Genomic DNA, 55,673 nt, shown 5'->3' with positions numbered 1-55,673 from the left:
CCAGCGCGCCGAGTCCTTACACTGAATCTGCCCGACGAGCGTGACGGCCGCGCCATCCACCTGATCGACCCCCCAGTATGCGAAGTCGCTGAGAATGCCGTTCTTGAACGCGTCTTCCTTGCGGATCTCGGCGCCGATGTCCTTGAGCGTGTCGATGGCGCGCTGCAGATCCGCGCCATGCGCGATCTGCACCTTCACCGCCGCGTTGCCGATGCCGCGATTCGTGTTGTTCACCGTCGTCACCGAGCTGAACGGCACGGTGTAGAGCGAACCGTCGCCGCCGCGCAGGCGCACGGTGCGGATCGAGAGAAACTCGACCGTGCCCGAGACGCCCGCCACCGTCACCCAGTCGCCCACCTGCATGGCGTTTTCCGTCAACAGGAAGATGCCGGTGATGAAGTCCTGCACGAGCTTTTGCGAGCCAAAGCCGAGCGCCACGCCGAAAATACTCGCGCCCGCAATCAGCGGCGCGGTGTTCACGCCGAGCTGCGAGAGCGCGGTGAGCCCGACCACGACGAGGATTGAAACGAGCAGCGTGGTGCGGAACATCGGCAAGAGCGTGCGCAATCGCGCGGCCCGCACGAAGTCGCCCGCGTCGGTCCATGCGTTCAGGCGCCGCTCGGCCGCGCCGTTCGCGAACTCCCAGATCGCGACGGCGGCAACGACGGCGATCACGATAGTGAGGAGTGCAGAGCCCAGCAGATGCCCCATCGGCGCGAGCGCGAGAATGCGTGCGGGACGCAGGCCCCAGACGTGCAGCAGCAGGTCGAGCGAGACGATCCAGATCGCCACGACGACGATGCGCCGCAGCGCCGGGTAATAGCGATACGCACGGCGCTGCCCGAAGCTCATCTTCTCCTGATCGTCGCGCAAGCCGAACGCGCGGCTCAACGCCCCGAGCAGCACGATGGCGCTCACGCGCGCGGCGAGCAGCACGACGAGCGAGAGTCCGCCCGCGCGCAGCAGCGCCGCGTAGCCGCCGCGCAGATCGAGCGCCCAGACGAACCAGAGCGCGAGGACGACGAAGAGCGCCACGCCCACCCAGATGTCGGCGAACCATTGCATGAACCAGGCATACGAGCCATGGCGTGCGGCGGCGGCGCGCATGGCGTCGGCCACGGGGCGGCGCAGCTGCAGGATCATCACGGCAAGCGCGAGGTGGCCGACCAGCGTGACGACCTTCACGAGTGCGAGATGCGCGTCCTCGGTCATGCCGAGCGGCACCGCCCCGCCAATCGCTCCGCCCACGCCGCCGATCACGACGACGCGCACGAGCCAGCGCTGCGCGTAAGCGGCCCAGTCGTCGGGTAGCGGCACGAGGCGCAGCGCGGCGGCGTCGGGCGCGAACAGCAGCTTGCCGAACATCACGATCACGCGGCAGATCACATACGTATCGACGATCTGGCCCACGGCTTCGGCGGGCGCGGCGTCGTCGGGGCCGAAGAGCGACAGCACGCCCGCGGCGCACAGGCCGAAGGCGATCACGGGCACGACTTCGAGCAGCATCACGAGCAACGCGCCCGGCAGACGCTGCAAGAGGCGCCAGTGATGCGCGCCGCGCAGCGCGTGGTACGCCTCTTTCGCGCGGTCGGCGGCGGTTTTTGGCGAGGCGCTGGTGTTGTCCTCGGCTTGCGCCGCGACCACGGTGGCGCGCGCTGCCGCGTTGGCGCCCGCGTTCGCGCGGGGGCCGGCGTTCGGGTCGCTGTCCTTTTCGTCCTGGCCGCTCTTGCCCTCGGCCGGCTCCATGCCGGCGGCTTCGCGCAGGGCGTCTTGTTCCGCGTCGGCCTTCGCATCGGCGGCTTTCGCCTGCGCGGCGAGCGCGAGGCTCGTGCCCGTCGCTTCAGGTGTTTGTGGCTGCGGCGTCGGCGTGCCGCCTTGCGCAGGGCCGGCGCCCTCGCGCTGTTTCGCGGCCTGATGCGCGGCAATGGCGCGCTCCGGCGTGGCGACGACGCGGCGCAGCAGCGTGGCGAGCGCGAGCGCGGGCACGAGCGTGAGCAGCAGCACGCGCAGCAGCGCGAGCATCAGCGCGTGGCCTTCCGGCGTGTTCAGATGGTCCTGCCACCAGTTGCGCGTGGACCAGAGGCCGAGCAGCGTCGCGAACGTATGGCTCAGATGCTGGCCCATCGTGCGCGCGCCGTGCGCCGCGTGATCGGCGATCTGCACGACCAGACCGTTGGAGCGCAATGCGCCCGCGAGCGGCGCCGAAGCGGGCGTGGCGGCCGCCGCGCCGGAGGCCGCGGCGGGCGCACTGGCCGCCGCGCTTGCCGAGGCGGGCACGGCCAGCGCGCCAGCGGCGGCGATGGCGCGCAGCGTGTCTTCCATGTGGCCGCGCTGCACGGGATCGTCGAGAACCTGCAGGGCGGCTTGCGCCTGGGTGGGCGTGAGCGCCACGGGGGCGGCCGGGTTGGCCGCGTTGGCATTAGCGGCGGGCGCGGCGGGCTGGGCGGGATGCGCTGGGCTCGCGCCGGGCTTGAACGCTTCGGCGACGGTGGCCGGTGTCGCCGCCGCTGCACGCGACGCGCCGAGCGCGAGCGTCAGGCCGGCTGAAACGGCGAGGACGGCAACGAGAGCTTGCAGGCGCGACGCGCGCGGGAACCGAAAGGCAGAAGAAAGGGACATCCTTGTCATGGGCTTACGGGTCGCGACTGCGGCGACCCTTCAGTGGCGGCGGAGGAAAAGACAGCGGGACAAAACGCGCGGCTGGAAGCGCGTTGGCGCGGCGCATAGCCTGCCGGCGCCCGATTCGTCGGAACGTTCGACGCGCTGCCGCAATTTCGGTGCCCACTTTTTGCGTGGGTGGCCCGCAGGGCGTTTGCGGAACCGCCAAAAAATGGCGCGCCGCGCGAAACGTGAGTGCTGACTATGCCGGGAGTATGCCTCTTTTACCTTACGAACGCGGATGAGACGCGCATGCCGGGCACCGATAAAAGGGACGCTTCATTGCCATACGCGGTTCGCGGCGTACGCGGGTTTTGATCAGTGGCGCATGCGCCCGGGCGAATGCTACCGTTGCACGGTCAACATTCAGGCCCGCCAGAGGCCGACGAGGAGAGCCATGAACAGCGTCAGCATGACCGGAGTGCGCAAGGGCAAACTGAGCCGCACGCAGTTGATCGTCGCCGCGACAATCGGCAATGCGCTCGAATTCTTCGATTTCACCGTCTACAGCTTCTTCGCGCTGACCATCGGCAAGCTGTTCTTTCCCACCATGTCGAGCTACGGGCAGTTGCTGGCCTCGGTCGCGACCTTCGGCGTGGGCTTCGTCATGCGGCCGCTTGGCGGCGTGGTGATCGGCGCGTATGCCGACCGCGCCGGACGCAAGCCTGCCATGACGCTCACCATCTTCATGATGGCGCTGGGCTGCATGCTGATCGGCCTCGCCCCCACCTACGCGCAGATCGGGGTGGCCGCGCCGGTCCTGATCGTGTTCGCGCGCTTGCTGCAGGGATTTTCCGCGGGCGGCGAAGTGGGCGCATCCACCACGCTGCTGATCGAGGCGGGCACGCCCGTCAATCGCGGCCTGCTCGGCAGCTGGCAGTTCGCGAGCCAGGGGATGGGCGTTTCGCTCGGCGCATTAACGGCCGGACTCCTGACGACTTTCCTCGCCGCCGACACGCTGCTCGCCTGGGGCTGGCGCGTGCCTTTCCTCATGGGCGTAGCGATCGCGCCGCTCGGTATGTGGATTCGCCGGCGTCTTGACGAGCAGTTGCCGCCGCAGGCGAGCGTGGTGCGCATGCCGGTGCTCGCCGTGCTGCGCGATCACTGGCGGCGCGCGGCGCTCGGCATCCTGCTGACGATCGGCTCCACGGTCACGGCCTATGTCGTCACGTTCTATATGCCGACGTATGCGATTCACGAACTGAAGGTGCCCGCGCCCACGGCCCTGCTGGCGGGGCTCGTTTCCGGCGTCGTGACCTTTCTGGTGGCGCCCGTATCGGGCCTGCTCTGCGACCGGTTCAGCCGCCGCGCGCTGATCTTCTGGCCGCGCGTGGGTGTCTTGCTGTTGATCTACCCGGCGTTCCTGTGGCTCGCGAGCGGCCCGGATGCCGCGCGTCTTTTGATCACCGTAGGCGGCCTGAGCGTGCTGCTTGGGCTGCAGGCCGCGCCCTCCATCACGATGCTGCCCGAGATGTTCCCGCGCGCCGTACGCGCAACAGGCATGGCGATCGTCTACGGCATCGGCGTGGCGATTTTCGGCGGCTTCGCGCAGACCGTTGCCACCTGGCTCGTGAAGAGCACGGGCAATCTGCTCGCGCCCGCGTGGTACGTGATGGCGTGCGTGGCGATCTCGTGCCTCGCGTTGCCGTTTATTCGCGACCTTACGGGCAAGCCGCTCGAGGATTGACGGTTAGCCTTTCTGGCGCGCCGCTTCGAGATTCGCGTCGAGCTGCCGCGCCAGACCGTAGAGCATGCCGAGCGAGGGCGCCGCGACGCCCACACGCTGTGCCAGTTCATAGGGCGCGCCTAGCAGGGCTTCGACTTCGAGCGAGCGTTGCGCTTCGACGTCTTGCAGCATCGAAGTCTTGAACGCGCCTAGCTTGCGCGTGATCGCGTTGCGCTCCTCGATGGTCATCGCGAGGCGAATGCCGAGCGCTTCGCCGATCGCGCGCGCCTCGACCATGACCGCGCTCACGAGCTGAGTCGTGAGCGGGTCGTCGAGAATCACGTCGGCGGTCGAGCGCGTGAGCGCGCTGATGGGGTTCATCGTCATGTTGCCCCAGAGCTTCGCCCAGATATCGGCCTGAATCGGCTCTGCCTTCGTGACCTCGAAGCCGGCCTGCGCAAGCAGATCTCGCGCTTCCTGTGCGCGCGTGGCCATGTGCGCCGAGCCCTCGCCGACGATCAGATGATTGCCGCCGCCCTTGCGGATCACGCCCGGCCCCGCAATCGACGACGACAGATGCACGACACAGCCCGAAGCCTGCGCGGGCGGCAGCGCCTTCGAGACGACACCACCGGGATCGACCGCTTCGAGCGGGCCGTTCGCATGCGTGCCGCCGAAGCCGTGGAGAAACCACCAGGGCACGCCGTTCATCGCCGAGACGATATGCGTGTGCGGGCCCACGAGCGGTGCGAGCGAAGCGGCCGACTGGGCGAGCGCCTGACCCTTCAGGCAAACGAAGACGATGTCTTGCGCGCCGAGCGATGCGGCGTCGTTCGTTGCGTTGACGGCTTGCGTGTAGCGCGTGTCGCCTTCGACGATCGTCAGACCGTCGCGGCGAATCGCTTCCAGATGCGCACCGCGTGCGAGCAGATTTACGGCGATGCCCGCGCGCGCCAGACGCGCCGCGAGCAGGCCGCCGATCGCACCGCCGCCGATGACGGTGATCTTCCGGTTCGGGGTGTTCAAACTTTCACTCCTGATAAGACGGGTCGATGCGCGTGACACGACGGACCAGCGCGTCGAGCACGTTCTGGCCCGCGCCGTGTTCGGGCGAGAACTGCAAGGCGTCGCGCGTCGAGCGTTCGGTAATGGCGGGCGAGATCGGCAGCGTCTGACCGCACATCGAATCGGTCACGACTTGCACCTCGCACGCGCGATTGAGCGTCCAGAGCAGCGCAAAGGCGTGCGCGAGGGTCACACCATGCGAAAGCAGCCCGTGGTTGCGCAGAATGAGCAGCCGCTTGTCGCCCATCGACTTCAGAATGCGCGATTTTTCTTCGGCGTGCACGGTGATGCCTTCGAAGTCGTGATACGCGACCATGTCGTGCAGCTGCGCCGAATAGAAGTTCGTATACGCGAGGCCGCCTTCCATGCACGCCACCGCGAGCCCTGCCGTGGTGTGCGTATGCATCACGCAATGCGCGTCTGCCACGTTTGCATGTATCGCGCTGTGAACCACGAAACCGGCCGGATTGATCGGATACTCGCTCGGACTCAGGATATTGCCTTCGAGATCGATCTTGACGAGATTCGAGGCCTTGATTTCGTCATACGTGAGCCCGAACGGGTTGATGAGGAAATGCTTGTGCGGCCCGGGCACGCGCAGCGTAATGTGATTGAAGATCAGCTCGGTCCAACCCATGAGATGAAACACGCGATACACAGCGGCGAGTTGCACGCGCACCGCCCATTCCGTGGGGTCGCACCATTCGGGGCGCGTGCGCTGGATGTTTTCATTCATGAAAGTCTCCTCGTGGCGGGCTCTGATCTCGCCGATCCTACGCGCAAATAAATGCGTGTGCAAGCATCAAACTTTCCATGAAATGCCTGCAGAACAGCGCTTTCATCGATGCTATCCTGATGACGTGGCCGCATTTCGCGGCCGGTGAAAACCAGGCGGGAAGATCCATGACGGGGAAGTACAACATCGCGGAGCTGTTCACCTATCGGCTCCATGTGCTCAAGAAGCAGACCGATCGCACGATGAGCGACGCGTTCGAGGCAGCGCTCTCCCTGTCGCTCACGGAGGCGCGGCTGCTGCTCAGCGTGGGCGCGTTCGGATCGTTGTCGGTGTCGGATCTCGGGCGCGTGTCGAATCTCGACCGCAGCCAGGCGAGCCGCGCCACCGACGTGCTCGAACGCAAGGGCCTGCTCGCCAAGACCTCGAACGAGGCGGACGGGCGCGGCGTGCTCGTGGCGCTCACGGCGCAGGGACGCAGTACCTACCGGCGCGCCACGGCGATCTCGAAGGCGACGAACGACGCGATTCTCGCCACGCTGAGCGAGCACGAGCGCGAAGTGCTGGCAAGCGTGCTGGCCAAGCTCATACAGAGCGGGGAAGCGGGCGAATGAAGCGCGCTCCGCGCGCGACGCGATGAACGCGGGATGAACGTGCGTTAGCCGCGCGCCGCAGGCTGGCGGAATTTCGCGGCCAGTTCGCTTGCGCTGCGTGCAAGCAACGACACGTCGCTGCCCACGGCGACGAACGTCGCGCCAGCTTCCAGATATTCGTTCGCAATGACCGGATCGGCCGCGAGCACGCCCGCGCCTTTGCCTTGCGCGCGCACAGTGCGAATGCCGTTGCAGATCGCCTCGCGCACCTGCGGCGAGCCTGGCTGGCCCAGCAGGCCCATCGAAGCGCTCAGGTCCGCGGGCCCGAAGAACACGCCGTCCACGCCTCCTGCCTGCGCGATGGCTTCGAGCTGCGCGAGCGCGCTCGCCGTTTCCACCTGGACCAGCACGCACAGTTCTTCCGCTGCGTGATGCAGATAATCCGCAGAGCCGTTCCAGCGCGAGGCACGCGCAAGCGCGCTGCCCACGCCGCGCACGCCGTGCGGCGCATAGCGCGTCGCGGCGACGGCGGCGCGTGCCTCCTCGGCGTTCTCGATCATCGGCACGAGCAGGGTTTGCGTGCCGATGTCGAGCAGTTGCTTGATGATGGCCGCGTCGTTGCGCACGGGCCGCACAATCGCGTGCGTGGGGTAGGGTGCGACGGCCTGCAGTTGCGCGAGCGTGCTGCGCAAATCATTGGGCGCGTGCTCGCCGTCGATCAGCAGCCAGTCGAAGCCCGTGTTCGCAAGCAGTTCGGTTACGTACGAGTCGGCGAGTGCGGCCCACAGGCCGATTTGCGGGCGGCCTTGCGCGAGCGCGCGCTTGAACGGGTTGGCGGGTACGGCCATGATGACGGCATCCTGATCAGATGAAATGGAAGCCGATGCCGCCCAGCGGGCCGTAATCGGCATGGAACGTATCGCCCGCGCGCGCCGGAATCGGCGCCGTGAACGAGCCGCTCAGGATCACGTCGCCGGCTTCCAGGCGCTCGTCGTGGCGCGCGATCTTGTTGGCGAGCCAGGCAACGCCGGTTGCCGGATGGTCGAGCACCGCGGCGGCCAGGCCGCTTTCCTCCACGGCGCCGTTCCTGTAGAGCAGCGCGCCGACCCAGCGCAGGTCCACGTCGAGCGGCTTCACCGGGCGGCCGCCCAGCACGACGCCCGCGTTGGCGGCGAAGTCGGAAATCGTGTCGAACACCTTGCGCGGCGCTTTGGTTTCGCGGTCGAACTGCTCGATGCGCGCGTCGATGATCTCGATGGCCGGCGTCACATAGGCCGTTGCGTCGAGCACATCGAAGAGCTTGACGTCGGGCCCTTGCAGTGGCCGGTTCAGCACGAACGCCAATTCCACTTCCACACGCGGCGCGATGAAGCGGTCCGCGCGAATCTCGCTGCCTGCGGGGATGAACATGCTGTCGAGCAGCGGCGCGTAGTCGGGCTCGTCGATCTGCGACGCGCGCTGCATGGCGCGCGACGTCAGGCCGATTTTTCGGCCCTTGATCGTGTGGCCCGCGGCGAGCTTGAGTTTGACCCACTCGCGCTGGATCGCGTAGCCGTCGTCGATTGTCATCTCCGGATGCAACCGCGAAAAATGCCGCAGCTGCGTGCGCGTGCGTTCCGCTTCGTCGAGCCGTGCGGCCAGCTCGCAGATGGTTTGCTGATCTAGCATCATGAACTCGCGTTTTTGAGCCGGGCGTGCAGGTTGTTGTGCTTCCACGCGCCTTCCTCGCTGAACTCGACGATTTCGAGCGAGAGCGCGAGGCCGTGCGACGCGAAGGCTTGTTCGAAGTGCTGCTTGATCGCCTCGAAGAGCGCATCGCCCGTCGCCCGTCGCACGGCCTGGGAGCGGCCTGCGCCGATCTTCAGGCAGCCGTGCAGAAAGGCGTTCCCGGGGTTGCCGTCGGCAATGAAGTACTGCTCGCAGCGCAGCGCACGGGTGCGAATGCCGCCGCGTGGATACACGCGCGCGCCGTTCTCGTCGCGTTGTGCATCGAGCACGTGCGCGAGCGATTCGCATAGCTGACCCATGCTGCTCGCATCCGCGAGATTCGCGCTGTATTCGAGGGTGAGATGGGGCATGGCGTTCTCCCGTGTTTGAGCCGCTTAAGCCGGTAGCGGCATGACCGGCAGGATGGCGTTGATCTGCCCTGTGCCGGAGCTGCCGAAATACGGCGTGACGACTTCCGCCCGGCCTTCGTAGCGGTCCCACCCGAGCGCGCCGAGCAGCATGGCCGTGTCGTGCATACCGCCTTCACCCCAGCACTTTTCGTTGTACATCGGCAGCATGTCGCAGAAGGTTTTCCAGTCGCCACGCTCCCACATCGCCACGACGTTGCGATCGGTCGCTTCGAGAAACGGGTCCCAGACCTTGTGCATGAAGGCTTCGGCCGTGCCGTTGTTGGCGAAGTGGTGGCTCAGCGACCCGCTCGCGAGTATCGCCACCGTGCCGTCGTAGCGCTCTTCGATCGCGCGGCGCACGGCCAGGCCAAAGCGCGCGCTGGTGGCGAGGTCGTGCCACATGCACCAGCCCGCCACCGAAACCGTGCGGAAATGTTCGTCGCCGTTCATGTAGCGCATGGGGACGAGCGTGCCGTATTCGAGGTCGAGCGTCGTTTCGCTATGGGCGCGGGTCTTGACGCCCATTTCGTTCGCGACCTCGGCAATCAGATGGCCAAGCCGCGGATTGCCGGGGTACGCATACGGCATGTTCTTGATGAAATGCGGCAGCTCGTTGCTCGTGTAGACGCCTTCGAAGCGCGGTGCACAGTTGATGTGATACTCGCTGTTCACGAGCCAGTGCACATCGAACACGACGATCGTATCGACGCCCAGCTCGCGGCAGCGGCGGCCGATCTCGTGATGGCCGTCGATGGCCGCCTGGCGGCAGCCTTTGTGGGGGCCGTCCAGTTCGGAGAGGTACAGCGAAGGCACGTGCGTGACCTTGGCCGCCAGCGCGAGTTTGCCCATTACACGCCCCAGTGCGGAATGTGATGCGAGCCGAGCGAAACACACACGTTCTTCGGCTCGAGGAACACTTCGTAGCTCCATGTGCCGCCTTCGCGGCCGACGCCAGAAGCCTTCGTGCCGCCGAACGGCTGGCGCAGGTCGCGTACGTTGTGGCTATTCACGAAGCACATGCCCGCTTCGACGGCGGCGGCCACGCGCAGCGCGCGGCCGGTGTTCTCGGTCCACACATAGCTGGACAGACCATAGGCGATGTCGTTGGCAAGGCGGATCGCATGAGTCTCGTCGTCGAAGGGAATCAGGCACGCCACCGGGCCGAAAATTTCTTCCTGCGCAATGCGCATGCGGTTATCGACATCGACGAACACGGTCGGCATAACGAAGTTTCCGTTCTTCACCGCGTCGGGCAGCGCCGGCGCGTCGAGGCCGCCGCAAGCGAGCGTCGCGCCTTCCTTCGGTCCGAGCTCGATATAGCTGCGGACCTTCGCGAGATGGCCCTGGCTGATCATCGGGCCGACGATGGTTGTCTCGTCGAGCGGATCGCCTACGCTGATGCGCTTCGCACGCTCGACGAAGCGCTCGGCGAACTTCGCGTAGATCGAACGCTGCACGAGAATGCGCGAGCCCGCCGTGCAGCGCTCGCCGTTGTTCGAGAAGATCATGAACACGGCGGCGTCGAGCGCGCGTTCGAAATCGGCGTCGTCGAAGATCACGAACGGGGATTTGCCGCCCAGCTCCATCGAGAACTTCTTGAGGCCCGCGGCCTGCACGATGCGGTTGCCCGTAGCCGTCGAGCCCGTGAACGAAACGGCGCGCACGTCGGGGTGCGCGACGAGCGGCTCGCCCGCTTCCTTGCCATAGCCGTGCACGACATTGAGCACGCCCGCCGGAATTCCGGCATCGAGCGCGAGCTGGCCGAGCATCGAGGCCGTGAGCGGCGATAGCTCGCTCATCTTCAGCACGGCGGTATTGCCGAACGCGAGGCAGGGCGCGACCTTCCACGTGGCGGTCATGAACGGCACGTTCCAGGGCGAGATGAGCGCGCACACGCCCACGGGATGAAACAGCGTGTAGTTCAGATGCGTGGACGTGGAGTAGGTGTGGCCGTCCACGGCGGTGCAGACTTCGGCGAAGTAGCTGAAGTTGTCGGCGGCGCGCGGCACGAGTTGCTTGCCGGTTTGCGAAATGGTCTGGCCGGTGTCCTTCGTTTCGGTCTGCGCGATTTCGGGCACGTTCTTCGCGATCAGCTCGCCGAGCTTGCGGATCGCCTTCGCGCGCTCCGCGGCGGGCGTTGCCGCCCAGGCGGGAAAGGCGTCTTTCGCGGCGCGCACCGCGAGATCGACTTCCTCTGCGCCGCCGCGCGCCACTTCCGCGAGCACGTCCTGGTTCGCGGGATTCACGGTTTCGAAGTAGTCGCGTCCGCTGTGTGCGCGGCCGTTGATCAGATGGTCGATTCGCATGTCTAACGTAGTCCGTGTTCGATTCGTTGGCGGATCAGCGCCCGTAGTCGGCGTCGCTCGCGACGGTGTTGACGAGACGGCCCAGACCGTCGATCTCGCAGACGACTTCGTCGCCTGCATTCACGTTGACGACGCCTTCGGGCGTGCCGGTCAGAACGACGTCGCCGGGGGCGAGCGTCATGAAGCCGCTCAAATACTCGATGAGTTCCGCGATGCCGGTGACGAAATCGCGCGTGTTGCCGTTCTGCTTGAGTTCGCCGTTCACGTAAGTGCGCAGGCCGAGCGCGTTGACGTCGGCGACATCGGCGGCATCGACGAACCAGGGGCCGAGCACGGTGCCGCCGTCGCGGTTCTTCACGCGCAGGTTCGGGCGGTAGTAGTTCTCCAGATAGTCGCGGATCGCGTAGTCGTTCGCGATCGTGTAGCCGGCCACGTACTGCATGGCGTCCTCGCGTTTCACGTGCTGCGCGGTGCGGCCGATCACGACGGCGAGCTCGCACTCGTAGTGCATGAACGTGACGTCGGCGGGGCGGCGCGTGGTGCCGCGATGGCCGATCACGCTGCCCGGCCCCTTGAGGAACACGAGCGGCTCTTCCTGCTTCGAGAACTGCAGTTCTTTGGCGTGCTCGGCGTAATTGAGCCCGAGTGCGAAGATCGTGCCGGGCTCGAACGGCGCGAGCCAGACGACTTCGTGTTCCTCGCGCACGCGGCCGTCGGCGAGCCGCACGCGGTCTCCTTCGGGCGTGGCTTCGTGGATGGCGCCTGCATAGGCAACGCGTGCGCGCATCATGCTTGTGCTCCCAGCGCCACGTCTGCCGCGACGAATTCGATTTCGAGCGGCGCCCAGTCTCCAATGGAGATCGCTGCACGCGCACCGGCCTGAACCACGGGTGCGCCGTGCGGCACGCCGAGCGTGATGACGTCGCCGGGGGCGAGCGTCATGAAGTCGGTGACATCGGCGAGCAACTGGGCGACGCCGCGAACGTTCGTGGCCGTTGTCGCATGGAAGGCCGCGCCGCCTTCGACGTTGACCGCAACGGCAAGTTCATCCGGATCGGCCACATGCCGGCGCGCGACCACGGCGGGGCCGATTACGCAGAAGTTGTCGCGTGAGCGAAACCGCACCGAGGGGCGATAGACGCTCGCATGCGGCACGCTCAGATCGGCCACGAGCGTATACCCCGCGATGTAATCGAACGCTTCAGGTGCGGCGACGCGCGCGGCGGTGCGCCCGATCACGACGCCGAGCGATGCGCCCACCTGGACGCCCTCGCCGCCGGGCACGGCCACGCGCGCGCGGTGGCCTGCGAGCGTGTTGCGCGGCTTCAGGTAGAGAATGGGCGCGCGCGGCGGCGCCTTGTAAGGGGGCGCGTTCACGGCGTCGCCCAGCGCTTCGAGCGCGTGGCGGTCGTTGAGCAGCGTGCCGTAGACAGCGCCGCTCACCGGCGCCCGGCAACGCGCGCCGGTCGCGAGCAGCCCGCGCACGGCAGCGGCGCTGACGTCGCGCGGCAAGGCCTCGCCTTCGACGTGCAGCAGATGATCGGCAACGGAAAACATGGCTTGGATTGGCTTCACGGAAACACTAATATGTGAGTGATAGTGCGCTTGCTATGATCCGTCGTCAATCGTCGATGAGAACTTTTCGGGTTTCTCCTGGGCCTGTTCGTCGAATTCTTCGTTTAGCTGAAACCGCCATGTCCGATACTTCGCGTCCGACCACTCGCGTTGCGCACCGCAACCTGCCCATGCTGCTGCTGCGCGCGCGCGAAAAGATGATGGAACGCTTTCGCCCGCTCATCACGTCGCACGGCCTCACTGAGCAGCAGTGGCGCGTGATCCGCGCGCTCAATGAAAGTGGACCGCTCGAGCCGCGGCAGATTTCCGACCTGTGCACGATCTCCAGCCCGAGCATGGCGGGCGTGCTCGCACGTATGGAGACGCTCGGCCTCGTGACGAAGGAGCGTTTCGCCGACGACCAGCGGCGCGTGCTCGTCTCGCTCACGAAGAAGAGCCATCAACTCGTGAAAGCGATTTCGAACGAATTGGAGGCGCGCTACAAGGCGCTGGAAGCGGAGGTGGGGCCGGAGGTGGTCGAGCGTGTGTATCGCGCGATCGACGATCTGCTCGCCGGCCTGGAGGCGTGAGCGCGGCGGGCGCTTTCGGGCGCGCCCGCAGGCAAAGGTGAGGCTTTTCGGGAGCGGTCTGCGCCGATCGTTCGGACCGCGTAGGAGGGCGTGGCGCGACTACGCGAGCGAAGCGAACGCCTCGTCGAGTTCGGCGGCGTTTTGTGGACGCACCACGCGCGCGACCTCCACACCGTCGCGCAGGAAAATGAGTGTGGGCCAGAGCTTCACGCGAAACGAGCGGCCGAGCGCGCGGCCCGGTCCGTCTTCCACTTTCAGGCGACGCACCTGCGGATTACGCTCGAACGCCGCGCCGATCAGCGGTTGCGCACCCTGACAATAGCCGCACCAGTCGGTGCCGAATTCGACGACGGCGGCCCCGCTGAGCGAGTCGATTTCCTTGCGGGCGGGCGCGTTCGTGGCGTAGCTCATCGTGTGATTCCTCGTATTGGCGTCTGCAGACATCCACATACGATACCGCATCGCGCGGCAACGTTCAGGCATCGCATTGGACGCCCCAAATGGACAGTCGCGCGAGAGGTGAGGCTTTTCGGGAGTGAGCAGGTTGCCAACCGGTCACGCACCTTGAACGGAGCGGCGCGAGCACGCGGGACGTGCCGCCATGAGCAGAAGTACCTTGAAAACAAGGGTGAAATGCAAATCCGACGTGGGGTGCGGTGAGCGCGAACCGATCGGCAGACGCACTCGAAGCGGCGAGAATCCACGTTTCGAAGCGCAATGGTGAGCGTTTGCGGGAGAGGTCGTAACGCGCCATCGGCGCTCGTGTGAAGCGAGGCGAGGCACCTGCCGATCCATCGTGCGAAATCCACATTAGCCCTGATTTCAAGGCTTTTTTTAGTCCCCGGGCGTGACGAAGCGACAAGCCGTCGCGCTCGCGGCTTCTGCGCGCGGGCGGCGAAGGTGAGAAGATTCGGGAGTGCGCTTTGCGTTGCTCCTCGCGCTGCCGGGCCTCGAATGGACGCCCGCACCCGATGGGTATATAACATTGAAACGTGCGTGATTCTTTTGACTACTGCTCACCAAGGGAGATCGAGTTCATCATGACGAGCGACGACAAGCAAAAGCAGGACGCTCAAAAGCCTGGCGCCGGTTCATCGCAACCGGATCTGGAGAGCCTGAACGCCGCCTTCAGCCACGTCGACGAAGGCGTGAAGTCCGGCAAGATCGCGGCGGGCGCGGCCAAGGGCCTCGTCTTCAGCCTCGTCGAAACGCTGGGCGCGCTGGTGGGCGACCCCGACCTGCCGCAACACGCGCGTTCGGGCTACGAAGGCTTGCTCGAAGCCGCGCGCGAACTGCGCGCCAAGCTGGAGCACTAATCGTTCTCAACGCGTGCGGCGGCTCTGCCGGGTCAGCAGTCGCACGCTCACGCAGCCAGCAGGGCGGCCGCGAGGCCGTCCGGTGCTGCGCCGATGCGTAGCTCCGGCGTGCCGTGCCAGTCCGCGCAACGCTGCAGCGCCCGGCGCAAGTCGGCCACCAGACGGCCGCTCGCGCGTACGCCGGGCTCCAGATGCAGCGATTTCACCTCGAACACCTGCTGCGCCCGATGCGCCTTTGCGTCGATGCGCCCGATCAGCCGTCCGCGATTCAAGATCGGTAGTGCGAAGTAACCGTATTTGCGCTTCGCGGCCGGCACATAGCATTCCATGGCGTAATCGAAATCGAATAGCGCGAGCGCTCGCTTGCGATCCCACACCACCGGATCGAAGGGCGAGAGCAGGGTCGTGACCGTGGAGGCGAGCTTGCCGCTCGCCGCTTCGCCGATGAGGGCCGCGTGCTCGCGATGCACGAACGCATCGTGTTTCCAGCCTTCTACGCGCACGGGCAGCAGCTCGCCCGCGTCGGCGAGTGCGTGGAGGGCATCGGCATACGGGCGGCGCGGCAGGCGGAAGTAGTCGGCGGCCCAGTCCGCGCGGATCACGCCGAGCGCGCGGCAGGAGCGCAGGAGCAGCGCGCGCTCCGCTTCGGCGCGTGGCGGCAGGTCGCGCGCGTCGTTCCAGTGCGGCAGTACGCGCTCGGCCACGTCGTACACACGCTGGAAGTTGTGCCGCTGCGCCACCATCAGCGCGCCGGTTGCGAACAGTACTTCCAGATGCCGCTTCTCCGGCTTCCAGTCCCACCAGCCGCTGCCTTTGTCGCCCTCGGCGCGCGCGAAGTCGGCGGAACGCACGGCGCCCTCGGCGCGGATGCGCTCGAGCAGGGCGTCGATCTCGTCACGGTATTGGTCATGCCATTCGGCCGCGTATTTCCAGCCCATGCCGGAAGGGTCGAGCATGCGATGGCGCAGCAGCCCGTAGTCCTCGATCGGCAGGAAGCAGGCCTCGTGCGCCCAGTATTCGAACAGGCGCCCCTGCGCGAGATGCGCGTCGAGCCAGGCCGGCTCGAACGCGCCAATGCGGCTGAACAGCACGAAATAGGGACTGCGCGCGACCACGTGGATCGTGTCGATCTGCAGCTGCGCCATGCGGCGGATCGCATCGAGCACGTCTTCTTGCGTAGCCTTGCGGCGCGGCGGCGTGAGCAGCCCTTGCGCCGCGAGGTGCAGCGTGCGAGCCGCCGCGAGCGGCAGAACTAGCGAGGAACCGGCTTCGGCAACCGTTGGCGCTTCTGCAACCTCCACAGCGCGCTCACGCATGAACGCCCGCGACCACCGTCACCGGCCGCAGCGCAGCGAGCCGTTGATGGATCTGCGCGACCACGGCCGCGCCTTCGCCCACCGCCGCGGCCACGCGCTTGGTCGAGCCCGCTCGCGCGTCGCCGATCGCGTAGACGCCTTCCACCGAGGTCGCGAGGCTGCACGACTCGTTGTCGCCGGTCAGCACGAAGCCGTGCGGGTCGAGCTTCACGCCGCATGCTCGCAGCCAGCCGGTGTTCGGGTCCGCGCCCGTGAAGAGGAACAGATGGCGCGAATCGAAATGGTCGACGCCCTCCGGGCACGGCATCTTCAGGCGCACCGAGGCGAGGCCGCTCGTGTCTTCGTCCAGGCCGCCGATCTCGCTGTGCCCATGCACGTGCACGTTCGAGAGCGAAGCGATACGGTCGATCAGATAGCGCGACATCGTCGATTCGAAACCGGCCTTGCGGATCAGCACGTCGATCTGGCGCGCGTGCGTGGAGAGGTAGACGATCGCCTGGCCGGCGGAATTGCCGCCGCCCACGAGCACGATGTTCTCGTGCTTGCAAAGCTTCGCCTCGACCGGCGAGGCCCAGTAGTAAATGCCGCGCCCCGTATAGCGATCGATGCCCTCGATCGCGGGCTTGCGGTACACGGCGCCGCTCGCGATCACGACCGTATGCGCGCGCACATCGCCGCTGCAGGTTTCGAGCCGCCGCGGTTCTTCATCGCAGATCAGCTTGCGCACCGAGACCGGAATGGCCACGTGTGCGCCGAACTTCTGCGCCTGCACGAACGCGCGGCCGGCGAGCGCCTGGCCGGAGATACCGGTGGGAAAGCCCAGATAGTTTTCGATACGCGAGCTGGCGCCCGCCTGGCCGCCGGGCGCGCGCGAGTCGAGCACGATCACCGAAAGGCCTTCCGAAGCGGCGTAGACCGCCGTGGCGAGACCGGCCGGGCCCGCGCCCACCACGGCGACGTCGTAGACGCGCTCGCCGTCGAGCTCGGGCAGGATGCCGAGGCACGTGGCCAGTTCGGGCGCGCTGGGACGGCGCAGCACCGACCCGTCGGGGCAGATCACGAGCGGCAGGTCCTCACAGCGCGCGGCGAAACGCTCGATCACGCCGCAAAGCATGCCTTCGTCGCGCTCGTCGAGCACGGAATACGGATGGCCGTTGCGCGAAAGGAAGCCTTGCAGCGAAACGAGCGTGGGATCGTCGTGCTTGCCGACGAGAATCGGGCCGCCCGCGCCCTTTTCGATCAGCGAGACGCGGCGCAGGATCAGCGCGCGCACGATGCGCTCCCCGAGTTCGGCTTCGGCGACGATGGCCGCGCGCAGCCGCTCGGGCGGAATCAGGATCGCATCGACGGGTTCGAGCGCCATGCCGTCCACGAGCGCCGGGCCGCCCGAGAGCTGGCCCACTTCGGCGAGGAAATGCCCGCGCCCATGCTCGACGATGAGCCGCTCGCGGCCCAGCCCGTCGCGCTGGAAAACTTTGACCGAACCGGAGAGCAGCACGAACATGCCGGGGCCGGTTTCGCCCGTACGAAAGAGCAGCTCCCCTGCCGACCAGTGGCGCTCTTCGCCGAAGCGCGCGAGGCGCGCGATTTCGTCGTCGGTGAGCTGGGGGAACATCTGATGGCGCCGCGTGGAGAGCGTCGAGAACGGCGCTTCGGCGGGTTGCGGCTGCGTGTCGGAGTGGCGGCTCGCGGAAGGAAGTTCCTCGGATTCGGGAACCTCGGCTTCGGTGATCGTGCCCATCTGGCGGTTCTCCTCGTGCGGGCGGCTCGGGAGCGGGCCGCCCGGATCAGACAGCTTTAGGCGTGATGTTGACCGGGACTTCGGCGTGGGCGTGCATCTGGAGCGACTCGAGCGTGCGCCCGGCATCGCGCCACGCGTCGAGACCGCCGAGGAGCGGCACCACATCGGTAAAGCCGGCCTCGGCTAGCTTCTTCGCCATCCAGGCCGCGGAAATTTCATTGGGGCACGAGCAGTAGATCACGAGTTTCTGGTCGTTCGGGTACTTGCCGACGATCTCGTCGAGCTTGCGCTCGTCGGCGAACAACGCGCCCGGAATGATGTACGGATCGAGCTTGCGCTTTTCTTCTGAACGAATGTCGAACACGACCGGCGGCGGCTTGGCGCCCATCGCGCGGTAAAGGTCTTCCACCGTGATGCGCGCGTTCGCGAGCTTTTTGATGAGCTGGCGGCGGCGCTGCCAGCGGTAGGTCGCGTAAAGCACCAGCAGCACGGCCACCACGACGAGGGCGAAGCGGCCAAGGCGGCTTGCGCCGCTCATCAGCATGTCGATCTGCGGCGCGAACATTACGCCGACGAGCAGGCCGGTGCCGGACCACAGCGCCGCGCCGATGCCGTCGAAGCCGACGAACTGGCGGTAGGGCACGCCCATCGCGCCGGCCATCGGCACGGACACGAGCGACAGGCCCGGCACGAACTTGGCGACGGCGAGCACGCGCACGCCCCAGCGGCCGAAAAAGCGCTCGGTTTTTTTCACGCAGGTGTCGCGCGAGAGCGAGAGCTTGCAGAGCGTCTTGAGCGTGTTGCCGCCGTAGAGGCGCCCGGCCATGAACCAGACGCTGTCGCCAATCAGCATGGCGAAGATGGCGAGCCCCAGCACCGGCGCGACCTGCTGGCCGATCGAACCGGGATGCATGGCCGCCATCGCGCCGAACAACACGAGCGCGGGCATCGCGGGCACGGGCAGCCCAAGCGATCCGGCGAGCACATTGATGAACACCAGCGCAGGCCCGTATTGCGCGACGAGGTCATGTAGCATCGGCTTACTTCCGTTGCGCCGTCAGGCGAGGAACGGGAAAGATAGAAGGGTAACGTAAAGATTATGGACGTATTTCGAACGCGTGCAAGCGACCCCCTGCACGCGCGTGAGAATGCCTGCCGAGTAGGGCAGGCATATGAAAAAAGCGCCGGATTAAAAGAGAGAAACGCGAGGTGTTCGCGAGAGGCGCCCGATGAGTGGAAAGCGACAGTACGCGGCACACGAGACTGCGCGTGCCGCGTTCGTGTCGTCAGTTTCCGTGCGCTTAGCGCGTGTGTGATTCCCCGGGCAGCTCGGCGCCTTGTGCGCGAATGGCCGCGATCAGCTCGGCCGGCGTGATTTCGTAACGCACTTCGCGATGGATGCCCGGCTTGCGCTCGTCGACTTCGACCAGCAAGAGGCTTTTGCCGTCGGCCGCCGATTCGAGGCGCAGTGAACGCAGTTCGCGTCCGGTCGCGTCGTCATGCTCGGTGAGCAGGGTCATGTTTCCGGAAGACCCGGTCGTGCGCATTGATGTTGTCCTCGTGCGTTGGGTGGTCGAGCCATTGTACGGGGTCGGCTGCGCGGCGTGTTCATGCAAGTGAGCGCAGACACACACAGCGAGATCGCTGTGCCGCGACCCTGGCCAGCCAGTGTAACGCGACTCGCCGGCGCAACGCCCGTTTTTGCGCGCCCTGCAACGGGCCATGCGAAATGCGTTGCGCGTTGCACCGCTGTCATGGTTGCGAAGCAAAGCGATGCCAGGCGCCAGGCGTGCGCAACAGAAAAAACGGCCCACCCGGGCAGGCCGGGCGAGCCGTTGAAACGCCGTTGTTACTCGGATCAGCAAACCGGGGTACGGCTTGCTGACGGTTTTCATGGTGCCGCCCGCGCGCCGCACTGTCGAGATGGGACTAACGCCGATCTCTCAGACCAATAGACGAAGCCACCCGACTGCGTTTGCGGCGCGGCGTGCGAGCCGGTCGTTACGCTGCGATCTCCTCGGCCGCTTCGGCAAGATTGACGCTCTGGCGGCGCGCCGGGGTGCGGGCGGGCTTTGCGCGCTTTTCCGCTTCGGCGCCTGCCACGGTGAAGAGGCGCACGGCCTCGTCGAGCACGTCGGCCTGCTCGGCGAGCCGCTGCGCCGTGGCGGCGGCCTGCTCGACGAGCGCGGCGTTCTGCTGCGTGGCGCTGTCCAGATGCGCGACGGCCTGATTGACCTGGCGGATGCCTTCGGCCTGCTCGCCGCTGGCGTTCGCGACCTCGGTGATGATCGACGAGACGCGGCTCACGGCTTCGTCGATCGAGCGCATCTGCGCCGTCGTGTTGCCGACGAGACGCGTGCCCTCGGCGATCTCGTTGACGCTGGCGTCCACGACCTGCTTGATCTCCTTGGCCGATGCCGCGCAGCGCTGCGCGAGCATGCGCACCTCGCCCGCCACCACGGCGAACGAGCGGCCGGCCTCGCCCGCACGCGCGGCTTCGACAGCCGCGTTGAGCGCGAGGATGTTGGTCTGGAACGCGATGCCGTCGATCACGCCGGTGATGTCGCTGATCCGGCGCGATGCGTCGGTGATGCCCGTCATCGTGCGCTCCATCTGCGCGGCGATCGAGCCGCCCTCGGCGGCGGCGGACTGCGCGTCGCGTGCGAGATCGAGCGCGCGGGCGCTGGCTTCGGCGTTGGCCTGCACGGTGGTCGTGAGCTGATCCATCGTGGCCGCGGTTTCTTCGAGCGATGCCGCCTGCATTTCGGTGCGGCGCGAGAGATCGAGATTGCCGCTCGAGATTTCGTGCGCGGCGTCGAGCATGCCGTCGATCTGCGAGCGCACGTCGAACACGATCGCCGTGAGATTGGCCTGCAGCTGATTGAGCGCCTGGAGCACGTCGCCGAGATCGTCGTTCGTGGCGACCGCGAGCGTGGCCGTGAGGTCGCCCGCCGCCATGCGCGTGGAGGCCGTGGTCATCTGCGCGAGCGGTGCGCCGAGGTGGCGCGTGGTCAGACGCCAGGCGCCGAACGCACACAGGCAGGCCGCGCCGAATGCACCCCAGAACGGCAGCGGCGGCAGGCCCTGCCAGGCCGCGAAGCCGGCCGCGGCGAACACGGCGGGCACGGCGCCATAGCCGAAGGCGATACGCGTGGCGATGGGCACGCGCAGGACTGACTGCAATGCGCCCACGAGGCCTGTGCGCACCACCGAGCCGTGGCGCAGCCGCACGCCTTGCAGACGGCCCTCGCGCATTTGCGTGTAGAAGGCTTCTGCCGTGCGGATTTCCTCGCGCGTGGGCTTCACGCGCACGCTCAGATAACCGACCACCGTGCCTTGCTCGGAGACGGGCGTTACGTTCGCGCGCACCCAGTAGTGGTCGCCCGACTTGCGGCGGTTCTTGACGATCGCGGTCCAGGGACGGCCATCGCGCACGGTCTCCCACAAGTCGGCGAACGCTTCGGCCGGCATGTCGGGATGACGAATGATGTTATGTGCCTTGCCGATCAGCTCTTCTTTCGTGAAGCCGGACACCGCGACGAACGCAGGATTGCAGTACTGAATGCGGCCCTTGAGGTCGGTGGCCGAGACGAGCATCTGCGAAGCGGGATAGTCGAATTCCTGCTGCGTGACGGGTTGATTGTTGCGCATGAGATTCCTTCGATGGGGCCGCTTGAGACCCAACAACACAGCGAGGCATAACGGCATTTCCCTTACAAACTTTAGGGGTATGCACGCGTGAGGCAGGTCTGGTCCGATCCGCGCGCAGCGAGAAAATCCGTTGTGCTATCAATGGATTGGCGCGGATGTTGGGGGGTGTATGCACAGACTTTTCCCCGTTAACTGTGGACAAGTCCAGTGCCTCCAAAACGTGCAACTTCTCTGTCGCCTGGCGCATTGACGTTTGCGATCAGGGACTTAGGTTCGCTGTCCAGAAGTTGTGCACAGGGCTGCCAACAAAATCTGTGGAAAAGACGGGTGCGTTTTCGAGGCGCTGCGAGACGGTATTGCCGCGATTGGGACCGCCGTGGGTTAACCGAAGCGCATCAAGGACTTGATGCGGTCTTCCAACGGTTACGCACAGGGCTGCCAACAAAATGTGTGGACAAGTCATGGCGTGCGGAACGGTTCGTGTTGCCAACGAAACCGGCCTCGACGGCGCGCTTCGAACGACGCGCCTCACCGGCGACTTAACCTTGAGTTATGTCGTCGTAACCGATTTCAATTGCCGCCTCGCTGCAAGGCATGAATACTCGGGTGCGGCGCACGAAGCGCCGACGGACCATCCGGAGGAGACTAAATGAAAAAAGTTGCAACGCTCGCAGCAGTCGTCATGGGATGCACGTATCTCGGGCCGGCTCAGGCGCAGGACGCCACGAGCGCTACTCTGAAAAAAATCCGCGATACAGGCGTGATTGCCCTGGGCGTGCGGGAATCGTCAGTGCCGTTCTCCTACTACGACAGCGAGCAACACACGATCGGCTATGCGCAGGACATCGCGCTGAAGATCGTCGACGAGGTGAAAAAGGAGCTGAAGCTCGACAAGCTCACGGTCAAGGAAATTCCGATCACTTCGCAGAACCGCATTACGCTCGTGCAGAACGGCACGATCGATATCGAGTGCGGTTCGACCACGCACACGAAGGATCGCGACAACCAGGTCGCGTTCACGAACAGCTTCTTTCAGTACGGCGTGCGCCTGATTGCGAAAAAGGATTCCGGCATCAAGGATTTCCCCGATCTCGCAGGCAAGACGGTCGTGACCACGGCGGGCACGTCGGAGGACCGGCTGCTGCGCGAGATGAACAACGACAAGAAGATGGGCATGCAACTCATCGCCGCCAAGGACCACGCGGAGTCGTTTCTCAACGTGAAGACGGGGCGCGCGGTCGCGTTCGTGATGGACGAGCCGCTGTTGTACGGGGCGCGGGCCAAGGAGGCGGACCAGCAGGACTACGTGATCACCGGTACGCCGCCGCTCTCGGAGGTTTATGGCTGCATGGTGCGCAAGGACGATCCCGTCTTCAAGAAGCTGGCCGATGGCGTGATCGCTTGCATGCAGACTTCGGGTGAAGCGCAGCGGCTGTACACGAAGTGGTTCACGCAGCCCGTGCCGCCCAAGGGGATGAACCTGAACTATCCGTTGTCCAACGAGAATCGGGCGCTGTTTGCGCATCCGAACGATCGCGCGCTCGACTGATCGCAGGTTTTCAATGCGGCGGCCGCAAGCGCGCGGCCGCCACGCATGGCCGCGTAGATGTGAAGGTTCGAAGTCCCGACGACTGCGCCGAGCTTTTCCAGCATGAAGAAAATCGATGTCGCCAGCGGTGTCGCTAAAAGCCAATTCCATTTGAAAGAAAATACAAAATATGGAATGATATCGATTCTCATTACCGTGGAACCCTCCCCAGCCCCAACCAGGTCTATGCGCTGCTCTTGAACCGCTGCGAAGGCGGCATGACGTCCGGCAGTCACGTGGATGGTGCAGTGCGTGTGCTGCCCAACGCCGTGAAAACTGCGCGCCGACGTTTCCTGCACGCTCTTTCTCTCGTCGCCGACGAATGCGACGGCGGCGAACCTGGCTTCACATTGCTGCTGCTGTTGATCGGTCTCGGCATGCAGGAACTGCTGGCGCGCCTGCCGTTTCTCACGCGCGCGCTCGAGTGGGCGGGAGTGGCCTTCCTGCTGTACGTTGCGACTCTGGAGTGAAACATGAGCTTTTCCGATACCGCCGAGATCGACGCGCCGGCAACGCCGCGCGCACGTCTCGACGCCGAACGGCGCGACGAGCGCGCGAAGCGCTCGCGCCGTGCGACCTTCATCAAGTGGTTGCGCAAGGTGCACGGCTGGGTGGGCCTGTGGGGCGCTGCGCTCGGCCTGCTGTTCGGCGCAACGGGATTCGTGCTCAACCATCGCGCCGAGCCGCTGCGCATTTCGCCGGGCGCGCCGCAAGTCTCGACGGTGCAGATTGCCGTGCCCGACCCCGCGCCCGAAACGCCGCGCGAGATGGTGAAATGGTTGCGCTCTCAACCGGATCTGAAACTGCCCGCGCGCATGGGCCGCGTGCAGAAGGAGCCCGAGCACAACGTGGCCTGGGGCGATCGCCAGGTCGTGCAGCCCGAGCACTGGCAGATCATGTTCACATCGCCCGGCGAGAGCGTGATGGTCGAGTACTGGCTGGGCAACGACAAGCTCACGCTCAAGCGCAACGACAATTCGCTCGTCTCGACGATCACGAACCTTCACAAGGGAACGGGGATGAGCGTCGGCTGGGTGCTGTTCATCGACAGCTTCGCCGGGGCGCTCATTCTGCTTTCGCTTACGGGCGTGCTGCTGTGGACGGAGCTCAACAAGCGCAAGACGGTGGGTGCCGTGCTGTTGTTCGGCTCGATTATCGTGGCGGTATGCGTGGGCCTGGCGTAAGCCTCAACGTGTGAACCCGGCAACGGGCGCGAACGTCGATGTTCGCGCCCCGTTCTTCTTTCAGTCTTTCACGCCGCGCTTGCGCAGCAAGTACGTGTCCATGATCCATCCGTTCGCTTCGCGCGCCTGGCCACGAACACGGACGATCTCGTCCTTCACGTCTTCCAGCCGGCCCGCCATCAGGATCTCGTCCGGGGTGCCGACATAGGCGCCCCAGTAGATATCGAGTGCTTCGCCCGCGATCTGCGCGTACGCGTTCTGCGCGTCGAGCATGACCACCGCACTGTCCACGTCGTGCGGAAAACCGCCCTCCGCGAGCCGCCTTCCCGTCGTGATGCTCACCGGCTTGCCGATGAAGTTGAGCGGCACGCGATGCTTCGCCGCGAGCGCCTGCACGCTGCTGATGCCGGGAATCACCTCGAAGTCGAACGCGAGCCGGCCATCGGCCAGGATCGAATCGAGAATGCGGATCGTGCTGTCGTAGAGCGACGGGTCGCCCCAGACGAGAAACGCGCCGCATTGGCCGTCGGTCAATTCCTCTTCGATCAGGCGCTCGAATACGCGCTGTTTGTCGCGGTTGAGCTCGTCCACCGCGGCCTTGTAATCGAGACCTTCGTCGCGGCGCCGCTCGGGGCTCGTGGCCTCCACGATGCGATAGTCGTGGTCCTTGATGAAGCGAGCGCAGATTTCCTTGCGCAGCGCGACGAGCTTGTCCTTGGCCGCGCCCTTGTCCATCACGAAGAACACGTCGGTTGCGTTGAGCGCTTCGATTGCCTGCACGGTCAGGTATTTCGGATCGCCCGCGCCGATGCCGATGATGAGGATCTTTTTCACGTTGCAGTTCCGGAATGGGAGTCGTCGGTGCGGCGCAATGATAGCGCGGGTTCGGCGCGGTGCCGCGCTCGCCGGGAGGGCAATTTTCTTCAATACGCCGGCGGCGCGCGCGTCTACCCTCGACGCATATTGATCGCCCATGAGCGTAGCGAGGAAAACCGTGAGCACTGCCTTGTCGATGGCCGCCTTCGCGCTGGCCACTTCCATCACCCCTGGACCCGTCAATATCGTTGCGCTGAGCGCGGGCGCGCGCTACGGGCTGCGCGCGAGCCTGCGCCACGTCACCGGCGCGACCGTGGGCTTCACGTTGCTGCTGCTGCTGATCGGTCTCGGCATGCAGGAGCTGCTGGCGCGCCTGCCGTTTCTCACGCGCGCGCTCGAATGGGCGGGCGTGGCTTTTCTACTGTACGTCGCCTACCGGCTCGCGACCGACGACGGCCGCATCGACTCTCCGAACGCGGCGCGCGGTCCCTCGCTGATGGTGGGCGCCACGATGCAATGGCTCAACCCCAAGGCGTGGCTCGCCTCGGTGGCGGGCATGGGCTTATATGCGGCTTCCGGCGAAAATGCGCTCGTCTGGCAGTTCGCCGCGATCTATTTCGTGGTGTGCTACGTGTCGATTGCGTGCTGGGCGTGGGCAGGTGCGTCCCTGCGCCAGGCCTTGCGCGAACCGTCGCGCGTGCGTTTCGTGAACCGCGCGATGGCGTTGTTGCTGGCGGGCAGTGCGGTTTGGCTCGTGCTTGCCTGAGCGCGCGGCGGCGACGTTAGCCGCGATACTGGCCCGGCGTTGCGGCAACGAACTGGCGGAACGCGCGCTGCAGATGCGCCTGATCGGCAAAACCCGCTTGCGCCGCAACATCGGCAATGGCGTGCCCTTGACGCAGTTGCGCGCGGCTGAACTCGATACGCCGGTTCACGACATACGCGTGCGGCGTCATGCCGTATTGCTCACGAAACGCGCGAATGAGGTACGAGGGCGAAAGATCGGCGGCGGCGCAGATTTCTTCGAGCTTGAGCGTGCGCGTGTAGTTGCCGTCGATGAATTCTGCTGCGCGCGCGAGGCGCTCGTTCGGTTCGCGTGCGCTGACCGGCGCCGGATTCAGGGACTGCTGGAGCCTCGAGAAATACGCTACGACGGCGCATTCCTTGCGCAGTGCCGACTCATTCGTATCGACGAGCAGCTCGTAGAGCGCGTTGAGCCCGTCGAACAAATCGCGCTCCCAGCTCAAGGTCTGTTCGAACGGGCGAAAGGCCTCGTGCGCGCCGAAGCCCAGGTCGTGCTGCAGATTCGCGAGCCACGCCGTGTCGAGATAGAACATGCGGTAGGCCCAGGGCTCGTCGGCGGCCGGGTTACAGGCGTGCACGACTTCCGGGTTGATGACCACCACCGCGCCCGCGCTGATATGCGAGAGCGTGCTCCCGTTCAGGTAGGTGCTGCGCCCGCCCGTGACCGCGCCGATCGAGAACGTGTTGTGTGCGTGACGGCCGTAGCGGACCTTGCGGCCGTCGGCGATCGCGCGCACCTCGATGAACGGCAGGTCAGCGTCGCGCCAGAAGTAAGGTTGTGCGTCGGACGTCGTGGCTTTCGGCATGGGAGATCCCGGAGTGATGCTGCGCGCATCGAGCGACGCAGGTGGTCCATCTTAGCGCAACGCGAGCAGGCAGGCGGGACGTGATAGGCTTGTTCGAATCGCAGGGGTCATTCCCTTTCCATGCCAGGCGCTGCACATGAACGAAACGAAGCCGACGAAGCCAACGCTTACAGCGATTCGCCCGCTGACCGAGCAGGACGCCGAGGCGTTTCACGCCATGCGTTTGTACGCGACCAGAAATAATCCCGCCGGCATCGTCCCGACCTATGAAGAGGAATCGAAGCGCACGCCCGAAGAAAGCCGCGCCCGGGTGCGTGCCACGGAGAACCAGGTCGTATTCGGAGCATTCGTGGACGACACGCTAGTCGGCATCACCGGCCTCATGCGCGAGCCGCGCCGCAAGCTGGCACACAAGGGGCTCATTTGGGGCGTCTTTGTCGATCCTGCATGGCGAGGCGCGGGCATTGCGAGGCAATTGATGGAGGGCGTCATCGCTCACGCTCGTGCGCTAGGCTTGCTCCAGGTGCAACTGGTGGTGAGCGTGCTGAACCCCCGCGCCCAGGCGTTCTACCGCTCGTGCGGCTTCGTGCGCTACGGAGTCGAGCCCCGCGGCCTGTACCTCGACGGCGAGTACGCCGACGACGAACTGATGGTGCTCTTTCTCGACGACCCGGCCGTGCCCGACTGAGCGCCGCGGCGCGGCCGGACAATGCGCAACGCAGAGCGAACGTCAAGTGTGGCGTAACGCACAGTGCGCTCGGGCGAATTATGCGTAGTCATCATTTCGTCATACCTGAACGTCGATAATCCACCGCGAATAATTGGCCGACGTGTCCCGAGCTGCGCAACCATAGCGCAGCCGGCGCGACGAAGGCCCGGGGATTTCGACATGACCATTCGTCACCGCATCACGCTACTCATCGTCCTGATGTTCGTCGCGCTGTCCGCCATCGGCGGCTACGCGGCCTTGCAGGCCCGCCGCAGCGCCACCGACGTCCGCCAGGTTACCCAGGGCGTCGTGCCGAGCGCTCTCGCTTCATCCGACCTCGTGTCGCTCGTGAAAGACGTGCAGCTCGCGACCATGACGCTCGTCTACGCACCCGACGCCACGGTCGCGTCGCTCGCGCAAAACGAACTCAAGGACAAGGAAGCCGCGTTGCGCGCCGCGCTCGACGTGCAGCGCAAGGCGGCAGCCAGCCACGCGCAGGAAGGCCTCGTTTCGCAGGCGCAGGAAAGCCTCGCGAACTACTTCTCCGCGATCGACGACACCGCGAAGATGAAGGCGAGCGGCAAGAACGACCTCGCGCAGGCCTATCTCTTCGCGAACGTCGCGCAGTACCGCGACGAACTCGAAGGCATCGTGACGACGATGCGCGTGGAAAAGAACCGCCAGAAGGACGACGCAATCCGCACGCTCAACGGCACGCTCGACACCACGACGCGCGCGATCGCAGGCGTGACGGGCGGCGCGGTGCTGCTGCTCACGCTCATCGGCGCGCTGCTCTACCGCCAGATCACGCGGCCGCTTTCGCGCATGCAGGCCATGATGAGCGAGATCGCGTCCAGCCAGGACTTCACGCGCCGCGTGCCCGTGGGCCGCATGGACGAAATCGGTCATTCGATCGTCGCCTTCAACGGCATGATCGAGAAGATCCAGCAAAGCTCCGCGCAGCTCAAGCGCAAGACCGCCGACATTCAGGCGATGCTGCAGAACATGCAGCAGGGCATTCTCACGGTCGTCGAAGGCGCGACGATCCACAACGAATATTCGGCGTATCTAGAAGCAATCTTCGAAACGAACGAGATTGCGGGCCGCTCGCTGATGGACCTCGTGTTCTCGCACACGGATCTCGACGCCGACACCCTCGCGCAAATCGACGCCGCCGTGCACGCTTGCCTTGGCGAAGACGACGTGAACTTCGCCTTCAATCAGCATCTGCTCGTGAACGAAATCACGCGCACGCTGCCCGATGGCCGTGCGAAGGTGCTCGACCTGAGCTGGTCGGCCATCACCGACGAAAACGACGTGGTCGTGCGCCTCATGCTGTGCGTGCGCGACGTGACGGAGTTGCGCGAACTCGCGGCCGAAGCGGGCGAGCAGAAGCGCCGCCTCGAAATGATCGGCGAAATTCTCGCGGTGAGCGAAGAGAAGTTCCATCACTTCGTGGAAAGCTCGACGAGCTTCATTCACGAGAACGAGCACATTATTCGCCAGCACGACTGCGCGGACACGAGCGCGATTGCCGCGCTGTTCCGCAACATGCATACGATCAAGGGCAATGCGCGCACGTACAGCCTGCAGCATCTCACGGGCGTGGTGCACGAAGTCGAGCAGCGCTACGACGCGTTGCGCCGCGAGGACACGAGCCACGCCTGGGACCAGCAGGCGCTGATCGCCGATCTGGAGCGCGTGAAGACGGCGCTCGAGCACTATTCGAGCATCAACGAAGTGAGCCTCGGGCGCGGCCCGCGTGCGGCTGGCGCGCAAAACGGCGCGGCGAGCCTCACGGTCACGCGCGAAGCGATCGAAGAGACGCTGCGCATCGTCGATCGCACTGACGACAACGACCTGCCGGCCCTGCGTGCGATGCGCGCCGAACTGCGCGCTACGCTGCGCGCCATCGGTACCGAGCGCGTGGCCGATGCGCTCGCGGGCGTGACCGGCTCGCTGCCCTCGCTCGCCCAGGAACTCGGCAAGGTGGAACCGGTGGTGCGGATCGCGGACAACGGCTATCGCCTGCGCAGCGAGGCCGCCGGCACGGTGAAGAACGTGTTCATGCACCTGCTGCGCAACTCGCTCGACCACGGCATTGAAATGCCGGCGCAGCGCCGCGCCATCGGCAAGGACGAGTCGGGTCACATCGAGATCGACGTGAACGTGCACGACGGTGCGCTGCAACTGACGCTCGCCGACGACGGCCGCGGCCTTGCGCTCGCGCGCATTCGCGGCATCGCGGTGGAGCGCGGCTGGCTGCAGGCCTATGAAGCGGTGAGCGACGACGTGATCGCGGCGTTCATTTTCCGCCCCGGCTTTTCGACGGCGACGAGCGTGACCGAAGTCTCCGGCCGCGGCGTGGGCATGGATGCGGTGCGCGATTTCCTCGAACGCGAGGGTGGCGCCATCGAACTGCGTTTCACCGATGATCGCGCGGGCGCCGATTACCGGCATTTCCAGACCGTCGTGCGTTTGCCGCAGCAGTGGGCCGTAAAGATGGCGGATGCAACACAGGCAAAGCAAGAGGAAGCGCTGGCGGGCTAGCGCATGGCGGGGGTGGAAGTGGTCTTACCGTATTTGATCGAAGGTGCAGCGCTTATCGCGCTGGCGGCCGGCGCGGCTGCCCTGTGGGGCAAGCGTGCGCAAACGCACGCACGTGAGGCAGCGCGCGCGCAGGATGCCGCGCACGCAGCCGCGCTTGCACAGGCTCAAGCGCACCACACGGCGCAGCAGGAAGACGCCGCACGCGAACACGAGTCGCTGGCTGCGCAGATCGAGTCGCTGCGCGCGGAACTCGCGCAGCGCAGGTCCGTGGCCGACGCACTCGAAGCGGCGCTCGCCAGCGAGCGCGCACAGCGTGACGACGCCATGCAGCACGCGGCGCGCATCGCGAGCGAGGCTGCGCGCCTGAAGCTCATGTCGTCGACGTTCGAGCGCTGGCACGAGCAGATGATCTCGCTGATGGCGCAGAACAACGACATGCACAAGAAGAACCAGGAGCTGTCGTCGATCGTGAGCCATGTGCTCATCGTCTCGCTCAACGCTTCGATCGAAGCGGCGCGCGCGGGCGCGGCCGGCCGTGGCTTCTCGATCGTGGCGGGTGAAGTGCGCTCGCTCGCCACGCGTTCGCAGGAACTCTCGAAGAGCTACCGCGACAGCCTGAACCGCAACGACCTCATCACGGCCGCGACGTTCCAGGACATTCAGGCGGGCGGCAAGATGATCGCGGCGACGCTCGCGAGCGTGGAAGCGTCGACGCAGCAGCTGCATCACCAGCTCGAAGCGACGCGCGCCGGGGCGCACGCATGATCGGCACGCAAGCGAAAGACAGCATCGAGCGGATTTTTTTCGCGGCGGCGCGCATGCGTCTCGTGACCGACGCGCAGCACAGCTGCGAGTTCGAGCCTCGTGCGGGCGACGCGCCCCTAGGCGAGCACCTGGTCGTGCTGACGATTTCGTCGATGCAGTTCCGCCTGCTGTTGCTGCTGCACTTCGAAGATGACGAGCGCACGCGGCGCTACTACGTGGGCGACGCCGCGCGTGCGCTCACCGAGTGCTTCATGGAGTTCGGCAATCTGTGCTGCGGGGCCATGAACCAGCGGCTGGTCGAGCATTTCCCCGACCTCGGCATGTCCACGCCCTATGCGCTCAGTAGTGGATGTCTGCCGTATCTGCGCGAACTGAAGCCGGATTACGTGCAGTCGTACGCGCTCACGATCGATCACGACGTCCGGCTTGGCGCCACGCTGTGCGTTTGCACGCAAGCGCCGCTCGATTTCGTGGCGAGCACCGCCGCAGTCGAAGTGCACGACAGCGCGGGCGAACTCGAGTTGTTTTGAAGGCAGAGAAAGGAAACATGAACACGAACAAGCCAGTCAGCAAGCTGTTGCTGCTGGAAAGCGATACGGCGCGCGCCGAGGCGATCGCGCAAACCGCAGCCGCACACGATTGCGTGTGCGTGTCGGTGCGACGCGATGCGCTCTCTGCGGCGCTGAAGACGCACTACGACCTGGGCGGCGTGCTGCTCGGCGAGGACTTCGGCGGCTCGCTCGAAGCCGCGGCGGCGGTGGCCGTTGCGCTGGAAGCGGAACGCCCCGAACTGCCCGTCGTGCTGCGGCGCGCGGCAAACGGGCACGGGGATGCGTTGCCCGAGCCGTTGCGCCGCCTGCCGTGCGCGAGCTGGCACGAAAGCGATCCCGAAACGTTGATCGCGGCGCTCGAAGCGCACGTGTTCTCGCACGATTACCCGGACCCGCTCGTGGACGGCATCACCGACATGACGCTCGGGCGCCTGCGTGGCCTCTTTGCCGGACTCGAGGTGAACTGGGACACGCCGAGCATCGTGCGCGACCGCATCATCTTCGGCGAGGTGTTGACGCTGATTCCGATCGAGACCGCATGGTGCCGCGGCTGGCTGCTCATGCAGACTGAGGAGGCGCCGCTGATCGAACTGCTGCCGCCGCGCGCGGGCCGCGATGAAGCGAGCGACTTCCGCGACGTGAACGGCGTGCTCGCCGAACTCACGAATCTCGTGTGGGGTGCGTTCCGCAACCGCTACCTGGGTAACGCACACGCTGCCGACGAAGCGGGTTGGGGCCGCGCGCAGGTGCAGGTGCCGCTGCTCATCAATCATCGGCGACGCTATCTGTCGTTTGGCTCCGACAACCCGCAGCTGTGCATCAAGTACCGGCTCACGTGCCCGGATACGGGCCGCGAAGTGGTGATCGACCAGCGGTTCGTGTTCAGCCTCGGCTGGTCGCGCGAAGGGTTTGACGAGACGGCCGCTCAGGCCGCCGCCGCTGCCGTCGAAGAGCAGGCCAGCGGCGAACTCGAATTATTTTGATCAAATGCGCGCCCAACGCGGCGCAACAGAGAGGGACAGCATGGCAAAGATTCTGGTGGTGGACGATTCAAGCACGGTGCGCGACGAAGTGGCCGGCTTTCTGCGCAAGAACGGTCTGGACGTGGACACGGCCGTGGACGGCAAGGACGGCCTGGCGAAGCTGCGCTCGAACCCCGGCGTGAAGCTCGTGGTGAGCGACGTGAACATGCCGAACATGGACGGCCTCACGATGGTCGAGAAGATTCGCAGCGAACTCGCGAATACGGCCGTGAACGTGGTCATGCTGACCACGGAAAGCAGCCCGGCCATGAAGGAGCGCGGCAAGGCGGCCGGCGTGCGCGGCTGGATCGTGAAGCCGTTCAAGGGCGAAGCGGTGCTCGAAACGTTCCGCAAGCTCGCGAGCTAAGCGCAGCGCATGCAAAAAAGCCCCGGCGCGATTGCCGGGGCCTTCGGATCAGACATCACGCCGCGATGGCGTGATCGTTAGCCTTCGCCGGGGTGAGCAGCACCGGAATCGACTTCGAAGTCGGCGTGCCCGCGCCGTCTGCAATGGACGAAAGCGGCACGAGCGGATTGGTCTCGGGATAGTACGCGCCGAGGCAGCCGCGTGGAATGTCGTACTCCACCAGCATGAAGTCCTCGACGTGGCGCTCGACGCCGTCGTCCCATACGCTCGTGATGTCCACGTGCTGGCCCGGCTCGAAGCCGAGCATCGTCATGTCTTCGCGGTTCGCGAACAGCACGCGGCGCAGGCCGTACACGCCGCGATAGCGGTCGTCGAGACCGTAGATCGTCGTGTTGTACTGATCGTGCGAGCGCGTGGTCATGAGCGTCATGAGGCGCGGACCGTGCTCGGCGCGCGCGCGATGAATGGGCGTATCGAGCGCGATGGCGTGCACGACGAACTGTGCCTTGGCGCTCGGCGTTTTCCACACGCGCTCGCGCGAGGCCACACCCAGGTGGAAGCCGCCCGGGTGCTTCAGGCGTTCGTTGTAGTTCTCGAAGCCGTCGAACACTTTTTCGATGCCGTCGCGGATCTTCGCGTAGTCGGCGGCGAGGTCGAGCCAGTCCACCTTGTCGCTGCCGAGCGTGGCGTGCGCCATGCGCGCGACGATCGCGATTTCCGAAAGCAGGTTCGTCGAAGCGGGCCGGTTCATGCCGTAGGAGATGTGCACCATGCTCATCGAGTCCTCGACGCTCACGCCTTGCGGCACGCCGTTCTGCAGGTCGATCTCGGTGCGGCCGAGCGTGGGCAGAATGAGCGCGTCGCGGCCATGGACCAGGTGGCTGCGGTTGAGCTTCGTCGTCACGTGCACCGTGAGCGCGCACGCGCGCATGGCTTCCCACGTGCGCGGCGTGTCGGGCGTGGCGATCGAGAAGTTGCCGCCCAGGCCGATGAACACCTTCACGTGGCCTTCGAGCATCGCGTGAATCGTTTCTACGACGTCGTAGCCGTGCTCGCGCGGCGGCTCGAAGTCGTAGGCCTTGCCGAGACGGTCGAGGAACGCCTGCGTGGGTTTTTCCTCGATGCCCACCGTGCGGTCGCCCTGCACGTTCGAATGGCCTCGCACGGGGCATAGGCCCGCGCCGCGGCGGCCGATATTGCCGCGCATCATCATGAGGTTCGAAAGCAACTGGATCGTCGCCACCGAATTCTTGTGCTGCGTGAGGCCCATGCCCCATGTCGAGATGACAGCTTTGCCCTTCACGTAGATGTCGGCGAGCTTGAGCACCTCGTCGATCGGCACGCCCGCTTCGGCGACGATCGTGTTCCACGATTCGGCGCGCAGGTCGGCGGCGAATGCGTCGAAGCCCACGCAGTGTTCGGCGATGAAATCGACGTCGAGCACGCGCTCCGTGCCTTGCGCGAGCGCTTCGTCGTCGAGTTCGATCACGCGCTTGGCCACGCCCTTGATGAGCGCGAAGTCGCCGCCCACGCGCGGACGGATGAACACCGAGCTGATCTGCACGCCCTTGGGCGAGAGCATGTCGAGCGTGTGCTGCGGGCTCGCGAAACGCTCCAGGCCGCGCTCCTTCAGCGGATTGATCGAGACGATGGTCGCGCCGCGCTTCGCGCATTCGCGCAACTCGCCGAGCATGCGCGGATGGTTCGTTGCCGGGTTCTGGCCGAAGATGAGCAGGGTGTCGGCGTGCTCGAAGTCGTCGAGCGTGACCGTGCCCTTGCCGATGCCCACCGTGCCCGGCAGGCCGCGGCTCGTGGCCTCGTGGCACATGTTCGAGCAGTCGGGGAAATTGTTCGTGCCGTACATGCGCACGAAGAGCTGGTAGAGGAACGCGGCCTCGTTGCTCGCGCGGCCCGAGGTGTAGAACGCGGCGCGGTTCGGGTCGTCGAGCGCGTTGAGGTGCTTCGCGATCAGCTTGAACGCGTCGTTCCACTCGATCGGCACGTAGCGGTCCTGCCGCGCGTCGTAGACGAGCGGATCGGTCAGGCGGCCGTGCTGCTCCAGTTCGTAGTCGGACTGCGCCATCAGCTCGCTAACGGTGTGCTCCTGGAAAAACTGCGGCGTCACGCGCTTGCTGGTCGCCTCCGCCGCCACGGCCTTCACGCCGTTCTCACAGAATTCGAACGTGGAAGCGTGCTCGCGGTCGGGCCACGCGCAGCCGGGGCAGTCGAAGCCGTCGGGCTGGTTCTGCTTGAGCAGCGTGCGGTAATTGCCGCCCGTTACCTTCTCCTTGATCAGGTTGATGGCGACCTGCTTGAGCGCGCCCCAGCCGGCGGCGGGATGATGATACGGCTCGATGCGACCTTGCGGCTTCTTCATGATGCGGTTGGCTTTTCGTCTTCCAGGGCGGTCTGCCCGATGACTCAAGGCTACTGTGTTCCTGTGCTCCCGGAGATCACAGAAAAACCAAAAAGCAAGGGATACAGTTGCGGTGTTTTGTCATAGACTTGCCGGGATCGGCATCGGCCTCGCGCGCGTGGCTTTACCCCTTCGCCTGATTGAACCTGACCGGAACGACCCGAACGTGACCCGCTACGAGCAACTCGCCGACGATATCGAAGCCGCCGTGCGCCGCGGCGTGTTCGGCCCCGGCGAGCGCGTTCTCTCCGTGCGGCGCGCGAGCCAGCAGCACGGCGTGAGCATCAAGACGGTGCTGCGCGCCTATGCGCTGCTGGAAAGCCGCAGCGTGATCGAGTCGCGGCCGCAATCGGGGTATTTCGTGCGCGCGCGGGTGGGGCCGCCGCAAGGGCGCGGCGCGGCGGCCGCACAGGGCGCACAGGGCAAGGACGCCGCCTCGCCGGGCAAGCCGCGCCGCGCCAGCGCGCCGAGGCAACCCGTGCCCGCCAACGTGGATGTGAGCCGGCTCGTGCTTTCCACGCTGCGCAGCATCGGCGCGCAGGACGCCGTACCGCTGGGCTCGCCGTACCCGGACCCGGCGCTGTTCCCCTGGCGGCGCATCAACCAGTACGCCAACGCGATTGCGCGCCGTCATGCGAGCTGGAACCTCATCGACGACCTGCCGCCCGGCAACCCGGAACTGATCCGCCAGATCGCGCGGCGCTATGCCGAAAACGGCGTGAGCGTCGATCCCGAGGAAATCGTCATCACCGTGGGCGCTACCGAGGCGATCAACCTGAGCCTGCAAGCCGTGGCCAGGCCGGGCGACACGGTGGCCGTCGAATCGCCCACCTACTACGCCATGCTGCACGCCATCGAGCGTCTGGGCATGCGCGCGCTCGAAGTGAGCACGCACGCGGATACCGGCATCGACCTCGACGCGCTGGAGCGCGTGCTGGCGCGCCAGAAGGTCGCGGCCTGCATGGTGATGCCGAACTTCCAGAATCCGCTCGGCTTTCGCATGCCCGACGCAAACAAGGCGCGGCTCGTGGCGCTTGCCGAGGCGCACGACTTGCCCGTGATCGAGAACGACGTCTATCAGGAGCTGTACTTCGGGCAGACGCGTCCTTCCACGCTCAAGCAGTTCGACATGCGCGGCCTCGTGCTGCATTGCGCCTCGTTTTCGAAGAGCCTTTCCGCCTCGTACCGCATCGGCTGGGCGCTGCCGGGGCGCTACCGCGCGCAGGTCGAAAAGCTCAAGTTCCTCAACACGCTCACGACACCCTCGGTTCCCCAGGTGGCGCTCGCCGACTACTTGCGCCACGATGGCTACGACCGGCATCTGCGCCGCGTGCGGCGTTTCTACCGGCAACAGGCGCGGCTCATGCGGGCGATGGTCGAGCGCTTCTTTCCGGCGGGCACGCGCACCTCGGAGCCGCAGGGCGGCTACGTGCTGTGGGTGGAACTGCCGCCGCGCGTCGATTCGATGCGGCTCTATCAGGCGGCGCTCGCGCAGGGCATCACCATCGGGCCAGGCTACATGTTCTCGATGCGCAACGAGTATCACCACTACATCCGGCTGAACTACAGCTACCCATGGAACGCGCAGACCGAAGCAGCGCTGAAGACGCTAGGCGAAATGGCCGCGAAGATGGCATGAGGAGGCAGACGATGAACGCAGATAAAGAACGCGAAGACGGCGACGCTGACGAGTTGGGCGTCGACCCGGTGCTGATCGCGGTGCTCGAGCAGTTGTGGCGCGCGGAATGCGAGAAACACGAGCGCCAGGGGCGCGCATGGTCGCTCGCGAAACTCTCGAAGCAGGCCGGCGTGCCGATGAGCGGATTGCGCAGACAATTGACGGCGCTCGTAGACGGCGGCCTCGTGGTGACGACGCAGGCCGAAGATGGGAGCGGCACGGCGAGTTTGTCGGACGAGGGGCGGGCGTTTTGTGCGGAGGTGTTCGGCGAGGGCGACTGAAACGCATTAAGCTACGCCAACACCATCCCCCTCACGACCATGGATTACATCGACAGCCTGCGGATCTTCCGCTCCGTCGTCGAGGCGCGCAGCTTCACGCGCGCCGCGGACATGCACAGCCTCACCACGCCTGTCGTCTCGCGCGCCATCGCGCGCCTCGAAAAGCGCCTTGGCAGCCGGCTCTTTCATCGCAGCACGCGCGCGGTGTCGCTCACCGAGGCGGCCGAGCGCTTCTACGAAGGCTGCTGCCGCGTGCTCGACGATCTCGACGCGCTGGAGGCCGACGCCACCGTGCAAACGCGCGAGGCGAGCGGCGTGCTGCGCCTGGTCGCGCACACCACGGCCACGGTCAATCGCCTCGTGCCGCTCATCGCCAGCTTCAAGCGCGCGCATCCCAAGGTGACGCTCGACGTGATCCTCACCGAGCGCCCCGTCGATCTCATCGCGGACGGCTACGATCTCGGCCTCGTGCTGCCGTTCATGCTCAACAACGAATCGACCGTCACGCGCCTGCTCGAGCGCATTCCGCTCGCGCTCGTCACGACGCCCGCGTATCTCGCAGCGCGTGGCACGCCGACGCATCCTGCCGACCTCGTCGGCCACGTGTTCGTGCCGATGCCGCCTTCCATGCGCAAGCCCGCGATCGCGTTTCGCGTGGGCGACGAGGAAGTCGTCGTGCCGTTGCACCACGAAATCGCCTCGAACAATCCCGAGTTCAACCGCGCGATGGTGCTGCAAGGTTTCGGCATCGGCATTCTCCCCACCGCGCTCGTCGGGGAGGAACTGGAGGCGGGCAAGCTCGTGACGGTACTCGACGACTTCCCGCTCGTCGACATGCAGATCGAGATTCGCCTCGCGTATACCACGCGCACGCTGCTGCCGGCGAAGGTGCGCGCGTTCATCGACCACGCCACGGCGTTTTTCGATGACGTGACGCACGACGCGGCCCTGGAGGTGAAGGCTAATTGAAAGAATGGCCGCGATTATTGTCGCCGCGGCCATAATGTGATGCCGTGCGTAAGGCTTGTTCGGGGCCTGATTGCCGCCTACTCTGTGCATATGCACATTTACCAGTCACCCGAGCACGACGATTGTTTTGCCGTACGCCAGGCCGCGCGGCATCTGTCGCAGCTTTACGAGCGGCACTTGAGCGCGGCAGGACTCACGCCCACGCAGTTCAGCATTCTCGGCGCGCTGGGCCGTGCGTCGAGTCTCACGATGGCGGAACTCGGGCGCTCGATGGTGATGGAGCGCACCACGCTCGTGCGCGCCTTGCGGCCGCTCCTGCGAGGCGCGCTCGTGGCCGATGCGCCGGACGGCGGCGAACGACGCCGCCGTCTCGCGCTCACGCAAGCGGGCCGCACGCGCCTCGAAGCGGCGCACGACCACTGGCGCGCGGCGCAGGACGAATTCGAGCGCCGTTTTGGCGCACGACGCGCCGCGTGGCTGCGGCGCGAGCTGTTTCGCATCACACGGGCGGTTTAACGTTTTCGGTTGGATTTGTGGGTTGCGTCGCGCTTGTTCCCATCGCGGCGTTTTTTTCATCTTTAGTAGTGTATATGCACAGGTAAACGTCATGTCGAGTCCTTCCACTTCCGTCGTGGTCGAGCCCACGCAAGCGAGAGAGCGTACGCGCATCTCGCGCATGCGTCTCGCGCTGGGCGCGGTCGCTCTCGTGCTGGCGGCTGCCGCCGGCTATTGGTTCTTTGTGCTGCGCTTCGTCGAGACCACCGACGACGCCTACGTCGGCGGCAATGTCACCGTGATGGCGCCGCGCGTGAGCGGCTTCGTCGCCGAGATTCCCGTGCAGGACAACCAGCGCGTGCACGCAGGCCAGGTGCTGCTGCGTCTCGATTCGCGCGACTATGACGCGAAGCTCGCCCAGGCCAACGCGGAGCTGGCGAGCGCGCGCGCCGCGGTCGACGAGTTGCAGGCGAGGCGCACGTTGCAGGAAGCGGTGATCAACCAGCACCAGGCCGAAGTGCGCGCCTCGAATGCGGAACTCACGCGCAGCGGTCAGGACCAGACGCGCTACCGCGAACTGGTGAAGGACGACGCGGTCTCGAACCAGCTGGTCGAGCGCGCGGATTCCGACTACGCGAAGGCCCAGGCGTCGGTTGCGCAAAGCGGCGCGGCGGTGCTGGCGGCGCAACGCCAGCTCGACGTGCTGGCCGCGCAAATTAACGACGCCCAGGCGCGTGTCGCAACGGCCGAGGCCAACCAGCGCCTCGCGCAACTGAACGTCGAATACACGACCTTGACCGCGCCCGTGGATGGCTACATCGGCAATCGCACGGCGCGGGTGGGCACGCTTGCCAACGTGGGCGCGCCGCTGCTTACGGTGGTGCCCGCCACCGGCCTGTGGGTGGACGCCAACTTCAAGGAAGACCAGTTGAAGAAGATGCACGCGGGCGACCGCGCCGACGTGACGCTCGACGCAGCCAGCGGCACGCTGCACGGCACCGTGGAGAGCCTCGCGCCCGCCACCGGTGCGACCTTCAGCGTGCTGCCGCCCGAGAACGCCACGGGCAACTTCACGAAGATCGTGCAGCGCGTGCCGGTGCGCATCCGCGTCGACGCGAATGCGCCGGCGGACCTGCAAGCCGCGCTGCGGCCCGGTCTTTCGGCGACCGTGAAAGTGCATCTCACGCAAGCGCATTGAAGGGGCCACGACGATGAACGCCACGACCAGCGCCGACCCGACACTCGCTCCGCATCTGCAGCCGATGGCGCAACGCGCCTTCGCGTTCGCGCTGATGTGCATCGGCTTCTTCATGGCCACGCTCGACATCCAGATCGTCGCTTCGTCGCTGCGCGACGTCGGCGGCGGTCTTTCCGCGAGCCAGGACGAGCTGTCATGGGTGCAAACCGCTTATCTGATTGCCGAGATCATGGTGATCCCCATGTCGGGCTGGCTCTCGAAGGTGTTCTCCACGCGCTGGCTTTTCGTGGCCTCCGCGGTGGGCTTCACCATCACGAGCATGCTGTGCGGCCTCGCCTGGGACATCAACTCGATGATCGTGTTCCGCGGCCTGCAAGGCGCACTCGGCGCGGCGATGATCCCCACCGTGTTCACCACGGCCTTCGTGCTCTTTCCCGGCAAGCAGCGTCTCGTCGCCTCCACGACCATTGGCGCGCTCGCCTCGCTCGCGCCCACGCTCGGGCCCGTGATCGGCGGCTGGATCACCGATCAATGGTCGTGGCATTGGCTGTTCTATCTGAACCTCGTGCCGGGTATTGCGGTGGCTGCGCTCGTGCCGAAGTACGTGAACATCGACAAGCCCGATCTTTCGCTGCTCAAGCGGGGCGACTATCTCGGCATCGTGCTCATGTGCGGCTTTCTCGGGTGCCTCGAATACGTGCTCGAAGAAGGCCCGCGCAAGAACTGGTTCGGCGACGACGTGATCGTTGCCTGTACGTGGATATCCGCGATCTGCGGCTTTCTCTTCATCGTTCACGCGCTCACGGCGAAGGACCCCATCGTCGACCTGCGCGCGCTGCTCGTACGCAACTTCGGCATTGGCAGTCTGCTTTCGTTTGTCACGGGCATCGGCATTTTCGTGGCCGTTTATCTCACGCCGCTCTTTCTCGCGGAAGTGCGCGGCTACAGTTCACTGCAGATCGGCTTGTCGCTGCTTTCGGTGGGCGTGTTCCAGTTGCTCGCGCTGGGCGTCTACGCCTTCGCCACGCGCTATTTCAGCATGCGCGCGCTGATGCTGTTCGGGCTGATCTGCTTCGGGTTTGGCTGCTACCTGTATGTGCCGCTCACGCACGACTGGGGCTGGCAGCAGTTCCTGGTGCCGCAGGCGCTGCGCGGCATTGGCCAGCAGTTCGCCATTCCGCCTATCGTCACGATGTCGCTCGGATCGCTGCCGCCTTCGCGGCTCAAGTCGGCCAGCGGTCTCTTCAATCTCATGCGCAACCTGGGCGGCGCGATCGGCATTGCCGTGAGCGCGACGATGCTCAACGACCGGCTCAACTTTCACTATCTGCGCCTGAACGAGAGCGTGACCGGCGGCGCACCGCAGGTGCAGTTGCTGCTGGCGGGCCGTACCGCGTACTGGTCGTCTGTGGCGGGCAATGCACTCGATGCCGCCGAAGCGGGCCTCGCGCAACTGCACGCACTGGTTCTGCGCGAAGCGCTCGTGATGACGTTCTCCGATACGTTCTTCGTGCTCTCGCTTTGCTTCCTGGTCGCCATTGCGAGCGTGGCGTTCTCCAAGCCGATTTCGCTGGGTGGCCCGCCGCCCGACGCCCATTGAGGTGCCCCATGAAAACCCCTGAACGCTCATCGACTCCCATGCGTCTCGTACTCTCGCTGCTTTCGGCCGCCGTGCTCGCCGCATGCGCGGTGCAGCCCGCGCAGCATCCCGACTTGCCCGCCACGGTGCACGAAACGGCGCCGGTGGCATGGCGGATCGACGCGCCGCAGGACGCCATCGAAGCGCGCGCCTGGTGGGCGCAATTCGGCGACCCGACGCTCGATACGCTGCTCGCCACGGTGCTCGAAGGCAATCTCGACTTGAAGGCCGCCGCCGAACGCGTGAAGCAGGCGCAATCGATCACGACGCAAAAGCATGCGGCGTTGCTGCCCCAACTGGACTTCACCGCGCATGGCGCTTATACGCGGCAGAACACGCCGCCGCCGCTCGGCTATGTGAAGCAGGCAGGCGCGGGCCTCGCGCTGAGCTGGTCGCCCGACGTGTTCGGCGGCGAGCGGCTCGACCTGCTCGCGGCGCAAGCGAATCTCGTGGGCCAGAAGCATGCGCTCGATGCCGTGCGTCTCGCGCTGGCGGCGAATACGGCCTCGGCGTACGTCGATCTGCGCTATGCGCAGGCGGAACTGAAGATCCTTCAGGATAACCTGGAGATTCGCAAACACACCTTGCTGCTCACGCAAGACCGCCTGAAATACGGCCTTTCCACGCAACTGGACGTGGCACGCGCACAAACGCAGCTAAGCGAACTGCAGGCGCGCATTCCGCGGGCGCAGGCGAGCATCGATCATCAGTTGAACCTGATCGCGGTGTACACGGGACGCACGCCGGAGTCGGTGGCGCAGCTCGCGCTCGCGCAAACGGCGCCCATTCCCGGCGTGCCCGCGAGCGTGCCGCAGATGCTGCCTTCCGAAGCGCTGCTGCGCCGCCCCGACGTGCAGGCCGCCTACGCCACCGTGCAGCAGCGCGCGGCGGAAGTGGGCGTGGCGCGCGCCGAGCGTTATCCGAAGTTCACGCTCAATCTCACGGACGGCATTCTCGCGGCGTCCTACCTCGGCATGCCCACGCTCACGGATAACCTCTTTAGTGCGGCGATCGGCGCGACGAGTCCGATCTTCAACGCGGGGCGCATCACGGCCGACATCGACCAGAGCGAGAGCCGCATGCGCGAGTCGCAACTGAATCTGCAGGAGACCATGCTGCAGGCTCTGCGCGAAGTGGAAGACAGCCGCAGCGATCTCGTGAGCACGGCGAGCCAGACGCAGCAGTTGAACGACGCGCTGGCTTCGTCGGCGCAATCGCTCAAGCTCGCTAACCAGCTCTACAAGGGCGGCGCCACGGACTTTCTCGATGTGCTGAGCGCGCAGCAAACCTTGCTCGCCGATCAGGATCTGCTCAATGATGCGCAGCGCGAGCGCGCGCAAGCGGCGGTGGCGCTCTACCGGTCGCTGGGCGGCGGCTGGAGCCAGAGCGGCGACGTGGTGCTCGCGCAGGAAACGCCGGCGCATGGCGGCTAAACGGCACGGCCAGAAGCCATGACTTTGCGCTCAAGCGCCCGAAGCCGCCTCGCGAGCCAGCGAGCGCCACTGCGCCGGCGTCATGCCCACGTGGCGCTTGAAGCCGCGCTGGAACGCGGCGTCCGACTGGTAGCCGACGAATTCGCCGATCTCCGCCACGCTGTCGTTGCTCTGCGCGAGCATGCGGCCCGCGAGTGTCATGCGGATATCGGTCAGCACGTCGGCGGCCGAGCGGCCGATGGCCTCGTCGAAGTGCCGCGCGAAGGTCGCGCGCGACATGTGGCAAAGCTCGGCAAGCTCGGGCAGCGTCCAGGGCTTGCTGGGCGCTTCGAACATGGCGTCGATGGCGGGTTGCAGGCGCGGCCGCTGCGCGAGCGCGAGCAGGCCGCGCGGCGGGGCGTCGCCGGCGCTCGCGTAGCGCAGTGTGAGCCCGAACAGCGCGCCCGACAGATGGTTCACGAGCGACTCGCTGCCCGGCGCCGCCTCATACGCTTCGTCGCGCAACAGCGCGATCAGGCGCACGAGACGTTCGGGGGCTTCCGTGCCGTCGCGCGCGCTATGCACGACGAGGCGCGCCGGCAGATTCTCTCGCAGCAGGCGCTGCGGCACGGCAGGCAGCAGGAAGCGGCCGCACAGGACGTCGGCGATGGCGCCGTCGCCCACATTCGTTTCGATGCTCACGCCGTTTTCCATCCGCCTGGCAACTACGGCGGGCGCCGTGCCGCTGCCGTCGTGCAGCACGTGCGCGCTGCCCGAGGGAAACAGCACGATGTCGCCCGCATGGAGCGCGACGGGCGCGCCGTGCGCATCCTCGACGATGGCGCGCCCCGCAAGCAGCACGTGATAGCGGATTTCACGCTCCTTCGCAGCGGGATCGTCGATGCGCCAGGGCGCGCCGAAATGGCAGCGCACGTCGAGGCGGCCGGCAACGGGCATCAGCGCGAGAAGGCGGCTCAGCAGATCCATGGTGGGCGAGTGAGACGATCGAGCATGAAGTCGCGCCATTCTGGCATTAAAAGCGCGACGGTGCGCGACTACACTGCATCCATGCCATCGACGATGGCAGCGCGACACCGACACCCGCTCGCGACCCGCAACGTTAAAGGAGCAAAACATGTCCCGTCTTTCCGCCATCAAGCCCGAAGCCGCCACCGGCGCCGCCGCTGAAATCTTTGCAAAGATCCGCAAGGCCGTGGGAAAGGTGCCCAACGCCTACGCCACCATCGGCACGCATAGCCCCGAAGCGCTCGGCGCGCTGCTCAACATGGAGGCCGTGATCTCCGCCGGCACGCTGTCGAAGCCCGACATCGAAGCGATCAAGCTCGCGGTGAGCGAAGTGGCGGGTTGTGATTACTGTCTCGCCGCGCACACGCTGGCGGGCAAGTTCGCCGGGCTCGCGCCGGAAACGATGAAGGCGGTCCGCGCAGGCGAAGCCACCGGCGACGCGAAGCGTGACGCGCTCGTGCACTTCGTCCGCCTGTTGGTGAAGACGCACGGCACGGTGCCCGAAGCGGAAGTGAGCGCGATTCGCGAAGCCGGTTATACCGAACGCCAGATCGTGGAAATCGCGCTCGCCGTGACGTCGATCACGTTCACGAACCTCGTGAACCGCGTCAACGATACGACGCTCGATTTCCCGGCCGCACCGTAACGTAGCGGCAACGGTTTTACCACCCCGCGTGCGCTGGACACGACATCAATCGTGCCAGCGCACGCGAGCGCTTGTTCCACAAAATCGTTTGATAGTGTGCATATGCATACATAGAATGGTAGTGGAACAGCGCATATGAAAGGAGAGTCGACCATGAGTACACGCGAGATCGTTTTGTGCCAGCCGGTGCGTACGGCAATTGGCGGATTCAACGGTGCGTTCAAGGGCGTGCCGGCTACGGAGCTAGGCGCGGCGGCGGTGCGCGAAACGCTCGCGCGCGCGAAGCTCGACCCGGCGCGGCTCGGCTCCGTGGTGCTCGGCAACGTGGTCCAGGCGGGCAACAAGATGAATCCCGCGCGTCAGGCCGAGCTTGGCGGCGGCGTGCCGGTTCAGGTGCCCGCGCTCACGGTGAACCGCGTATGCGGCTCCGGTGCGCAAGCCGTTGCGAGCGCCGCGCAGGAAGTGATGCTGGGTCTTGCCGACGTCGCGCTCGCGGGCGGCATGGAGAACATGGATCGCGCGCCGTACTTGCTGGACGGCGGGCGGTGGGGCTATCGCATGGGCAACGCCGAGATTCACGACAGCATGCTGCGCGACGGCCTCGTCGATGCGTTTTCGGGCCAGCATTCGGGCTGGCATACGGAAGACCTCGTGACGCGGGCCGGGCTCACGCGTGCTGAACAGGACAACTGGGCCGCGCGTTCGCAGCAACGCTTTGCTGCCGCGCAAGCGGCGGGGCGCTTCAAGGAAGAAATCGTCGCGGTGGAGATCAAGGGCAAGAAGGGCATGGAGCGCATCGATACCGACGAAGCGCCGCGCCCCGACACGACGCTCGAAGGGCTCGCGAAACTGCGTCCCGCGTTTCGACCGGACGGCACGATCACGGCGGGCAACGCGCCCGGCCTGAACAGCGCGGCGAGCGCCATGCTCGTGGCCGAGCGCGGCTTTGCCGAAGCCGAGGGGCTCTCGCCGATGGTCAGGCTCGTGGCGTGGGGCGTCGCGGCGGTGGAGCCGGGCCTGTTCGGTCTTGGCCCCGTGCCCGCCGTGCAACTCGCGTTGGGGCGCGCCGGCTGGTCGCTGGCTGACGTCGAACGCTTCGAGATCAACGAGGCATTCGCGGCGGTGCCGCTCGCGGTCATGAAGCAGCTCGGCATTCCCGAGGACATCGTGAACGTGGAAGGCGGCGCGATCGCGCACGGCCACCCCATCGGCGCGACGGGTGCGATTCTCACCACGCGCCTCGCATGGTCGATGCAGCGCGACGGGTTGCGTCGCGGCGTCGTGACGCTTTGCATCGGCGGTGGCCAGGGTATCGCGCTCGCGCTCGAGAAAGTATGATGGCCGGGCCACGTGAGGCGCGTGGGGCTGAGATACGAACTGGGAAACAGGCGGGGAACACGATGACGAAGCGGATCACACGCGAGGAATGCAACTGTTTTGCGCTGCGGCAGGCCGCGCGTTTCGTCACGCAGCTTTACGAGCGGCATCTCTCGCAGGCCGACGTGACGGCCGCACAGTTCACCATCCTCTCTCGCCTCGCGGGCCGGCCCGACGCCACGGCCGCCGAACTCTCCGACGACCTCGTGATGGACCGCACGACGCTCGTGCGGGCGCTCAAGCCGTTGCAGCGCGACGGCCTCGTGCTCACGGCGGCGGCCGAGCACGACACCCGCACGCTGGTCTACCGGCTTTCGGCTGCGGGCTTGCGTCGCTACGACAAGGCGCATGCGTTGTGGCTCGACGCGCAGGCCGAGTTCGAGCAGCACATGAAGCGCGACCGCGCGAAGGCGCTGCGCACCGAGCTGTTTGCCCTGACGAAGGCTGCGTCGGGCTGACACACCAGTTACGCGCGCACGCGTTTCGTAAGCCCTTGAGGGAAGGCGGCCACGCCAGCAATCAGATCTGGCGCGAAAATGGCATCATGAGAATTCCAGGAGTCTGACGCTCTGCCGCCGGGTTCTCATGAGACGATATCGACCGCCGCCCAACTTTCTGCGTGACCACGCGCATCCAGCCTGGCGCGATATCGCGTTGACTACGCTGCCCGTGGCCCTGTTCTGCGCGATGGTCGTCGGCCTCGTCTTCTGGCTCGTCGATCCCGCGCCGCCGCGCGCGATCACGATCAGCGCGGGCCCCGCCGACAGCTCCTTCATGCAGATGGCCCAAGCCTACCGCGCGATCCTCGCGCGCAACGGCGTGACGCTCAACATCCTCGAATCGGACGGCTCGGTGCAGAACCTGCAGCGCCTGCTCGATCCGAAGCAGCATGTGGATCTCGCGTTCGTGCAGGGCGGTGTCGCCGACGGTATCGACACACGCTCGCTGATGTCGCTCGGCAGCGTGGCCTATTTGCCTATCGTCGTTTTCTATCGCGGCTCGGGCCTCACACGGCTCTCCGAACTCGACGGCCAGCGCATCGCCATTGGCCGCGTGGGCAGCGGCACGCGCGAGCTGGCGCTCAAGCTGCTCTCCGCGAACGGCATCGATCCCGGCGGCGACTCCACGTTCCTGCCGCTCGACGGCATGGATGCGGCCACGGCGCTCGTCTCCGGCCGCGTGGAGGCCGCGATGCTGAGCGGCGACTCGACCACGCGCGCGCTCATGCTGCGTTTGCTCGATATTCCCGGCATCTCGGTGATGAGCTTCGATGAAGCGGCCGCTTATACGCGGCTCTTTCCGTATCTGGAGAACGTCGACCTGCCGCCCGGCGTGCTCGATCTGCGCAGGCGCCAGCCACGCGAAACGGTGCATCTGATCGGCCCGACCGTCGAACTCGTCGCGCGCGATACACTGCATCCCGCGCTGTCCGATCTGCTCATCGAAGCGGCAGGCGAGGTGAACGGCGCGCCCGGCATCCTGCAGCGCGAGGGCCAGTTTCCGAGCCCGGCGGTGCACGACTTTCGCGTGAGCGAGGACGCCACGCGCTACTACAAGTCGGGCAAGAGCTTTCTCTATCGCGCGCTGCCGTTCTGGCTCGCGAGCGTGACGGACCGTCTGCTCGTGCTGCTGCTGCCGTTGGCCGTGCTCGTGATTCCCGCGTTGCGCACGATACCGGCGCTGTATCGCTGGCGCGTGCGCTCGCGCATTTATCGCTACTATGGCGCGCTCATCGCCATCGAGCGCGACGCGCGCATGCATACGAACGAAGAACAGCGGCGCGCGCTGATCGAAGAACTCGACGAGATCGAGCGATCCCTCAATACGCTGCGCATGCCGCTCGCGTTCGCCGATGCGTTTTACGTGTTGCGCGAACACGTGGGTTTCGTACGTATGCACTTGAATGCCGGCGAGTCGCAATCGCACTCCAGCGCGGTCTAATTCGTATTCACGATATTGTTACGCCCAACGTAGTTTCCTTCTCGTTGATGCACGTCGCTTAATCGCCGTGTTGCAACAGATCTTCGGTTGACACTGCGAGTCTCGCGCCTTTATTTTTTGTAGCCACGCCGTCGCGGCGTCGAGACAGTAAGGATCGCTTGAGGTTTGCGAATGTTCGATCCCTGCGCGTATCAGAACCATTGCTCGTAACCGGGAGGACCATAACGTGAAAACATCCGGTGCAAGCCAGCGTCTTGCCTGGCTCGTGTCTGCCACACTCGCGGGCGCGCCGCTCTTCGTGGGGCCGCTCGGGCCCACTGCCGCGCTTGCGCAGAACGCGGCGCATCTTTCGAACCAGCAGCTCGACTCACTCACCGCGCCCATCGCGCTCTATCCCGACGCGTTGCTCGCGCAGGTCCTCATGGCCGCCACGTTCCCGCAAGACGTGTCCGCTGCCGCCGCGTGGACAAAGTCCAACCCGAACCTCAAGGGCGACGACGCAGTGAAGGCCGTCGCCTCGCAGCCGTGGGACCCGAGCGTGCAATCGCTCGTAGCGTTCCCGCAGGTGCTCGAAACCATGGCTTCGAAGCCCGACTGGGTCCAGCAGATCGGCAAGGCGTTTCTCGCGCAGCCCAACGACGTGATGGACTCGGTGCAGCGCCTGCGCGTGCAGGCGCAGAAGGCGGGCAACCTCAAGTCCAATGAGCAGCAAAAGGTCGTGGTCCAGCCGGCCTCGAGCACTTCGACCACGCAGACCATCGTGATCGAGCCTGCGAATCCGCAGGTGGTGTACGTGCCGACCTATAACCCCACGGTGGTTTTTGGCGTATGGCCGTATCCGGCCTATCCGCCCGTGTATATGCCACCGCCTCCGGGCTACGCCATCGCGTCGGGGTTCGTCGGCGGGCTCGCGTTCGGTGCCGGCATCGCGGTCGCGAATTCGTTGTGGGGCGGCTTCAACTGGAACAACCACGACGTGAACATCAACGTCAATCGCTACAACAACATCAACGTCAACAACCGCATCAACTCGAACAACGGCACGGCGAACTGGAATCGCAACGCCAATGTCGAGCGCCGCCAGAACTACAACAACGCGAACCTGAACGGACAGCGCAACCAGTACCGGGGCTACGACCAGTCGCGCTCGCAGGCTATGGAGACCCTGCAGAACCGCACCGGCCAGAACATGAGCGGCAATGCCCAGCAAAGACTCCAGGGCATCCAGGAAGGCGGCCGGCCGAATGCCAGCGGCGGCAACGGGCTCAACAACCGCGCCCAGAATGGCGCGCAAAACGCCAACCGCGGCAACGAGCTGAATAACCGCGGGCAGAACAGCGCGCAAAACGCGAACCGCGCGAACGATCTCAACAACCGTGCACAGAGCATGAATCGCGACAACGCGTTACGCGGTGCGGGCGATGGCTCCAATGCGCGCCTCGAACAACAACGCGGCCAGCAAAGCCGTGAAGCGCTCCAGAGCCATGGCGGCTTCGACGGCGGCGGAGGCGGTGGCGGCTTCCATGGTGGTGGTGGCGGGTTCGGCGGTGGCGGCGGGGGTGGCGGACGTCACTTCGGCCGTCGATAACGTTGAATATCATGAGGAGTCTAAAAATGATCCGCATTTCCGCACGCCGCCTGCCACACGACTACGCGCTCGCGCTCGGTACGGCACTCGCCCTCTTTGGCGCGCCCGCACTGCTGCCCGCCCAGTTCGGCGGCGCCGCCGTCTACGCACAGGCCGTCTTCTCCACGCCCGAAGCCGCGGCGAACGCGTTCACCGATGCACTCGCGACCAACGACCAGGGCGCCATGAAGCATGTGCTCGGCAACGATTTCACCGAGTTCATCCCCACGCAAAACATCGGTCAGGACGATATCGACGACTACCTTGGCGCCTGGGCGAAGGGTCATCGCGTCGTCCCTGATGCCACGCCGGTTGCCGGCAAGGCGAGCGCTCACGTCGAGGTGGGCGACAGCGGCTGGACGCTGCCCATCCCCATCGTGCAGTCGGGCAAGGGCTGGCACTTCGACCCGCGTGAAGGCGCGAGCGAAATTCTCACGCGCCGCATCGGCCGCAACGAGCGTGCTGCCATGCTCACCTCGCTCGCCTACGTCGACGCGCAGAACGACTATCGCAAGCTCACGCAGCACTATGCGCAGCGCCTCGTGAGCACGCCGGGCACGCACGACGGTTTGTACTGGCCGGTCGAATCGGGCGAGACCGAAAGTCCGCTTGGGCCGCTCGCGGCAGCCATGCCGGGCAACGCGAAGATCACGCCGACCGAGGGGTATCACGGCTATCACTTTCGCATTCTCACCGCGCAGGGACCGCACGCCAGTGGCGGCGCGCGCAGCTATCTCGACAACGGGGATCTGAGCGGCGGTTTTGCGCTCGTGGCCTGGCCGGCGCAATACGGCAAAACCGGTGTGATGAGCTTCATCATCAACCAGGACGGCCAGCTCTATCAGAAGAACCTCGGGCCGAACGGCGCGCATACGGCAGCGGCGATCAAGGCATTCGATCCCGACTCGTCCTGGCAGGCCACTAAACCCTGATTGGCGATCCGCGATCCGTCGGTGGGCATGATGTCCAGGTTTGTTCTCCAACGGACGCCTCACACGGAATTCGGGCACAATCAAGCCACGGCGACGTGGCTGTCGCCCGATGCGGGCTTTGGCCAGCGGAAGCGGAGAGGTCGGGCATGTAGCTTGCTCAATCTTTCCCGCACTCTCATTCGTGTGGAGATAACCAAATGCAACGACGCAACTTCATGCTGACGGCGGCGGTGACCCTTGCCTCGGGCGGTCTCACGCTCGCGGGCTGCACCACCACGACGAATTCGAATTCCACGGCGTCGCAGAACATGTCCAAGCGGCAGTCGATCGACGCGTCTGTGGACGGCACCCTCTCGCGGCTGTATTCGACCGTGAAAGGCTCGCACGAACTCCTCGCGAAGTCGCGCGGCGTGCTGGTGTTCCCCGAAGTGCTGCAGGCCGGCTTCATCGTCGGCGCGCAATATGGCGAGGGTGCGTTGCGCGTGGGCGGCGCCACGGTCGGCTACTACAGCACCGTGTCGGGCTCGTTCGGCCTGCAGGCCGGCGCTCAGTCGAAGGCGCTCATCTTCGCCTTCATGACGCAGGACGCACTCGACAAATTCCGCGCGACGGACGGTTGGGCGGCGGGGGCCGACGCTTCGGTCGCGCTCGTGACCGTGGGCGCGAACGGTGTCGTCGACACCAACACGGCCACGCACCCGGTCGAAGCCTTCGTGCTGACCAACGCGGGCCTGATGGCCGACGTCTCGCTGGCGGGCACCAAGGTCACGCGTCTGAATATCTGACAAGGCGCGCACCGGTAAAAAGCGCCGGATCATGTAAAAAAGGGCAAGGCGCTCAAGCCTTGCCCTTCGTCATTTCTGCGCGGCTCGAACTGGCGCCGCCGCGTACGTCACCGCGTACGTCACTCAGCAGCCCGTATTCTTCACACGCTCGACTTCGAGGCCGAACCACGGGCGCAGCTTCGTGCCGAGCACATTGCCCGCGAACGCGCACACGAGCCACAGCCAGCCGTGCAGGCTGCCCGATACGATGCCGCTGAAATACGCGCCGATATTGCAGCCGTAGGCGAGGCGCGCACCATAGCCAAGCAGCAGCCCACCGATCACGGCCGCCACGAGCGAGCGCAGCGGAATGCGCCACACCGGCGCGTAGCGGCCCGCGAGCGAAGCCGCTGCCATTGCACCGAGCACGATGCCGATGTCCATGACCGTGGTGACGTCGTGGCTTGCCGGGGCGGCGAGCGCGGCGGCGTTCGGGCCGGCCATCCAGTACTTCCAGCTCGCCACGTCGATGCCGAGCGTGGCGAAGCCCTTCGCGCCCCACAGCGCGAATGCCGAGGTTACGCCCCAGGGGCGGCCCGAGAGCGCGAGCGTCGCGAAATTCAGGATCGCGAGCGCGACCGCGCCGGCGAGCAGCGGCCACGGGCCATGCAGCCACGGCGAGTTGTGCGGCGCGCGCGGTTCGTTGACGAGGCGGCCGTGGCGGCGCTTTTCGACCAGCACGGTGAGCGCGGCGATGAGCGCAAACACGACGAGGTTGAGCGCAATGGCCGGCGCGGCGCCGAACGCGTTCACGAGCGAGAACGGCTTCAATTGCGGCATCGACGTCCAGAACGGCATGTGCGCCGTGGCGACCACGGAGCCGACGATAAAGGCGATGAGCGTCACGACCATGCGCGTGCTGCCGCCACCCACGGTGTAGAGCGTGCCCGAGGCACAGCCGCCCCCCAGCTGCATGCCGACACCGAACATGAACGCGCCGACGATGACCGATGTGCCCGCGGGCGAAACGAGGCCCGTGACCGGATGGCCGAAGAGCGAACCTGCTGCGAGCGCGGGGAAGAACAGCAGCACGCCGATGGCGAGCATGACCATCTGCGCGCGCAGGCCGGCGCCGCGCCCATCGGCGATGAATACGCGCCATGCCGAGGTGAAGCCGAACGCCGCGTGATAGAGCGTCATGCCGAGCAGCGCGCCGACCCCGTAGAGCGCCGCCTGACGCCCGCTCACGGTCTGCGCGAGATATACCGCGCCGAGCGCGACGAGCAACAGCGCGATGCCTAGCGGCCTGGGATTGATGGAGTCGAGTCGGCGCGGCGCGCGCGCGAGCGGCGTGGAGAGGTCGGACATGGGAGCGGGGCAGCCCGGAAAGCCGCCAGGAAAATCAATCGATGAAAGCAAAACGATAGCACGAATCGCAAATCGGTCTGGCCGAGCCCCCGGGCCGGCTTTTCGCGACTCGCGTTGGGCCATGAGACATCGCCACAAACCCCGTCCAGACGGGGCTTTCCCAGACATTGGGACGAACCTGCGCCAAATCCCGCGAAGCCCTGCGCCCATCATGGATTTCCCCTATGCAGCGCCGCGCGCCGTCTGCCGTTAGGCGAGACGAGGTGCGAAGACGCGTGGGCCGCGCAAAGTCGCACTGGCTGGAAGATAAAAGAAACGCAACGGAGACCTCATGCTGGGAAATATCACCATTCGCCGTGGGCTAACGCTCGTCATCGGTATCTTCGTCGCGTTTCTGCTGACGGTGATCGGCGTGTCGTATGGCGCGCTCAAGATCACCAACGACAGCCTGCACGACGCCCAGCGCGGCGCGCAGTCGCTCGACGCCCTCAAGAGCAGTTCGGAGCGCCTGCTTCAGGTGCGCCTCGCGCTCGGTGGCTACGAGACGCTCTTCAGCGTCGGCAAGGCCACGGACGGCTTGCTCGACAAGGCGCACGAGGTGCTCGTGAATTCGAACAAGGAATTCGCGCGCTACAGCGCCGGCCCGTTCGACGACCCCGAAGAGGCGCGCCTCGCCCAGGCCGTCAGCAGCGCGCGCGAGGCGCTCGTCTCGCAAGCGCTCGAGCCCGAGTACAAGTCGCTCGTCGACAACGATTTCAACACCTTCCGCACGATCCAGGGCGAAACCGCCGACCGCTACTACGGCGCCTACGCGAAGGCGATCGACGCGCTCGAGACCTGGCAGGCCACGCGCCAGCAGCACGACGCCGATACCGCCGCGCAGCGCTTTCGCCTGTCGCTCATCGTGTTCGGCGTGATCGGCGTGGTGGGCGTGGCGATCGGCGTGTTCGCGCGCGTGGGGCTCGCCGCCGCCGTGGTCAAGCCGGTGAACCATGCGATCCGCCATTTCGAGCGCATCGCCGCGGGCGACCTCACGGTGGACGTGCGGGTGCGCTCGAAGAACGAAATGGGCCAGCTGCTGGGCGCGCTGCAGACCATGCGCGACGGCCTCGTGGGCACCGTCTCGCGCGTGCGCGGCAGCACGCATGAAATCACCCAGGGCGCGAAGCAGATCGCGTCGGGCAACGTCGATCTCTCGGATCGCACGGCGCAGCAGGCGGCGGCGCTCGAAGAAACGGCGGCGAGCATCGAGGAGCTTTCGGCGGCGGTGCGCCAGAACACGGACGGCGCGAAGGAAGCGAGCGGGCTCGCCCAGACCGCGCTCGAAACGGTCACGCGCGGCGCCGACGTGGTGGCCCGCGTGAACGCGACGATGAACGACATCACGGCCTCGTCGCAGAAGGTGGAGGAGATCACCGGCATCATCGAGGGCATTGCGTTCCAGACCAACATCCTCGCGCTCAATGCGGCGGTGGAGGCGGCGCGCGCGGGCGAGCAGGGCCGCGGCTTCGCGGTCGTGGCGAGCGAGGTGCGCAGCCTCGCGCAGCGCTCGGGCACGGCGGCCAAGGAGATCAAGGAGCTGATCGCGGCCTCGGCGGCGACCGTCGGCGCGGGCGCGCGCCTCGTGGAAGACGCGCGCCGCACCATGGACGAGGCGCGCAGTGCGGTGGCGCGCGTGAGCGGGATCATGAGCGAGATCGAAACCGCGACGCACGAGCAGAGCGACGGCATCGAACAGGTGAACCGCGCGATTGCGCAGATCGACGAGGTCACGCAGCGTAACGCGGCGCTCGTGGAGGAAGCGGCGGCGGCCGCGCAGTCGCTCGAATCGCAGGCCGATCTGCTGCGCGAGGCCGTAGCGGTGTTCAATCTGGGCGGCGCGGGGCAGGCCGGTACGCGTCCGGCGCAAGCCGCTGCGGCGGACGCGCGCGCGGCCCGCGGGAGTACGCCGGCGCTGGCCTGAGCCAGCCGTGGCGGGTTTTCCTTGCCGTTGCAAGGACAACCTCCGGCCGCTTTAACCTGAGGTTATACCCCGCGCGCAATTCGCAATTGAGTTCCCCATCGTTCCCGGCGAGACTGGCGGCATAGGCCGTCAGGGTTTGGTCGTCAGCGAAAGAGAACAAGGGATCATGCGAGTTTGCGTTTTAGGCGGTGGGGTGATTGGCGTAAGCACGGCGTACGCGCTCGCTCGCGATGGGCACGAAGTCACGCTGGTCGAGCGCCATGCCGATGTGGCGCGCGAAACGAGCCACGCCAATGGCGGGCAGCTTAGTTACAGCTACGTCGCGCCGCTCGCGGACCCCTCCGTGCTGCCCAAGCTGCCGCAATGGCTCTTCTCGCGCGACGCCGCACTGCGTTTCGTGCCGCGGCTCGATCCGCACCAATGGCGCTGGTGCGCCGCGTTCCTGCGTGCGTGCACGCGCGCACGCAGTCGCGCGACCACGGCCGAATTGCTCGGCCTCGGCTTTTTGAGCCAGCGACTCATGCACGAGGTGGTCGAGCGCGAAGCGCTGTCATTCGACTACGTGCGCAACGGCAAGCTCGTGGTGTATCGCGACGAGCAAGGGTTTGCGCTTGCGCGCCGCCAGGCGCATTACCAATCGACGCTGGGCTGCGTGCAACACGCGCTCGACGGCGCGGCGTGCGTCGCGCTCGAACCCGCGCTCGCGCATATCGGCGCGGAGATCGTGGGCGGCATTCACACGCCAGGCGAAGAGGCCGCCGACTGCGATCAGTTCACGCGTGGCCTTGCACACGCGGCACAGCGCGACGGCGTCAACCTGCAACTGGCCACCGAGTTTTCCGGACTGCGAACGAAAGGGCTGCGGGTGGTCGCCGCGCAGACCTCGCAGGGCGACATCGAAGCCGACGCTTTCGTGGTGTGCCTGGGTTTTCAGAGCCAGCCGATGCTCGCCTCGCTCGGCGTGCACGTGCCCGTGTATCCGCTCAAGGGCTACAGCCTCACGCTCCCCAATGCGAATGCGCAGGGCGCGCCGCGCGTCTCGGTCACGGATGCGCATCACAAGGTCGTCTACGCTCCGCTCGGCGAGCGACTGCGCATTGCGGGCATGGTCGACCTCACAGGCATGAACCCGCACGCCGACGACGCCCGCATCGCGCTGCTCACTCGCCAGGCGCGCGAAACCTTCCCCGACGCGGGCGACTACGACGCCATGCAGACGTGGACCGGCATGCGTCCCGCCACGCCGGACAGCAAGCCGGTGATCGGCGCCACGCACTTTCGCAACCTGTGGCTCAACACGGGGCACGGCGCGCTCGGCTTCACGCTCGCGCTCGGCAGCGCACAGCTGCTCGCCGATCTGCTGGCGGAGCGCGAGTTGCCGATCGACGGCGACGCCTTCGCGCCGGGCCGCTGATCTGGCTCGCTGATTCGCCAACGAGGCGCTACTGCAGCGTCGCGCCTTCCTCGCGCACG

The 55,673-nt window shown here is 66.0% G+C and carries 51 protein-coding genes and 1 pseudogene (2 of these 52 running past the window's edge); 30 read left to right on the top strand and 22 right to left on the bottom strand.

All coding sequences use genetic code 11. The annotated features are described in order from the left end of the window. A protein-coding gene (locus tag AB4Y36_RS04695; RefSeq protein WP_368682430.1) for a mechanosensitive ion channel family protein crosses the window boundary here: on the bottom strand, positions 1–2,619 show its 5' portion. Its footprint begins 288 nt before the window's first position; 2,619 of the gene's 2,907 nt are visible here — the first part of the coding sequence; its start codon is at positions 2,617–2,619; its stop codon lies off the left edge, out of view. Positions 2,620–3,055: 436 nt separating this feature from the next. Here AB4Y36_RS04695 and AB4Y36_RS04690 point away from each other — a divergent pair, with 436 nt between their 5' ends. Beyond that, positions 3,056–4,345 carry an MFS transporter gene (locus AB4Y36_RS04690; RefSeq protein ID WP_342946866.1) on the top strand — a complete coding sequence of 430 codons (1,290 nt, stop codon included), beginning with the start codon at positions 3,056–3,058 and terminating at the stop codon, positions 4,343–4,345. Between the two features lie 3 nt (positions 4,346–4,348). Here AB4Y36_RS04690 and AB4Y36_RS04685 read toward each other — a convergent pair whose 3' ends face one another. After that, complete coding sequence (locus tag AB4Y36_RS04685; RefSeq protein WP_368682429.1) at positions 4,349–5,350, bottom strand: 2-dehydropantoate 2-reductase; 1,002 nt, start codon at positions 5,348–5,350, stop codon at positions 4,349–4,351. Between the two features lie 4 nt (positions 5,351–5,354). After that, entirely contained in the window at positions 5,355–6,125 is a 771-nt protein-coding gene (locus tag AB4Y36_RS04680) for a class II aldolase/adducin family protein (protein ID WP_368682428.1), read from the bottom strand. A 167-nt stretch (positions 6,126–6,292) separates the two neighbouring features. Between AB4Y36_RS04680 and AB4Y36_RS04675 the strand changes: the two genes are divergently transcribed. Continuing rightward, a complete protein-coding gene (locus AB4Y36_RS04675) occupies positions 6,293–6,736 on the top strand; it encodes a MarR family winged helix-turn-helix transcriptional regulator (RefSeq protein WP_069261861.1) in 444 nt (147 codons plus the stop codon). A gap of 44 nt (positions 6,737–6,780) precedes the next feature. Here AB4Y36_RS04675 and hpaI read toward each other — a convergent pair whose 3' ends face one another. The 7 genes from hpaI to AB4Y36_RS04640 are packed head-to-tail and all read right to left on the bottom strand — an operon-like array spanning position 6,781 to position 12,695. Beyond that, on the bottom strand, positions 6,781–7,563 hold the full coding sequence (gene hpaI, locus AB4Y36_RS04670) for a 4-hydroxy-2-oxoheptanedioate aldolase (protein WP_368605005.1): 783 nt from the start codon (positions 7,561–7,563) through the stop codon (positions 6,781–6,783). Positions 7,564–7,579: 16 nt separating this feature from the next. Then, positions 7,580–8,383, bottom strand: coding sequence for a 2-oxo-hept-4-ene-1,7-dioate hydratase (hpaH, locus tag AB4Y36_RS04665; protein WP_368605013.1), 804 nt, complete (start codon positions 8,381–8,383; stop codon positions 7,580–7,582). Then, positions 8,383–8,793, bottom strand: a complete 411-nt coding sequence (locus AB4Y36_RS04660) for a 5-carboxymethyl-2-hydroxymuconate Delta-isomerase (protein ID WP_368682427.1) — start codon at positions 8,791–8,793, stop codon at positions 8,383–8,385. Before AB4Y36_RS04660 ends, hpaH begins: the two co-directional genes overlap by 1 nt. 24 nt (positions 8,794–8,817) lie before the next feature. Next, positions 8,818–9,681 carry a 3,4-dihydroxyphenylacetate 2,3-dioxygenase gene (gene hpaD / locus AB4Y36_RS04655; protein ID WP_368605002.1) on the bottom strand — a complete coding sequence of 288 codons (864 nt, stop codon included), beginning with the start codon at positions 9,679–9,681 and terminating at the stop codon, positions 8,818–8,820. Next, positions 9,681–11,138, bottom strand: coding sequence for a 5-carboxymethyl-2-hydroxymuconate semialdehyde dehydrogenase (gene hpaE, locus AB4Y36_RS04650; RefSeq protein WP_368682426.1), 1,458 nt, complete (start codon positions 11,136–11,138; stop codon positions 9,681–9,683). Before hpaE ends, hpaD begins: the two co-directional genes overlap by 1 nt. A 34-nt stretch (positions 11,139–11,172) precedes the next feature. Continuing rightward, positions 11,173–11,928, bottom strand: a complete 756-nt coding sequence (locus AB4Y36_RS04645; RefSeq protein WP_342946874.1) for a fumarylacetoacetate hydrolase family protein — start codon at positions 11,926–11,928, stop codon at positions 11,173–11,175. Further along, positions 11,925–12,695 (bottom strand): fumarylacetoacetate hydrolase family protein, encoded by a 771-nt coding sequence (locus AB4Y36_RS04640; protein ID WP_368682425.1) that lies wholly within the window; start codon positions 12,693–12,695, stop codon positions 11,925–11,927. Before AB4Y36_RS04640 ends, AB4Y36_RS04645 begins: the two co-directional genes overlap by 4 nt. Positions 12,696–12,883: 188 nt before the next feature. On the opposite strand from AB4Y36_RS04640, the gene hpaR reads away from it, so the two are divergent. Next, positions 12,884–13,282, top strand: a complete 399-nt coding sequence (gene hpaR / locus AB4Y36_RS04635) for a homoprotocatechuate degradation operon regulator HpaR (RefSeq protein WP_069261859.1) — start codon at positions 12,884–12,886, stop codon at positions 13,280–13,282. A gap of 99 nt (positions 13,283–13,381) precedes the next feature. On the opposite strand, the gene AB4Y36_RS04630 is transcribed toward hpaR, so the two are convergent. Further along, on the bottom strand, positions 13,382–13,693 hold the full coding sequence (locus AB4Y36_RS04630; protein WP_324154874.1) for a thioredoxin family protein: 312 nt from the start codon (positions 13,691–13,693) through the stop codon (positions 13,382–13,384). 629 nt (positions 13,694–14,322) lie between these two features. Between AB4Y36_RS04630 and AB4Y36_RS04625 the strand changes: the two genes are divergently transcribed. After that, positions 14,323–14,598, top strand: a complete 276-nt coding sequence (locus tag AB4Y36_RS04625) for a hypothetical protein (RefSeq protein ID WP_028207911.1) — start codon at positions 14,323–14,325, stop codon at positions 14,596–14,598. 47 nt (positions 14,599–14,645) lie between these two features. Here the strand turns inward: AB4Y36_RS04625 and AB4Y36_RS04620 are convergent, their stop codons facing one another. The 5 genes from AB4Y36_RS04620 to AB4Y36_RS04600 all read right to left on the bottom strand — a co-directional run bounded on the left by AB4Y36_RS04620 (position 14,646) and on the right by AB4Y36_RS04600 (position 21,306). Continuing rightward, positions 14,646–15,914 (bottom strand): winged helix-turn-helix domain-containing protein, encoded by a 1,269-nt coding sequence (locus AB4Y36_RS04620; protein WP_368605000.1) that lies wholly within the window; start codon positions 15,912–15,914, stop codon positions 14,646–14,648. Further along, complete coding sequence (locus AB4Y36_RS04615; protein ID WP_083244990.1) at positions 15,907–17,655, bottom strand: FAD-dependent oxidoreductase; 1,749 nt, start codon at positions 17,653–17,655, stop codon at positions 15,907–15,909. Before AB4Y36_RS04615 ends, AB4Y36_RS04620 begins: the two co-directional genes overlap by 8 nt. 46 nt (positions 17,656–17,701) lie before the next feature. Further along, positions 17,702–18,691 carry a DedA family protein/thiosulfate sulfurtransferase GlpE gene (locus AB4Y36_RS04610; RefSeq protein ID WP_368682424.1) on the bottom strand — a complete coding sequence of 330 codons (990 nt, stop codon included), beginning with the start codon at positions 18,689–18,691 and terminating at the stop codon, positions 17,702–17,704. A 265-nt stretch (positions 18,692–18,956) separates the two neighbouring features. Next, positions 18,957–19,202 carry a hypothetical protein gene (locus AB4Y36_RS04605; RefSeq protein WP_028207914.1) on the bottom strand — a complete coding sequence of 82 codons (246 nt, stop codon included), beginning with the start codon at positions 19,200–19,202 and terminating at the stop codon, positions 18,957–18,959. A gap of 454 nt (positions 19,203–19,656) precedes the next feature. After that, the gene (locus AB4Y36_RS04600) at positions 19,657–21,306 is read right to left on the bottom strand and encodes a methyl-accepting chemotaxis protein (RefSeq protein WP_342946877.1); all 1,650 of its coding nucleotides are present in this window, start codon (positions 21,304–21,306) and stop codon (positions 19,657–19,659) included. Between the two features lie 649 nt (positions 21,307–21,955). Here AB4Y36_RS04600 and AB4Y36_RS04595 point away from each other — a divergent pair. The 3 genes and pseudogenes from AB4Y36_RS04595 (at position 21,956) to AB4Y36_RS04585 (ending at position 24,078) form a co-directional block, all read left to right on the top strand. Next, positions 21,956–22,855 carry a glutamate/aspartate ABC transporter substrate-binding protein gene (locus tag AB4Y36_RS04595; protein ID WP_368682423.1) on the top strand — a complete coding sequence of 300 codons (900 nt, stop codon included), beginning with the start codon at positions 21,956–21,958 and terminating at the stop codon, positions 22,853–22,855. A gap of 257 nt (positions 22,856–23,112) precedes the next feature. Continuing rightward, positions 23,113–23,298 (top strand): annotated as a pseudogene (locus tag AB4Y36_RS04590) (hypothetical protein); the annotation flags it as partial. Positions 23,299–23,367: 69 nt separating this feature from the next. Then, positions 23,368–24,078, top strand: coding sequence for a PepSY-associated TM helix domain-containing protein (locus tag AB4Y36_RS04585; protein ID WP_368616546.1), 711 nt, complete (start codon positions 23,368–23,370; stop codon positions 24,076–24,078). A gap of 60 nt (positions 24,079–24,138) precedes the next feature. On the opposite strand, the gene cobF is transcribed toward AB4Y36_RS04585, so the two are convergent. Then, positions 24,139–24,912, bottom strand: a complete 774-nt coding sequence (gene cobF, locus AB4Y36_RS04580) for a precorrin-6A synthase (deacetylating) (protein WP_368682422.1) — start codon at positions 24,910–24,912, stop codon at positions 24,139–24,141. Positions 24,913–25,072: 160 nt separating this feature from the next. On the opposite strand from cobF, the gene AB4Y36_RS04575 reads away from it, so the two are divergent. Continuing rightward, positions 25,073–25,660, top strand: coding sequence for a LysE family translocator (locus AB4Y36_RS04575; RefSeq protein WP_141710539.1), 588 nt, complete (start codon positions 25,073–25,075; stop codon positions 25,658–25,660). A 16-nt stretch (positions 25,661–25,676) separates the two neighbouring features. Here the strand turns inward: AB4Y36_RS04575 and AB4Y36_RS04570 are convergent, their stop codons facing one another. Then, on the bottom strand, positions 25,677–26,504 hold the full coding sequence (locus AB4Y36_RS04570; protein ID WP_368682421.1) for an AraC family transcriptional regulator: 828 nt from the start codon (positions 26,502–26,504) through the stop codon (positions 25,677–25,679). Between the two features lie 136 nt (positions 26,505–26,640). On the opposite strand from AB4Y36_RS04570, the gene AB4Y36_RS04565 reads away from it, so the two are divergent. From AB4Y36_RS04565 to AB4Y36_RS04540, 6 genes are all read left to right on the top strand, one after another. After that, entirely contained in the window at positions 26,641–27,192 is a 552-nt protein-coding gene (locus AB4Y36_RS04565; RefSeq protein WP_069261500.1) for a GNAT family N-acetyltransferase, read from the top strand. A 201-nt stretch (positions 27,193–27,393) separates the two neighbouring features. Beyond that, complete coding sequence (locus AB4Y36_RS04560; protein WP_368682420.1) at positions 27,394–29,763, top strand: HAMP domain-containing protein; 2,370 nt, start codon at positions 27,394–27,396, stop codon at positions 29,761–29,763. Between the two features lie 3 nt (positions 29,764–29,766). After that, on the top strand, positions 29,767–30,528 hold the full coding sequence (locus tag AB4Y36_RS04555) for a methyl-accepting chemotaxis protein (protein WP_368616543.1): 762 nt from the start codon (positions 29,767–29,769) through the stop codon (positions 30,526–30,528). After that, positions 30,525–31,058 carry a hypothetical protein gene (locus AB4Y36_RS04550; protein ID WP_368682419.1) on the top strand — a complete coding sequence of 178 codons (534 nt, stop codon included), beginning with the start codon at positions 30,525–30,527 and terminating at the stop codon, positions 31,056–31,058. The genes AB4Y36_RS04555 and AB4Y36_RS04550 overlap by 4 nt, the downstream gene beginning before the upstream one ends. 17 nt (positions 31,059–31,075) lie before the next feature. Continuing rightward, positions 31,076–32,062 carry a chemotaxis protein CheX gene (locus tag AB4Y36_RS04545; protein WP_368682418.1) on the top strand — a complete coding sequence of 329 codons (987 nt, stop codon included), beginning with the start codon at positions 31,076–31,078 and terminating at the stop codon, positions 32,060–32,062. Positions 32,063–32,102: 40 nt separating this feature from the next. Further along, positions 32,103–32,468, top strand: a complete 366-nt coding sequence (locus AB4Y36_RS04540) for a response regulator (protein WP_028229743.1) — start codon at positions 32,103–32,105, stop codon at positions 32,466–32,468. Positions 32,469–32,523: 55 nt separating this feature from the next. Here the strand turns inward: AB4Y36_RS04540 and AB4Y36_RS04535 are convergent, their stop codons facing one another. Next, positions 32,524–34,845, bottom strand: coding sequence for an FdhF/YdeP family oxidoreductase (locus AB4Y36_RS04535; RefSeq protein ID WP_368682417.1), 2,322 nt, complete (start codon positions 34,843–34,845; stop codon positions 32,524–32,526). 205 nt (positions 34,846–35,050) lie between these two features. Here AB4Y36_RS04535 and AB4Y36_RS04530 point away from each other — a divergent pair, with 205 nt between their 5' ends. From AB4Y36_RS04530 to AB4Y36_RS04500, 7 genes are all read left to right on the top strand, one after another. Then, positions 35,051–36,523, top strand: coding sequence for a PLP-dependent aminotransferase family protein (locus AB4Y36_RS04530; protein ID WP_368682416.1), 1,473 nt, complete (start codon positions 35,051–35,053; stop codon positions 36,521–36,523). An 11-nt stretch (positions 36,524–36,534) separates the two neighbouring features. Next, on the top strand, positions 36,535–36,843 hold the full coding sequence (locus AB4Y36_RS04525) for a helix-turn-helix domain-containing protein (protein WP_069261495.1): 309 nt from the start codon (positions 36,535–36,537) through the stop codon (positions 36,841–36,843). A gap of 39 nt (positions 36,844–36,882) precedes the next feature. Beyond that, entirely contained in the window at positions 36,883–37,812 is a 930-nt protein-coding gene (locus tag AB4Y36_RS04520) for a LysR family transcriptional regulator (protein ID WP_368682415.1), read from the top strand. A gap of 90 nt (positions 37,813–37,902) precedes the next feature. Continuing rightward, a complete protein-coding gene (locus tag AB4Y36_RS04515) occupies positions 37,903–38,328 on the top strand; it encodes a MarR family winged helix-turn-helix transcriptional regulator (RefSeq protein ID WP_069261493.1) in 426 nt (141 codons plus the stop codon). 160 nt (positions 38,329–38,488) lie between these two features. Next, complete coding sequence (locus tag AB4Y36_RS04510; RefSeq protein WP_342919255.1) at positions 38,489–39,505, top strand: HlyD family secretion protein; 1,017 nt, start codon at positions 38,489–38,491, stop codon at positions 39,503–39,505. A 64-nt stretch (positions 39,506–39,569) separates the two neighbouring features. Continuing rightward, positions 39,570–41,105, top strand: a complete 1,536-nt coding sequence (locus AB4Y36_RS04505) for a DHA2 family efflux MFS transporter permease subunit (protein ID WP_368682588.1) — start codon at positions 39,570–39,572, stop codon at positions 41,103–41,105. Positions 41,106–41,113: 8 nt separating this feature from the next. After that, positions 41,114–42,577, top strand: a complete 1,464-nt coding sequence (locus tag AB4Y36_RS04500; protein ID WP_368604990.1) for an efflux transporter outer membrane subunit — start codon at positions 41,114–41,116, stop codon at positions 42,575–42,577. A gap of 30 nt (positions 42,578–42,607) precedes the next feature. On the opposite strand, the gene AB4Y36_RS04495 is transcribed toward AB4Y36_RS04500, so the two are convergent. Then, positions 42,608–43,543 (bottom strand): AraC family transcriptional regulator, encoded by a 936-nt coding sequence (locus AB4Y36_RS04495; protein WP_368682414.1) that lies wholly within the window; start codon positions 43,541–43,543, stop codon positions 42,608–42,610. Between the two features lie 148 nt (positions 43,544–43,691). Between AB4Y36_RS04495 and AB4Y36_RS04490 the strand changes: the two genes are divergently transcribed. The 7 genes from AB4Y36_RS04490 to AB4Y36_RS04460 all read left to right on the top strand — a co-directional run bounded on the left by AB4Y36_RS04490 (position 43,692) and on the right by AB4Y36_RS04460 (position 50,890). Beyond that, positions 43,692–44,228: a carboxymuconolactone decarboxylase family protein gene (locus tag AB4Y36_RS04490; RefSeq protein WP_069261488.1), complete on the top strand. Its 537-nt coding sequence runs from the start codon at positions 43,692–43,694 to the stop codon at positions 44,226–44,228. 153 nt (positions 44,229–44,381) lie between these two features. Then, on the top strand, positions 44,382–45,566 hold the full coding sequence (locus AB4Y36_RS04485) for an acetyl-CoA C-acyltransferase (protein ID WP_368604988.1): 1,185 nt from the start codon (positions 44,382–44,384) through the stop codon (positions 45,564–45,566). A 62-nt stretch (positions 45,567–45,628) separates the two neighbouring features. Continuing rightward, positions 45,629–46,063 (top strand): MarR family winged helix-turn-helix transcriptional regulator, encoded by a 435-nt coding sequence (locus tag AB4Y36_RS04480; protein ID WP_069261486.1) that lies wholly within the window; start codon positions 45,629–45,631, stop codon positions 46,061–46,063. 127 nt (positions 46,064–46,190) lie between these two features. Continuing rightward, the gene (locus tag AB4Y36_RS04475) at positions 46,191–47,546 is read left to right on the top strand and encodes a TAXI family TRAP transporter solute-binding subunit (protein WP_368682413.1); all 1,356 of its coding nucleotides are present in this window, start codon (positions 46,191–46,193) and stop codon (positions 47,544–47,546) included. Between the two features lie 226 nt (positions 47,547–47,772). Beyond that, positions 47,773–49,134 (top strand): DUF3300 domain-containing protein, encoded by a 1,362-nt coding sequence (locus AB4Y36_RS04470; protein ID WP_368682412.1) that lies wholly within the window; start codon positions 47,773–47,775, stop codon positions 49,132–49,134. A gap of 26 nt (positions 49,135–49,160) precedes the next feature. Further along, on the top strand, positions 49,161–50,105 hold the full coding sequence (locus AB4Y36_RS04465) for a DUF2950 domain-containing protein (protein ID WP_368682411.1): 945 nt from the start codon (positions 49,161–49,163) through the stop codon (positions 50,103–50,105). A gap of 197 nt (positions 50,106–50,302) precedes the next feature. Continuing rightward, positions 50,303–50,890 (top strand): YSC84-related protein, encoded by a 588-nt coding sequence (locus tag AB4Y36_RS04460; protein ID WP_069261483.1) that lies wholly within the window; start codon positions 50,303–50,305, stop codon positions 50,888–50,890. A gap of 123 nt (positions 50,891–51,013) precedes the next feature. On the opposite strand, the gene AB4Y36_RS04455 is transcribed toward AB4Y36_RS04460, so the two are convergent. Next, positions 51,014–52,237 (bottom strand): YeeE/YedE family protein, encoded by a 1,224-nt coding sequence (locus AB4Y36_RS04455; RefSeq protein ID WP_368682410.1) that lies wholly within the window; start codon positions 52,235–52,237, stop codon positions 51,014–51,016. 331 nt (positions 52,238–52,568) lie between these two features. Here AB4Y36_RS04455 and AB4Y36_RS04450 point away from each other — a divergent pair, with 331 nt between their 5' ends. Together AB4Y36_RS04450 and AB4Y36_RS04445 are read left to right on the top strand one after the other, a co-directional pair. Next, on the top strand, positions 52,569–54,200 hold the full coding sequence (locus AB4Y36_RS04450; protein ID WP_368682409.1) for a methyl-accepting chemotaxis protein: 1,632 nt from the start codon (positions 52,569–52,571) through the stop codon (positions 54,198–54,200). Between the two features lie 166 nt (positions 54,201–54,366). Further along, positions 54,367–55,614 (top strand): D-amino acid dehydrogenase, encoded by a 1,248-nt coding sequence (locus AB4Y36_RS04445; protein WP_368682408.1) that lies wholly within the window; start codon positions 54,367–54,369, stop codon positions 55,612–55,614. 28 nt (positions 55,615–55,642) lie between these two features. Here the strand turns inward: AB4Y36_RS04445 and AB4Y36_RS04440 are convergent, their stop codons facing one another. Next, on the bottom strand, positions 55,643–55,673 hold the end of the coding sequence (locus tag AB4Y36_RS04440) for a TauD/TfdA dioxygenase family protein (protein ID WP_368682407.1). The gene runs 932 nt beyond the window's last position; the window shows 31 of its 963 coding nt (coding positions 933–963); its start codon lies off the right edge, out of view; the stop codon is at positions 55,643–55,645.

The sequence above is a fragment of the Paraburkholderia sp. BR10936 genome, from assembly GCF_040965735.1.
Lineage (GTDB): Bacteria > Pseudomonadota > Gammaproteobacteria > Burkholderiales > Burkholderiaceae > Paraburkholderia > Paraburkholderia nodosa_A.
The sequence above is the reverse complement of the archived record's forward strand: the minus strand, read 5'-3'. Positions and strand labels throughout refer to the sequence as shown.

Excerpts from the sequence above, each read along its gene's own strand:
- AB4Y36_RS04520 (WP_368682415.1), top strand. The coding sequence starts at position 36,883 with ATGGATTACATCGACAGCCTGCGGATCTTCCGCTCCGTCGTCGAGGCG.
- AB4Y36_RS04540 (WP_028229743.1), top strand. The coding sequence starts at position 32,103 with ATGGCAAAGATTCTGGTGGTGGACGATTCAAGCACGGTGCGCGACGAA.
- AB4Y36_RS04460 (WP_069261483.1), top strand. The coding sequence starts at position 50,303 with ATGCAACGACGCAACTTCATGCTGACGGCGGCGGTGACCCTTGCCTCG.
- AB4Y36_RS04585 (WP_368616546.1), top strand. The coding sequence starts at position 23,368 with ATGAGCTTTTCCGATACCGCCGAGATCGACGCGCCGGCAACGCCGCGC.
- AB4Y36_RS04570 (WP_368682421.1), bottom strand. The coding sequence starts at position 26,504 with ATGCCGAAAGCCACGACGTCCGACGCACAACCTTACTTCTGGCGCGAC.
- AB4Y36_RS04610 (WP_368682424.1), bottom strand. The coding sequence starts at position 18,691 with ATGCTACATGACCTCGTCGCGCAATACGGGCCTGCGCTGGTGTTCATC.
- AB4Y36_RS04490 (WP_069261488.1), top strand. The coding sequence starts at position 43,692 with ATGTCCCGTCTTTCCGCCATCAAGCCCGAAGCCGCCACCGGCGCCGCC.
- hpaH (WP_368605013.1), bottom strand. The coding sequence starts at position 8,383 with ATGCTAGATCAGCAAACCATCTGCGAGCTGGCCGCACGGCTCGACGAA.
- hpaI (WP_368605005.1), bottom strand. The coding sequence starts at position 7,563 with ATGGCCGTACCCGCCAACCCGTTCAAGCGCGCGCTCGCGCAAGGCCGC.
- AB4Y36_RS04640 (WP_368682425.1), bottom strand. The coding sequence starts at position 12,695 with ATGTTTTCCGTTGCCGATCATCTGCTGCACGTCGAAGGCGAGGCCTTG.
- AB4Y36_RS04505 (WP_368682588.1), top strand. The coding sequence starts at position 39,570 with ATGGCGCAACGCGCCTTCGCGTTCGCGCTGATGTGCATCGGCTTCTTC.
- AB4Y36_RS04595 (WP_368682423.1), top strand. The coding sequence starts at position 21,956 with ATGAAAAAAGTTGCAACGCTCGCAGCAGTCGTCATGGGATGCACGTAT.
- hpaR (WP_069261859.1), top strand. The coding sequence starts at position 12,884 with ATGCTGCTGCTGCGCGCGCGCGAAAAGATGATGGAACGCTTTCGCCCG.
- AB4Y36_RS04630 (WP_324154874.1), bottom strand. The coding sequence starts at position 13,693 with ATGAGCTACGCCACGAACGCGCCCGCCCGCAAGGAAATCGACTCGCTC.
- AB4Y36_RS04620 (WP_368605000.1), bottom strand. The coding sequence starts at position 15,914 with ATGCGTGAGCGCGCTGTGGAGGTTGCAGAAGCGCCAACGGTTGCCGAA.
- AB4Y36_RS04525 (WP_069261495.1), top strand. The coding sequence starts at position 36,535 with ATGAACGCAGATAAAGAACGCGAAGACGGCGACGCTGACGAGTTGGGC.
- AB4Y36_RS04675 (WP_069261861.1), top strand. The coding sequence starts at position 6,293 with ATGACGGGGAAGTACAACATCGCGGAGCTGTTCACCTATCGGCTCCAT.
- AB4Y36_RS04455 (WP_368682410.1), bottom strand. The coding sequence starts at position 52,237 with ATGTCCGACCTCTCCACGCCGCTCGCGCGCGCGCCGCGCCGACTCGAC.
- AB4Y36_RS04545 (WP_368682418.1), top strand. The coding sequence starts at position 31,076 with ATGAACACGAACAAGCCAGTCAGCAAGCTGTTGCTGCTGGAAAGCGAT.
- AB4Y36_RS04680 (WP_368682428.1), bottom strand. The coding sequence starts at position 6,125 with ATGAATGAAAACATCCAGCGCACGCGCCCCGAATGGTGCGACCCCACG.
- AB4Y36_RS04515 (WP_069261493.1), top strand. The coding sequence starts at position 37,903 with ATGCACATTTACCAGTCACCCGAGCACGACGATTGTTTTGCCGTACGC.
- AB4Y36_RS04550 (WP_368682419.1), top strand. The coding sequence starts at position 30,525 with ATGATCGGCACGCAAGCGAAAGACAGCATCGAGCGGATTTTTTTCGCG.
- AB4Y36_RS04615 (WP_083244990.1), bottom strand. The coding sequence starts at position 17,655 with ATGGGCACGATCACCGAAGCCGAGGTTCCCGAATCCGAGGAACTTCCT.
- AB4Y36_RS04450 (WP_368682409.1), top strand. The coding sequence starts at position 52,569 with ATGCTGGGAAATATCACCATTCGCCGTGGGCTAACGCTCGTCATCGGT.
- AB4Y36_RS04605 (WP_028207914.1), bottom strand. The coding sequence starts at position 19,202 with ATGCGCACGACCGGGTCTTCCGGAAACATGACCCTGCTCACCGAGCAT.
- AB4Y36_RS04600 (WP_342946877.1), bottom strand. The coding sequence starts at position 21,306 with ATGCGCAACAATCAACCCGTCACGCAGCAGGAATTCGACTATCCCGCT.
- AB4Y36_RS04485 (WP_368604988.1), top strand. The coding sequence starts at position 44,382 with ATGAGTACACGCGAGATCGTTTTGTGCCAGCCGGTGCGTACGGCAATT.
- AB4Y36_RS04535 (WP_368682417.1), bottom strand. The coding sequence starts at position 34,845 with ATGAAGAAGCCGCAAGGTCGCATCGAGCCGTATCATCATCCCGCCGCC.
- AB4Y36_RS04565 (WP_069261500.1), top strand. The coding sequence starts at position 26,641 with ATGAACGAAACGAAGCCGACGAAGCCAACGCTTACAGCGATTCGCCCG.
- AB4Y36_RS04625 (WP_028207911.1), top strand. The coding sequence starts at position 14,323 with ATGACGAGCGACGACAAGCAAAAGCAGGACGCTCAAAAGCCTGGCGCC.
- AB4Y36_RS04690 (WP_342946866.1), top strand. The coding sequence starts at position 3,056 with ATGAACAGCGTCAGCATGACCGGAGTGCGCAAGGGCAAACTGAGCCGC.
- AB4Y36_RS04555 (WP_368616543.1), top strand. The coding sequence starts at position 29,767 with ATGGCGGGGGTGGAAGTGGTCTTACCGTATTTGATCGAAGGTGCAGCG.
- AB4Y36_RS04510 (WP_342919255.1), top strand. The coding sequence starts at position 38,489 with ATGCGTCTCGCGCTGGGCGCGGTCGCTCTCGTGCTGGCGGCTGCCGCC.
- hpaE (WP_368682426.1), bottom strand. The coding sequence starts at position 11,138 with ATGCGAATCGACCATCTGATCAACGGCCGCGCACACAGCGGACGCGAC.
- AB4Y36_RS04495 (WP_368682414.1), bottom strand. The coding sequence starts at position 43,543 with ATGGATCTGCTGAGCCGCCTTCTCGCGCTGATGCCCGTTGCCGGCCGC.
- AB4Y36_RS04560 (WP_368682420.1), top strand. The coding sequence starts at position 27,394 with ATGACCATTCGTCACCGCATCACGCTACTCATCGTCCTGATGTTCGTC.
- AB4Y36_RS04475 (WP_368682413.1), top strand. The coding sequence starts at position 46,191 with ATGAGACGATATCGACCGCCGCCCAACTTTCTGCGTGACCACGCGCAT.
- AB4Y36_RS04480 (WP_069261486.1), top strand. The coding sequence starts at position 45,629 with ATGACGAAGCGGATCACACGCGAGGAATGCAACTGTTTTGCGCTGCGG.
- AB4Y36_RS04500 (WP_368604990.1), top strand. The coding sequence starts at position 41,114 with ATGAAAACCCCTGAACGCTCATCGACTCCCATGCGTCTCGTACTCTCG.
- AB4Y36_RS04465 (WP_368682411.1), top strand. The coding sequence starts at position 49,161 with ATGATCCGCATTTCCGCACGCCGCCTGCCACACGACTACGCGCTCGCG.
- hpaD (WP_368605002.1), bottom strand. The coding sequence starts at position 9,681 with ATGGGCAAACTCGCGCTGGCGGCCAAGGTCACGCACGTGCCTTCGCTG.
- AB4Y36_RS04445 (WP_368682408.1), top strand. The coding sequence starts at position 54,367 with ATGCGAGTTTGCGTTTTAGGCGGTGGGGTGATTGGCGTAAGCACGGCG.
- AB4Y36_RS04660 (WP_368682427.1), bottom strand. The coding sequence starts at position 8,793 with ATGCCCCATCTCACCCTCGAATACAGCGCGAATCTCGCGGATGCGAGC.
- AB4Y36_RS04645 (WP_342946874.1), bottom strand. The coding sequence starts at position 11,928 with ATGATGCGCGCACGCGTTGCCTATGCAGGCGCCATCCACGAAGCCACG.